Annotated in this window: 51 protein-coding genes and 1 tRNA gene (2 of these 52 only partly in view); 19 read left to right on the forward strand and 33 right to left on the reverse strand. The window is 46.4% G+C overall.

All coding sequences use genetic code 11. The annotated features are described in order from the left end of the window. Positions 1-1,615 carry the 5' portion of a M16 family metallopeptidase gene (locus JAO78_RS06305; protein WP_226750516.1) on the reverse strand. It extends 1,226 nt beyond the left edge of the window, so 1,615 of the gene's 2,841 nt are visible here — the first part of the coding sequence; it begins with the start codon at positions 1,613-1,615; the stop codon falls past the left edge of the window. Positions 1,616-1,928: 313 nt separating this feature from the next. Further along, on the reverse strand, positions 1,929-2,378 hold the full coding sequence (locus tag JAO78_RS06310) for a MarR family winged helix-turn-helix transcriptional regulator (RefSeq protein ID WP_226750517.1): 450 nt from the start codon (positions 2,376-2,378) through the stop codon (positions 1,929-1,931). A 161-nt stretch (positions 2,379-2,539) separates the two neighbouring features. On the opposite strand from JAO78_RS06310, the gene JAO78_RS06315 reads away from it, so the two are divergent. Continuing rightward, positions 2,540-2,956 (forward strand): organic hydroperoxide resistance protein, encoded by a 417-nt coding sequence (locus JAO78_RS06315; protein WP_226750518.1) that lies wholly within the window; start codon positions 2,540-2,542, stop codon positions 2,954-2,956. Between the two features lie 51 nt (positions 2,957-3,007). Here the strand turns inward: JAO78_RS06315 and yjjX are convergent, their stop codons facing one another. From yjjX to ilvG, 6 genes are all read right to left on the reverse strand, one after another. After that, positions 3,008-3,520, reverse strand: a complete 513-nt coding sequence (gene yjjX, locus JAO78_RS06320; protein ID WP_226750519.1) for an inosine/xanthosine triphosphatase — start codon at positions 3,518-3,520, stop codon at positions 3,008-3,010. 217 nt (positions 3,521-3,737) lie between these two features. Beyond that, a complete protein-coding gene (locus JAO78_RS06325) occupies positions 3,738-3,923 on the reverse strand; it encodes a ribosome alternative rescue factor ArfA (RefSeq protein WP_226750520.1) in 186 nt (61 codons plus the stop codon). A 113-nt stretch (positions 3,924-4,036) separates the two neighbouring features. Continuing rightward, positions 4,037-5,608, reverse strand: coding sequence for a threonine ammonia-lyase, biosynthetic (gene ilvA, locus JAO78_RS06330; protein ID WP_226750521.1), 1,572 nt, complete (start codon positions 5,606-5,608; stop codon positions 4,037-4,039). A 396-nt stretch (positions 5,609-6,004) separates the two neighbouring features. Then, positions 6,005-7,855 carry a dihydroxy-acid dehydratase gene (gene ilvD / locus JAO78_RS06335; protein ID WP_226750522.1) on the reverse strand — a complete coding sequence of 617 codons (1,851 nt, stop codon included), beginning with the start codon at positions 7,853-7,855 and terminating at the stop codon, positions 6,005-6,007. 24 nt (positions 7,856-7,879) lie between these two features. Next, positions 7,880-8,134, reverse strand: a complete 255-nt coding sequence (gene ilvM, locus JAO78_RS06340) for an acetolactate synthase 2 small subunit (RefSeq protein WP_226750523.1) — start codon at positions 8,132-8,134, stop codon at positions 7,880-7,882. Then, positions 8,134-9,780 carry an acetolactate synthase 2 catalytic subunit gene (ilvG, locus tag JAO78_RS06345; protein WP_226750524.1) on the reverse strand — a complete coding sequence of 549 codons (1,647 nt, stop codon included), beginning with the start codon at positions 9,778-9,780 and terminating at the stop codon, positions 8,134-8,136. The genes ilvM and ilvG overlap by 1 nt, the downstream gene beginning before the upstream one ends. Before the next feature lie 436 nt (positions 9,781-10,216). Between ilvG and JAO78_RS06350 the strand changes: the two genes are divergently transcribed. Together JAO78_RS06350 and JAO78_RS06355 are read left to right on the forward strand one after the other, a co-directional pair. Then, positions 10,217-10,354, forward strand: coding sequence for a hypothetical protein (locus tag JAO78_RS06350; protein WP_226750525.1), 138 nt, complete (start codon positions 10,217-10,219; stop codon positions 10,352-10,354). 60 nt (positions 10,355-10,414) lie between these two features. Beyond that, the gene (locus tag JAO78_RS06355; protein ID WP_226750526.1) at positions 10,415-10,657 is read left to right on the forward strand and encodes a DUF1289 domain-containing protein; all 243 of its coding nucleotides are present in this window, start codon (positions 10,415-10,417) and stop codon (positions 10,655-10,657) included. Positions 10,658-10,684: 27 nt separating this feature from the next. Here the strand turns inward: JAO78_RS06355 and JAO78_RS06360 are convergent, their stop codons facing one another. The 16 genes from JAO78_RS06360 to JAO78_RS06435 all read right to left on the reverse strand — a co-directional run bounded on the left by JAO78_RS06360 (position 10,685) and on the right by JAO78_RS06435 (position 25,944). Further along, entirely contained in the window at positions 10,685-10,927 is a 243-nt protein-coding gene (locus tag JAO78_RS06360; protein ID WP_226750527.1) for a GlsB/YeaQ/YmgE family stress response membrane protein, read from the reverse strand. A gap of 114 nt (positions 10,928-11,041) precedes the next feature. Continuing rightward, positions 11,042-11,716 carry a GNA1162 family protein gene (locus JAO78_RS06365; protein ID WP_226750528.1) on the reverse strand — a complete coding sequence of 225 codons (675 nt, stop codon included), beginning with the start codon at positions 11,714-11,716 and terminating at the stop codon, positions 11,042-11,044. After that, positions 11,713-12,078: a DUF4810 domain-containing protein gene (locus JAO78_RS06370; protein ID WP_226750529.1), complete on the reverse strand. Its 366-nt coding sequence runs from the start codon at positions 12,076-12,078 to the stop codon at positions 11,713-11,715. The genes JAO78_RS06365 and JAO78_RS06370 overlap by 4 nt, the downstream gene beginning before the upstream one ends. Then, a complete protein-coding gene (locus tag JAO78_RS06375; RefSeq protein ID WP_226750530.1) occupies positions 12,075-12,392 on the reverse strand; it encodes a hypothetical protein in 318 nt (105 codons plus the stop codon). Before JAO78_RS06375 ends, JAO78_RS06370 begins: the two co-directional genes overlap by 4 nt. A gap of 1 nt (position 12,393) precedes the next feature. Beyond that, positions 12,394-13,341: a CsgG/HfaB family protein gene (locus JAO78_RS06380; protein WP_226750531.1), complete on the reverse strand. Its 948-nt coding sequence runs from the start codon at positions 13,339-13,341 to the stop codon at positions 12,394-12,396. Positions 13,342-13,550: 209 nt separating this feature from the next. Further along, positions 13,551-14,159, reverse strand: coding sequence for a porin family protein (locus tag JAO78_RS06385; RefSeq protein ID WP_226750532.1), 609 nt, complete (start codon positions 14,157-14,159; stop codon positions 13,551-13,553). Positions 14,160-14,283: 124 nt separating this feature from the next. Continuing rightward, positions 14,284-14,976: a 16S rRNA pseudouridine(516) synthase RsuA gene (gene rsuA, locus JAO78_RS06390; RefSeq protein ID WP_226750533.1), complete on the reverse strand. Its 693-nt coding sequence runs from the start codon at positions 14,974-14,976 to the stop codon at positions 14,284-14,286. A 45-nt stretch (positions 14,977-15,021) separates the two neighbouring features. Next, positions 15,022-15,783: a 3'(2'),5'-bisphosphate nucleotidase CysQ gene (gene cysQ / locus JAO78_RS06395; RefSeq protein WP_226750534.1), complete on the reverse strand. Its 762-nt coding sequence runs from the start codon at positions 15,781-15,783 to the stop codon at positions 15,022-15,024. Between the two features lie 75 nt (positions 15,784-15,858). Then, positions 15,859-16,461, reverse strand: coding sequence for an adenylyl-sulfate kinase (cysC, locus tag JAO78_RS06400; protein ID WP_226750535.1), 603 nt, complete (start codon positions 16,459-16,461; stop codon positions 15,859-15,861). Between the two features lie 50 nt (positions 16,462-16,511). After that, entirely contained in the window at positions 16,512-17,936 is a 1,425-nt protein-coding gene (cysG, locus tag JAO78_RS06405) for a siroheme synthase CysG (protein WP_226750536.1), read from the reverse strand. A gap of 291 nt (positions 17,937-18,227) precedes the next feature. After that, positions 18,228-19,772: an alkyl hydroperoxide reductase subunit F gene (gene ahpF / locus JAO78_RS06410; protein WP_226750537.1), complete on the reverse strand. Its 1,545-nt coding sequence runs from the start codon at positions 19,770-19,772 to the stop codon at positions 18,228-18,230. A 181-nt stretch (positions 19,773-19,953) separates the two neighbouring features. Continuing rightward, positions 19,954-20,520: an alkyl hydroperoxide reductase subunit C gene (gene ahpC / locus JAO78_RS06415; RefSeq protein ID WP_226750538.1), complete on the reverse strand. Its 567-nt coding sequence runs from the start codon at positions 20,518-20,520 to the stop codon at positions 19,954-19,956. 304 nt (positions 20,521-20,824) lie between these two features. Then, positions 20,825-21,511 carry a substrate-binding periplasmic protein gene (locus JAO78_RS06420; RefSeq protein WP_226750717.1) on the reverse strand — a complete coding sequence of 229 codons (687 nt, stop codon included), beginning with the start codon at positions 21,509-21,511 and terminating at the stop codon, positions 20,825-20,827. Between the two features lie 147 nt (positions 21,512-21,658). After that, positions 21,659-22,408, reverse strand: coding sequence for a phosphoadenylyl-sulfate reductase (locus tag JAO78_RS06425; protein WP_226750539.1), 750 nt, complete (start codon positions 22,406-22,408; stop codon positions 21,659-21,661). 12 nt (positions 22,409-22,420) lie between these two features. Then, complete coding sequence (cysI, locus tag JAO78_RS06430; RefSeq protein WP_226750540.1) at positions 22,421-24,139, reverse strand: assimilatory sulfite reductase (NADPH) hemoprotein subunit; 1,719 nt, start codon at positions 24,137-24,139, stop codon at positions 22,421-22,423. Next, entirely contained in the window at positions 24,139-25,944 is a 1,806-nt protein-coding gene (locus tag JAO78_RS06435) for an assimilatory sulfite reductase (NADPH) flavoprotein subunit (RefSeq protein WP_226750541.1), read from the reverse strand. Before JAO78_RS06435 ends, cysI begins: the two co-directional genes overlap by 1 nt. 286 nt (positions 25,945-26,230) lie before the next feature. On the opposite strand from JAO78_RS06435, the gene JAO78_RS06440 reads away from it, so the two are divergent. From JAO78_RS06440 to JAO78_RS06460, 5 genes are all read left to right on the forward strand, one after another. Continuing rightward, positions 26,231-27,013 (forward strand): DUF2884 family protein, encoded by a 783-nt coding sequence (locus JAO78_RS06440; protein ID WP_226750542.1) that lies wholly within the window; start codon positions 26,231-26,233, stop codon positions 27,011-27,013. 133 nt (positions 27,014-27,146) lie between these two features. Further along, positions 27,147-27,494: a RidA family protein gene (locus tag JAO78_RS06445; protein WP_226750543.1), complete on the forward strand. Its 348-nt coding sequence runs from the start codon at positions 27,147-27,149 to the stop codon at positions 27,492-27,494. 80 nt (positions 27,495-27,574) lie between these two features. After that, the gene (locus JAO78_RS06450) at positions 27,575-28,651 is read left to right on the forward strand and encodes a M20/M25/M40 family metallo-hydrolase (protein ID WP_226750544.1); all 1,077 of its coding nucleotides are present in this window, start codon (positions 27,575-27,577) and stop codon (positions 28,649-28,651) included. Positions 28,652-28,744: 93 nt separating this feature from the next. Beyond that, a complete protein-coding gene (locus JAO78_RS06455) occupies positions 28,745-29,197 on the forward strand; it encodes an NfeD family protein (RefSeq protein WP_226750545.1) in 453 nt (150 codons plus the stop codon). A 33-nt stretch (positions 29,198-29,230) separates the two neighbouring features. Then, entirely contained in the window at positions 29,231-30,160 is a 930-nt protein-coding gene (locus JAO78_RS06460; RefSeq protein ID WP_226750546.1) for an SPFH domain-containing protein, read from the forward strand. A 32-nt stretch (positions 30,161-30,192) separates the two neighbouring features. Here JAO78_RS06460 and ubiK read toward each other — a convergent pair whose 3' ends face one another. Next, a complete protein-coding gene (gene ubiK, locus JAO78_RS06465) occupies positions 30,193-30,480 on the reverse strand; it encodes a ubiquinone biosynthesis accessory factor UbiK (RefSeq protein WP_226750547.1) in 288 nt (95 codons plus the stop codon). 143 nt (positions 30,481-30,623) lie between these two features. Here ubiK and rep point away from each other — a divergent pair, with 143 nt between their 5' ends. Continuing rightward, a complete protein-coding gene (gene rep, locus JAO78_RS06470; RefSeq protein ID WP_226750548.1) occupies positions 30,624-32,639 on the forward strand; it encodes a DNA helicase Rep in 2,016 nt (671 codons plus the stop codon). Between the two features lie 27 nt (positions 32,640-32,666). Here rep and JAO78_RS06475 read toward each other — a convergent pair whose 3' ends face one another. Both JAO78_RS06475 and JAO78_RS06480 read right to left on the reverse strand, forming a co-directional pair. Further along, on the reverse strand, positions 32,667-34,538 hold the full coding sequence (locus JAO78_RS06475) for a sensor domain-containing diguanylate cyclase (protein ID WP_226750549.1): 1,872 nt from the start codon (positions 34,536-34,538) through the stop codon (positions 32,667-32,669). A 202-nt stretch (positions 34,539-34,740) separates the two neighbouring features. Then, positions 34,741-35,136, reverse strand: coding sequence for a c-type cytochrome (locus JAO78_RS06480; RefSeq protein WP_226750550.1), 396 nt, complete (start codon positions 35,134-35,136; stop codon positions 34,741-34,743). A 564-nt stretch (positions 35,137-35,700) separates the two neighbouring features. Here JAO78_RS06480 and polA point away from each other — a divergent pair. Beyond that, complete coding sequence (gene polA / locus JAO78_RS06485) at positions 35,701-38,499, forward strand: DNA polymerase I (RefSeq protein ID WP_226750551.1); 2,799 nt, start codon at positions 35,701-35,703, stop codon at positions 38,497-38,499. Between the two features lie 470 nt (positions 38,500-38,969). On the opposite strand, the gene yihA is transcribed toward polA, so the two are convergent. Further along, a complete protein-coding gene (yihA, locus tag JAO78_RS06490; RefSeq protein WP_226750552.1) occupies positions 38,970-39,587 on the reverse strand; it encodes a ribosome biogenesis GTP-binding protein YihA/YsxC in 618 nt (205 codons plus the stop codon). Positions 39,588-39,780: 193 nt separating this feature from the next. Here yihA and JAO78_RS06495 point away from each other — a divergent pair, with 193 nt between their 5' ends. From JAO78_RS06495 to JAO78_RS06510, 4 genes are all read left to right on the forward strand, one after another. Beyond that, complete coding sequence (locus JAO78_RS06495; protein WP_226750553.1) at positions 39,781-40,407, forward strand: c-type cytochrome; 627 nt, start codon at positions 39,781-39,783, stop codon at positions 40,405-40,407. A gap of 548 nt (positions 40,408-40,955) precedes the next feature. Continuing rightward, positions 40,956-41,603 (forward strand): class I SAM-dependent methyltransferase, encoded by a 648-nt coding sequence (locus tag JAO78_RS06500; RefSeq protein ID WP_226750554.1) that lies wholly within the window; start codon positions 40,956-40,958, stop codon positions 41,601-41,603. Positions 41,604-41,636: 33 nt separating this feature from the next. After that, positions 41,637-42,221, forward strand: coding sequence for a Der GTPase-activating protein YihI (gene yihI, locus JAO78_RS06505; RefSeq protein ID WP_226750555.1), 585 nt, complete (start codon positions 41,637-41,639; stop codon positions 42,219-42,221). A gap of 2 nt (positions 42,222-42,223) precedes the next feature. After that, positions 42,224-42,700, forward strand: coding sequence for a DUF2489 domain-containing protein (locus JAO78_RS06510; RefSeq protein WP_226750556.1), 477 nt, complete (start codon positions 42,224-42,226; stop codon positions 42,698-42,700). 19 nt (positions 42,701-42,719) lie between these two features. On the opposite strand, the gene JAO78_RS06515 is transcribed toward JAO78_RS06510, so the two are convergent. The 3 genes from JAO78_RS06515 to JAO78_RS06525 form a co-directional block, all read right to left on the reverse strand. Continuing rightward, entirely contained in the window at positions 42,720-44,006 is a 1,287-nt protein-coding gene (locus tag JAO78_RS06515; protein WP_226750557.1) for a metal-dependent hydrolase family protein, read from the reverse strand. 106 nt (positions 44,007-44,112) lie between these two features. Continuing rightward, a complete protein-coding gene (locus JAO78_RS06520; RefSeq protein ID WP_226750558.1) occupies positions 44,113-44,673 on the reverse strand; it encodes a DUF1285 domain-containing protein in 561 nt (186 codons plus the stop codon). Positions 44,674-44,763: 90 nt separating this feature from the next. Then, positions 44,764-44,839: transfer RNA gene (locus tag JAO78_RS06525), tRNA-His, on the reverse strand. A gap of 191 nt (positions 44,840-45,030) precedes the next feature. On the opposite strand from JAO78_RS06525, the gene JAO78_RS06530 reads away from it, so the two are divergent. The 5 genes from JAO78_RS06530 (at position 45,031) to JAO78_RS06550 (ending at position 54,032) form a co-directional block, all read left to right on the forward strand. Further along, complete coding sequence (locus JAO78_RS06530) at positions 45,031-45,855, forward strand: mechanosensitive ion channel domain-containing protein (protein ID WP_226750559.1); 825 nt, start codon at positions 45,031-45,033, stop codon at positions 45,853-45,855. A 2-nt stretch (positions 45,856-45,857) separates the two neighbouring features. After that, positions 45,858-46,607 carry a DUF481 domain-containing protein gene (locus JAO78_RS06535; RefSeq protein WP_226750560.1) on the forward strand — a complete coding sequence of 250 codons (750 nt, stop codon included), beginning with the start codon at positions 45,858-45,860 and terminating at the stop codon, positions 46,605-46,607. 174 nt (positions 46,608-46,781) lie between these two features. Further along, positions 46,782-49,091: a sensor domain-containing protein gene (locus JAO78_RS06540; protein ID WP_226750561.1), complete on the forward strand. Its 2,310-nt coding sequence runs from the start codon at positions 46,782-46,784 to the stop codon at positions 49,089-49,091. Between the two features lie 49 nt (positions 49,092-49,140). Next, on the forward strand, positions 49,141-50,364 hold the full coding sequence (gene sbcD / locus JAO78_RS06545; protein WP_226750562.1) for an exonuclease subunit SbcD: 1,224 nt from the start codon (positions 49,141-49,143) through the stop codon (positions 50,362-50,364). Next, the gene (locus tag JAO78_RS06550; RefSeq protein WP_226750563.1) at positions 50,361-54,032 is read left to right on the forward strand and encodes an SbcC/MukB-like Walker B domain-containing protein; all 3,672 of its coding nucleotides are present in this window, start codon (positions 50,361-50,363) and stop codon (positions 54,030-54,032) included. The genes sbcD and JAO78_RS06550 overlap by 4 nt, the downstream gene beginning before the upstream one ends. A 391-nt stretch (positions 54,033-54,423) precedes the next feature. Here the strand turns inward: JAO78_RS06550 and JAO78_RS06555 are convergent, their stop codons facing one another. Both JAO78_RS06555 and JAO78_RS06560 read right to left on the reverse strand, forming a co-directional pair. Then, positions 54,424-57,501: an efflux RND transporter permease subunit gene (locus JAO78_RS06555; RefSeq protein ID WP_226750564.1), complete on the reverse strand. Its 3,078-nt coding sequence runs from the start codon at positions 57,499-57,501 to the stop codon at positions 54,424-54,426. Continuing rightward, positions 57,498-57,671 carry the final stretch of a multidrug efflux RND transporter permease subunit gene (locus JAO78_RS06560; RefSeq protein WP_226750565.1) on the reverse strand. 2,904 nt of this gene lie beyond the right edge of the window, so 174 of the gene's 3,078 nt are visible here — the last part of the coding sequence; its start codon lies off the right edge, out of view; it ends in the stop codon at positions 57,498-57,500. Before JAO78_RS06560 ends, JAO78_RS06555 begins: the two co-directional genes overlap by 4 nt.

The following is a 57,671-nucleotide window of genomic DNA, read 5'->3' on the forward strand; positions in this document are numbered from 1 at the left end:
TCGGTGTTTCTTCGCTAATTGACGCCAATACTTTGATGCCATTGGCTAACTCGCTGGTCCATGTAGCAGGTAAGGTGATCGCAGGGTTAGCACCGGCTTTAGGTACGGCTGTACGATCAAAGGTATGACTCGCTACACGTGTCGGTAAACTCTCAGACGCTGTGGCTTCAGCAGGGTCGAAAGTGCGCGGTGTGAAGTTATCTGGCGCTGCAATCATATCGGCCTTACCACGTGGCACCACACTACTAATCACTGCAGGTTTATTCTGCACATATTGCTGATATACCCGCATAACATCTTCTGCGGTGACTTCAGCATATGCTGCTAACAAGGTTGCAATACGGTCAGGATCACCGTAAAAGGTTTCATTGTAAGCCAACTGGCTCACTTTACCGGCCACGCTTTGTAAACCAAAAATGCTGCGCGCTTCCACTCGCGCTTTTGCCCGAGCTAAATCTTCAGGTTTAACGCCGCGCTCAGCCACTTGTTGCAAATTTTGCCGTAACAGTTGCTCTAACTCAGCTAAGTTTTTACCTGACGCTGGGTGAGGTAATGCTGTTAGGTTAAAGGTACAGGCTAATTCTTGACAGCGATGGCCTGCACCGGCTTGCACCGCAATTTGTGGCCGTACTAAGCTTTGATATAACAAAGAGTTGTTACCGCTTCCTAGAATATCACCTAAGATATTCAGCGCAGGTTCGTCTGGATGACCGGCATATACCGTCGGGAATGTCATGCTAAGTAACGGCAAGTGCACGTTATCTTCCATCGAGATATAGCGATCGGCGGTTAATACTGCTGGGGCTTTTGCCATCTTTTCAACAGCAGGGCCTGCAGGAATAGTAGCAAAATACTTTTGCACTAAGGGTAGTACATCTTCCGCTTTTACCGCACCACCGATAGTCAGAGTGGCATTATTCGGGCCATACCAACGTAAGAAGAAATCTTTTAACGCCGGCATATTGGCGCGATTTAAGTCATCCATATGGCCAATAACCGGCCAAGAGTACGGGTGACCATAAGGATACAGTGCTTGCGATAACTGCTCCCAATAACGGCCATAAGGCTGGTTATCTACCCGCTGCCCGCGCTCGTTTTTTACTGTCGATAATTGAATATCAAACTTTTCTTGCGTCACCGCATCCAGAAAATACCCCATGCGATCCGATTCTAACCACAGCATTTTTTCTAACTGGTTAACCGGTACCGTTTGGAAATAATTGGTGCGATCGCTGTTCGTGGTGCCGTTTAGCGTACCGCCAGCTTCAGTAACATATTTAAAATGCATTTCCGGGCCAACGTTTTCTGAGCCCTGAAACATCATATGTTCAAAAAAGTGCGCAAAACCTGACTTACCTAACTCTTCACGCGCCGAACCAACATGGTAAGTTACATCAACATGCACCAATGGATCAGACTGATCTTCATGCACAATAACCGTTAAGCCATTGGCTAATTGGTATTTTTTATAGGGTAAATTTAATTCACCCGCTTGCTGTTGGCCTTCGGCCACTAGGGTAACACCCTCAGGTAAAGATTTAACCGATGTGGTGTTAGTACAGCCAGCTACACCGAGGGCAACCAGTAAGGCGAGACTTAAAGTAGATAATTTCAAAGCAGGCTCCGCTAATAAAAAAGGATTTACGCCTAGATTAAAACAGCTGTAGCCATTAATGAAAACCTTACAGATGTAACAAAATATAACACGCCAGCACCACCGGCCTTAACAAATACCACCGTAACCAGTTGGTTTAAATCAATAAATTATTTAACCGCGCGTTGAAATGCATTTTACACCCTGATAGCGCTCGACCAAGACCCTAAAAATTACGTTAGTTAACGTTAAGCGCGCCAGGCAAACACGATGAGGGCGCAGCGTCATCACGCTCTAGCGAGCGGCTCACTCAACCAAACCGACTTTATTCAGCCTACTTACGGCACTGCTCAAGCTGTTGAATTTGCAGTTGCAAAGCACGCGCCTGTTCACGCAGTAACACCAATTCATCATCGGATAAGGCAACCTGACAACGTAAAGCCGGCATCACATTGACCACTTGTTGCTCTAATGCTCGACCAAAAGGCGTGAGCACCACTTTTTTTGCGCGCTCATCAGCGGGATCGCTTTGCCGCTGCAAAATGGCTTTTTGCTCTAACTTTTTAACCAGTGGCGTTAAAGTGCCCGAATCAAATAACGTCTGCTGCCCTAGTTGCCCCAAACTAATATTGTCTTGCTGCCATAAGGCGAGTAACACCACATACTGCGGGTAGGTCAAATCAAACGGCTGCAATAAGGGCCGATACAAACGCATCATGGCGTTATTGGCGCTGTATAACGCAAAACACACTTGCTGCGCTAAAGGTAAGGTTTTCTCTGTCATACCGCTGGTCTCATTTCGCCTTGCATGCTGCCTAGTATACGCTGAATCTCAGCCGCATAAAAATATTTCACGCAATTATATTGCGCACAAGATAAATTGACGTTAGTATCTGTCCGTCCGGTGCTTAATCCGGTTTACTTACTCACCAATTGGAGCGACACATGGAAATATTATATAAAGCCGTTGTTACCGCAACCGGTGGCCGTGATGGTCAAGTTAACTCAGATGATAATTTATTGAGCAGCAAATTATCTGCGCCAAAAGCCTTGGGGGGTAAAGGTGATGCAACTAACCCTGAGCAATTATTTGCCGCCGGTTATGCCGCCTGTTTTATTGGCGCTTTAAAATTTGTTGCTGGCCAGCAAAAACTTGCCTTACCTGCAGACAGCACCATTCGTGGCGAAGTAGGCATTGGTAAAATCGAAGGAGGTTTTGGTTTAGATGTTGATTTATTTATTAACTTACCGGGTTTAGCCGCAGACCAAGCCGAGCAGTTAGTCGCCGCAGCGCACCAAGTTTGCCCATACTCAAACGCTACTCGCGGTAATATTGAAGTACGCTTACACACTAGCGTTTAATAAAAAGCGTGCCGCTGCCACGGCACGTTTTTCCAAGTGGATCCTGTTTTCTTAAAACCACTCGGTATTAAGAAACGGGATCAGCGCTAGTGTTAAGGCTTGTTGATAGACTTGGCTGCGACTTAATCGGTTTTGGGTTAATAAGCCAATTGCGCCACCCGCTTGTTTGATGTTTTGCGTACCAAATAAGGTATCCATTGCATCACCCAGCTCTAGCCCTTGCTCTATTTCGGCAAGTGCCGCCTTGGGTAACATTAAACTCGCAGAACGTGCCTTACCCACCTTGCCATTATGCTCAATTAACATCCACGCAAAGGTTAAATCGCCATCTAACCCAGCTTCAATCGACACATAGTAATCAGCAGCGATGGCTTGTTTTAAGGCCGTTAAACGGTTTTTAGCGCCGGCATAGGTTTCTTCACTGCTCATCGGCTGATCGGGTACACCCGATGGCACATTAAGCCCTGTTACTGTCAGTGCTTGTTCTGGAAAGTTAGCATTAAAACATTGCTGTACCGCATTAATTTTCGCCGGATTCGCCGACGCGACTGCTATGCTCCACATGTATTCTACTCTTCGTTTCATCAGAGGCTTAGCCTAACGCGAGCCACGCCGACTTGTAAACACAACGCCACCCTACCGACTAACGACGGGCTTAATACTTTACGTAAAAGCGTTAATAAAAGAGGGCGCTAGGCCAGATACAACAGGGTTAATGCTCAGAAAAGTTAAATAAAGCAGAAGTACTCACAGAAGATAAGTAGGCGGCGATGCAAAGCAATCAGTGCGAGGCGTTAGAAACAACAAGGGCGTAATCTTGTGAATTACGCCCTTTGCGGTTGTAGGAACCTTTGCCCTTTTTCGCCTTAACCACCCTAGTTTGAAACAACTTACTGGTCACTAAAGCTTTTAACGCATTATCACGGATCTCTCCGCGACCATGCTCGCTTGTCGCTGATTTACTCATAGTGGTACTCTCCTTTAAAAACCAACAAGAAAAACGTCCAAAGTGTCACTGCAGGCTTAGGCAGCAACCCAAGCTGTAAGTTCCCTACTATTCAACTCAAGCAAGAACCGCCACTATTCGCCTGCGGTTAAGAAAGTTTGATAACTCTGATTGTTGCTAACCAATTGATACTGATAACCCAGCTTATCTAAGTAACTGGCAATATCGCTATGCTCAGCCACTTCAAAACCGGCCAACACATCCCCCGTGGCGGCACCATGGTTACGATAATGGAATAAGCTGATATTCCAATCTTCGCCTAATGTGTTAAGAAAATTCATCAATGCGCCAGGATATTCAGGGAAGTTAAACTGATACACCTGCTCGGTAATGGCTCGTGGCGGCATACCGCCGACCATATGCCGTACATGCAGCTTGGCCAGCTCGTCATCAGAAAGATCTAAGTATTGATAACCGGCATCACTGAGTAATGTTTTTACGGTGGCTAGCTCTTGCTCACCGTGCCGCAGCTTGATGCCAACAAAGATATGCGCTTTACGATCACTGGCATAGCGGTAATTAAATTCGGTAATGGCTCGGCCGCCGAGAGTTTGGCAAAAGCGCCGAAAGCTGCCTTTTTCTTCTGGTATCGTCACGGCAAATACCGCTTCTTTTTTCTCACCAAGTTCACAGCGCTCAGATACATAGCGCAAAGTATCAAAATTTAAGTTAGCGCCACTGAGTACCGCTGCATAATGCTGGGGTTTTTCCAGCGTACTATTACTTAAACGTTGGCTGTATTTTTTCAGCCCGGCCAAAGCTAAAGCGCCAGCCGGTTCCGCCACCGCGCGTAAATCATCAAAAATATCTTTAATGGCCGCACACATTTCGTCACTGGTTACGGTGATCACTTCATCACAAAAGCGTTTAGCGACATTAAAGTTTTCCGTACCAATACGCTTTACGGCCACACCATCTGCGAATAAACCTACTCGCGCCAAAGTCACCGGCTCACCCGCGATCATAGCTGCTTTTAAGCACGCCGCATCTTCAGGCTCAACACCGATCACTTTAATATGTGGCTGAATAGCTTTGATATACACCGCCATCCCCGCCATCAAACCACCACCACCCACGGGAATAAACACGGCATTCAATTGATTATTTTGGCTTAATAACTCTTTTGCTACCGTACCCTGCCCAGCTATAACATCGGCATCATCAAACGGCGGAATATAAATAGCGCCTTCGTCTCTGGCTTTAGCAATCGCAAAACTGTTAGCTTCATCAAAGGCCGTGCCGTGCAGCACCACATTACCGCCCAAGGCTTTGACCGCCGCCACTTTGATTTCAGGCGTGGTAATTGGCATAACAATAGTGGCTTTTAAGCCGAGTTTACTGGCCGATAACGCCACACCCTGTGCGTGATTTCCGGCAGAGGCGCAGATCACGGCAGCAGTAGGATGCTGTTGTTTTACTTTATGTAGCTTATGAAAAGCCCCACGCACTTTAAAAGAGTAAACCGGCTGTTTATCTTCGCGCTTTAATAATACCTGATGCCCCAAGCGTTTACTGAGCTTGGCCATGTCATCTAACGGAGTTTCAACCGCAGCTTGATAAACCGGCGATAACAAAATCTCCCGCAGATACTGTTGCATCACTTCGGCATCCGTTTGCTCGGGGTGGACTGTTGCCAGATTATTCATTGTGACTCCATTGCTCTTACTATTTATATTATTAAACCAACCATCTGCGCAGCTAACACAACTGCACGTCACTAAACCCACCTTGCAGCCAGCTAATCAGCTAACGTTACACACCCACGCGCCCCACTAAACGTGCAGCTCGCTAAACGCTAATCAGGGCATCTCCAACACGGATGCTAGAGAGGAACCTACAAGGACCTATTCACAGCGTCCTTGCAAATGGTTAACTTGCGAAACTGCAAAACCAACCAGGTAGCTAGTAAATCACTAAGCAAGGCGTCTCCAGCATGGATGCTGGAGAGGAGCCTACAAGGACGTATCCACGGCGTCCTTGCGTGTGATTAACTAGCAAAACTGCACCTCATTGCACCACTTAATTACAATAGCCTTACTTAATTAATCTTCCAGCTTAGAAACATCGCGCACGGCGCCCTTATCGGCACTGCTTGCTAATAGCGCATAGGCTTTTAAGGCACTGCTTACCACACGCTGCCGATTTTCCGGCTTCCACGCCAGCTTACCTTTTGCCTGCATAGCCGCACGGCGCTCAGCCAACACCTGATCACTCACTGCAATACCAATTTTACGGTTAGGAATATCAATCTCCACCCGATCGCCTTCCTCAACCAGGGCAATCACCCCACCACTGGCCGCTTCTGGCGACACATGACCAATAGATAAACCCGAGGTACCGCCAGAGAAACGACCATCCGTAATCAAAGCACAGGCTTTACCTAAGCCCATCGATTTTAAATAACTGGTCGGATACAACATTTCTTGCATACCCGGGCCACCTTTCGGGCCTTCGTAGCGAATAATCACCGCATCACCGGCCACCACTTTGCCACCCAGAATGGCGGCAACCGCATCATCTTGGCTTTCAAAGATCCGAGCACGGCCAGTAAACACTAAGTTTTCTTTCTCTACGCCGGCGGTTTTAACGATACAACCATTAGGCGCTAAGTTGCCAAACAACACTGCTAAGCCGCCGTCTTGCGAGTAAGCATGCTCTTTACTGCGAATACAGCCATCAACCCGATCATCATCTAAACTGGGGTAACGGCAACTTTGCGAAAAGGCTTTAGTCGTGCGAATACCGGCTGGGCCGGCTAAATACATTTGTTTCGCTTCCGCATGCGCGGTAGAAGCAATATCCCACTGCGCTAATACATCGGCTAAATCTTTACCCGCCACATGCGGTACATTCGGATTAAGTAAACCGGCACGATTTAACTCTGCCAAAATAGCAATAACCCCACCGGCACGATGCACATCTTCCATATGGTATTTTTGAGTAGAAGGTGCCACCTTACAAAGGTGTGGCACGATGCGAGACAAACGATCAATATCCGCCATGCCAAAATCTACTTCGGCTTCAATGGCCGCAGCTAATAAATGCAAAACAGTATTGGTAGAACCGCCCATAGCTATATCCAGCATCATGGCGTTTTCAAAAGCCGATTTATTGGCGATATTACGCGGTAAAGCACTGGCATCATCTTGTTTATACCAGCGATTACACAATTCCATAATCCGGAAACCGGCTTGCACAAATAATTCTTTACGATCAGCGTGCGTAGCTAATAACGAACCATTACCCGGCTGACCTAAGCCTAAAGCTTCTACCAAGCAATTCATTGAATTCGCGGTAAACATACCCGAACAACTGCCACAGGTTGGGCAGGCACTGCGTTCAATTTCAGCGCTATCACTGTCGCTGACGTTGGGATCGGCCGCAGAGACCATGGCATCCACTAAATCCAATTTGATAATTTGATCAGATAACTTGGTTTTACCGGCTTCCATCGGCCCGCCAGACACAAAGATCACTGGAATATTTAAGCGCATGGCGGCCATTAACATGCCGGGCGTAATTTTATCGCAGTTCGAAATACACACCATGGCATCGGCACAGTGCGCGTTAATCATGTATTCAACAGAATCGGCGATTAGCTCACGCGAGGGTAAGCTGTACAACATGCCACCATGACCCATGGCAATACCGTCATCCACCGCTATGGTATTGAATTCTTTGGCAATACCGCCCGATTCTTCAATGCTGCTGGCAACCAATTTACCTAAATCGCGTAAATGCACATGGCCTGGTACAAATTCGACAAAAGAGTTCACTACCGCGACGATGGGCTTACCAAAATCGGTGTCTTTCACACCTGTTGCGCGCCATAATGCTCTGGCGCCAGCCATATTACGTCCTTCGGTAACGGTTGCAGATCTTAACTTTGGCATTGTTATCTTTCCTAAAAATAAACGTTAGGCGCGAAGCGCGGCGACAGCAGCAGACGCTAATTCCAACTGCTGCACATCATAAAGTTTAACTAATTGACTGGTGAGTAAAGCGATAGGCTTATCACTTTGTACTTGTAAGGTAATGCGCATACCTGCGCGATCGGTCAGCGGTTTTAATTCTAAACCTGCCAATTTGTAACCACGATAACGGGTAACCTGCAATAAGCGCTCAACAACCGTTGCCTCATTGCTGGTGGTGATAGTTAGGGTATGTTGCATTAGTTAGTCTCCGTCATCATATCTTGGTTAGCGGCACCTGGCGGAACTAATGGCCAGACATTCTCTGTTTCATCAATGCGTACGTGCAGTAAATAAGGACCTGGCCAGGTGAACATTGCCTCTAGCGCATCGGCGACTTCGTCTTTGCGGGTGATCGTATGGCCAGGGATAGCAAATGCAGCGGCTAAAGCGACAAAGTCAGGGTTATCGGATAAGTCGGTTTCGCTATAACGCTCATTAAAAAACAATTGCTGCCATTGCTTAACCATGCCCAAGCGCTGATTATCGATTAAGACAATTTTCACCGGTAAACGAAAACGCTTAATGGTGCCCAGCTCTTGCACATTCATCATAAAAGAGCCGTCGCCACTGACTGCTAAAACCGTATCTTGTGGTCGTGCTAACTTGGCACCTATGGCGGCCGGCAAACCAAAACCCATAGTCCCTAAACCACCACTGGAAAGATGATTGCGCGGGCTGTTAAAGCGCATATGTTGCGCCACCCACATTTGGTGCTGGCCTACATCACAACACACCACGCTGTTATCGGGCATGCGCTCGCTTAACTGTTTTAACAGCAAGGGCGCATAGATTTTTTCGCCGGGATGATCATAACGCCAGCCATGCTGCTGCTTTAATTGTTGGCAGTGAGCCAACCACGCATCGCACTGTGTCGGCGTAGTGATCGCCGGTAAGATTTGCTTCATATCACCCAGCAAGGCGCAATCGGCAAAACGTACTTTGTTAATTTCTGCCGGATCGATATCTAAATGGATCACTTTGGCATCGGGCGCAAATTTTTGTAAGTTGCCGGTTACACGGTCATCAAAACGTGCGCCTAAACACACTAATAAATCGCATTGCTGCACCGCTAAATTGGCCGCTTGCGTACCATGCATGCCCAGCATGCCTAAATAATGCACATTATCGCGCGCCACCGAGCCCATGCCTTTTAGCGTGGTCACGGATGGCATCACGCTTTCTGCTAAAAAGGCCTGTAAATGCGCTAAGGCATCAGCCATATGCACACCCCCGCCGATATAAGCCATAGGCTTGCTTGCGGCACTGATCAATTGACGGGCGGCTGCGGTATTCGCTAAAGAGGTGTTAACACGTTGACTTGGCGGGGTAATCCACTCTGGTTCAGCAACCGGTGCTAATTGCACATCTTTTGGGATATCGACTAGCACAGGGCCTGGCCGACCACTGCGAGCTAAGGTAAAGGCTTGTTGTAAGATCGAAGCCAGCTCGTTGACATTACGCACCATAAAGCTGTGCTTGGTGACACTTAAGCTTAAACCTAACACATCAATTTCCTGAAAGGCATCCGAGCCCATTACGGCTTGTGATACCTGACCGGTGATCGCTACCAAGGGTACAGAATCTAATAACGCATCGGCCAACGACGTGATCAGGTTAGTGGCCCCTGGGCCTGAGGTGGCTAAACATACCCCGACTTTACCAGAGGCGCGCGCATAACCAATCGCTGAAAAAGCGCCGCCTTGCTCATGCCGGCACAGATAATGCTTTACCGTGCTGTGATAGATCGCATCATAAATGGGCATAATAGCGCCGCCCGGGTAACCAAAAATGGTATCAACCCCTTGCTGCTGTAACACCTTTAATACCAACTCTGCGCCATTCATCTGTAACCTCAACCTTTTACTGATCTGGCCGGTGAAATTTTACCCGGCCCTGAAACGACAAAACCCCCGGTCTTTGCAGAGCGGGGGTTTTGCTGGAAATCGATTTGCATCTTATCTTCCGAAAACACCGCCCCCGCGGAGATTAATAATCACCACGCTTACGAGGACAAGAATGTTTAGAATGGAAGCTAAACGCATATTATTTACTCACTAACTCTAATCGGTTAATTGTTGAGGATCAGTTCACCTAATCACAATGTGTCTATTAATAGACGTCTATCTGTCTGGAGTCAACCGATTTCTCTAAAAAAGACACTTTTTGTACAAATAAATTAAAATTTGTACCTTGGCCAGTCTGCTATTAAAGTAGAGGTAATACCACCCATCGTTTCGCTGATGTTTTAAACAGTGCGGCTTTACTGACTTGGAGTTAATAATGAATGCCAATCTCTGGTTTTTCTTAAGTGTTTGTGTGATTTTTGGTGTAGGTTTTTGTATGTTTATTGTTTATTTGCAGCATTTAAAAACCATGAAGCAATTAGAACTAAACGCGACGCAGCACAAAAAAGACTAACGCTATCTAGCTTAATCACGCGCTAGCGACTTAGTTCAAAGCTAACAGGCAAACAAATGTATGGATCAACTTGAGCTGTTTGACATACCGAACCCCTGTATTGGGGTTTGCCAAAGTAATAATAGAGGTTATTGCTTAGGGTGTTTGCGCTCGCGAGACGAACGTTTTAATTGGCCACAAAAACCCGCCAATGAACGATCGCGAATTTTACGGCTGTTAGCGCAGCGGCGTGCCCGGCTAAAAGTGAAAGCGCTAAGTGCCGAGCCAGAGGTTATAGCCGCTGGCTCGTTAGATTTATTTTAAAGTAAATATCATTAGGGCTAAAAAGCCCTAGCTACGTTTGACTAAACTGATTAAATACAATAACACCACCGCCCCTACCGTTGCCGTGATTAACGAACCCACAAAACCAAAGGCTTTTAAGCCCAGCGCACTAAATAAAAAACCACCCAGCATAGAACCGACAATTCCCACCACAATATTACCTAGCAAACCAAAACCGCGGCCTTTCATAATATTGCCCGCTATCCAACCTGCTAAAGCACCTAAAATTAAAAAAGCGATAAAGTTCATAACATTCCCTTTTGACTCGTCTTAATTAAACACTAAGACTAGTCTACTTTGTTGTTTTTTCAAATAAAAAAGCCATGAAGACACTCATGGCTTTTTAAAATGAATTATCAATTATTATTTAGTCTGTGTACTCTGATTTTTATTTACACTTTGCATCGCACCGTCTTTACCATGAGCAACATGATATTTTCCTACAGGCATAGTATTAACTACTGTTGCATTAACAATGTGTGCAATAGGTACATAATCAGTTAAAGCTGTTGTAATTGCAGTAGAAATTATATCTGCTATTAAATTACCGCTATTACCAGAAGTATTATGAACAATCATACTGTTATAGTTCCATAACACCTCTGAGGTTTGCGTTGAAACCAAATCAAACTCTGCTCCAACCGTAACGTTGCCACCAGTTACATAATAATTCGTATCCCATTTATTTATCGTGACGAAAAGTACCGCATCTGCACCAAATAGTTGTTTAAACTTTGATGCATTGACTTCTCGTAGTTGCGCGCCATCAATTATACCCTCTTGATTGAGTAATAAATTGGTCAAAGGTATGGGCATAACATAATAACCCGCTTCGGCTATTGGCTGCGCTATGGTAATTGAGTAAAGATCAGGAGCATCTGCTGCTGTTGAACGGTTGATTGCCGGCACAACTAAAATGGATAATGGTCGCTCAGTATACATTTTAGGAAATGCATCTTGCTTAGTGACCATCGGCGAAGCACAGCCAGTTATCAAGGCAACAAAACCAATAAAAGCTAACTTTACATTTAATTTCATTTGCTTGCTTCCTTAGCCATGTTCATTTGAATGAGTTGAATTAATTTTTCTGACTCGGGAAACAAACGTTTCTCTTCTTCAAAATACTGCATTGCTAAAGTCAGGTTTTTATCTTCAGCTTCTAGCAAAGCTAATTCTGCATAAATCCCTGGAGGTATTTTCTTCTTTTTCGTCGCTGCTAAAGTAACGATATTCATTAGTTCGGCTTTGTGTTTGCTGCGAACTTCATCCGTTGGTGCAGATTTTAATTTATATGCCGTCTGCGAATAACTGCCCCAATAATAGATGCTGTTATTATTAACCGTACATGCACTAAGGCCCACGGCAAGAACTGCAGTTATGATAATTTTTTTAATATTCATGGGATTCTAAGCTCAAAAGTATTGCCGTTAGTGACATAGATTTTTCTATTTACAATAATTTGACCCGAGCGCTCTACGATAACTTGGTGCGTACCGGTAGTAACCGATAATTTGGCAACTTTCTCACCTTTAAGTTTAAACGTTTTCATACTTTCTAAATCTATCCCGTCATCATTATCTAAGCGTAATACCGCCCCAGAAAAATTACCGACTAACTGAAGATAGGCTTTATCATCTACTTGAGTACTGGTTTGAAAGCTACTACTACAGGCGGTTAGTAACAAAACCAAAAGGCTTACTAAAAATATTTTCATCTCAAACTTTTCCTTGTTCTTTAACTATCAGTTTTTGTATTTCTTTATCGGCAAGTGAACCTGAAACCACCTGACAGATTGATAATTCATTATCACCACTGCCTATAAACCCAATTACTTTTAAAGTAGCGACTTCTTCACCTGGAAGAGTAATTAACATACCGGTTTGCGGATTGCGAATTGGTTCACTTAGCACTTCAACTGAAAAAGTATCATTCAACTTGATGCCTTGTGATTTACCACCCGTCATTAAGAAGTTAGAGCCCTGTTGACTCACCAAATAAGCCTGCCAAGGCGCATCTAACAGATTTTCTGTAATGTTACTAACCAACTTAGAAATAGCAGCAGACAAAGCTTTATCATTAATAGCAGTATCATAGGCAGCGCGTTCACCAACACCTAGAACCGTATTGGCTTCAACTCTTGCTTCGCCTGTCGCTTCTTCTGAATAGATAACTTGTCCGGTTCGAGTATTAATAAGCCTGACATTGACCGTAGCCGTTGCCGTTTGCACTAGATTACGACTAAATACACCGACCTCACTATTGGTAGAGCGACCAAACTCAGACACAGAGCCAACAATTAAGTAGTCAGATCCAATATTTTGAACAGTAGTCCCGCTCATGCTCTGCTCTTGCTGAACTTTATCCAAGTCTGAGCGCTCTAGCATAATAAACTTCTGAGTATCAGTTAGCCTTGCAGACAAAATATCGGATGCTTGCTTACCTAATCGATCAGCATTCTGATCTATTAAAAAAGCATTACCCCTTTTAGTTTCATCAGAAAAACGAGCAATCGCAATCACGCGCTTCAAACTCATGTTTTGTTGTTGAGATAAGGTAGCACTGACAACAGGTTTAGTTGTAGTTGGTTGATTAACAACTTCGCGGGTTGCGGAAGTACAAGCAGTAAGCGTTAACAACGCCAAAGGTATGATTATTTTTTGCATATTCCCTCAAATAGGCACAATGATACTGGATACAATTATGCAACCAGCGTCCATGCCGTTATAAAACAATTCAATTAAAAGTAGCGATAGAATATTAGAGGATGTAAATAATTTACACAAGAAACCAAATTAATAATTTTAAATTAACTCTTGAATACACAATAAAAAGCGCCTAATCATTTAAGCGCTTTTTTGTCAGTACACCATTCTTAGAATGCGTAACTCAGACCGAATTTGATATAGTCTTCATCACTTCCGGTAGCGAATGAAGCCACTAAATGGAATTTTTCATTAAATTTGAAACGCCCATCAACTCCAAAATAAGTTGAACCGCCGTCATCATCACCAGACAAATCAGCGTGTTCAACATATACGCCACCTTCAAACATATCCCAACTATGTTTTAAACCTGTCTTTAATAAAAATCCATCTGCAGAACCAGACTCACGAAAATTTATTGCAGCACTTGAAATCGCAAGATCTATTTCTTGGCTGATGTAGCCAACTTGAGCATACCAATCAGTATTTTCGCCAAGGGTATAACGATAACCAACAGATAATTTTATTTCGTCAGCTGTTAATTTAGCTGAAAAACCATCATCACTATCTGAGTCACTTACTGAAAAATAAGAGCCATGTAAATAAATGTTATCTGTTAAAAGCTTCGAAGCTTCTAAACCTGCGCCTGTTGCGTTTAGGTCTATGTCATCAACTTTTAGATTCACATAGGTTGCATTGATAAAATCAAAGGTATTTGTTTGTGCTGCAGCAACTGAAGAAAACCCAGCAAGCGCCATCGCTAAAAAGGTAAATTTCATATTTAAACTCCATTTAAATGTTTTGAAAATATTGCGCCGCTAAACTAATACAGCAAAGCGCTAACAGTCAACACTAAAATGTTAAATTTATTAAATTAAATAGAGCTTTATGGTTGCAAAAATACTACTTCAGCTTTTCCATTTCTTCTGTAGTTAACTCGCGATACTCTCCCTCTGCCAAATCATCCGGTAAAGCTAAACCACCAATTTGCTCGCGATGTAACTGCTCAACTTTATTGCCAAGCGCGGCGAACATGCGTTTTACTTGATGATATCGCCCCTCATGAATGGTCAGCAGGGCTTCGCATTCATCAACAATCACCAACTCTGCGGGTTTAGTGGCGTCTTTTTCGTTGCGCAGCATGATGCCTTCGGCAAATTGCGCGATGGCCTCTGTAGGGATTGGATCGGCAGTCCAGACACGGTAGGTTTTCGGCACATGATGCTTTGGCGCCGTTAATCGATGTGACCACTGCCCGTCGTCGGTTAACAGTAAGAGGCCGGTAGTATCCAGATCCAACCGCCCTACACTGTGCAGGCGCTCAACAAGTGGCTCGTCGAGTAAGCTAAACACGGTAGGATGTTCTGGATCGTCATTAGCGCAGATGTAACCGGCAGGCTTATGCAACATAAAGTAGCGTAAACCAATCAGCTGCAGCGGTTGATCATCCAAGGTTACGCTGTCAGCCGCTAACACTTGGCGCGCGGCTTGTTTCACCACTTCGCCATTAACCGTCACCAGGCCTTGACGAATATTTTTACCGGCTTGCGAACGCGTCAAACCAGTACAATCACATATAAATTTATCTAAACGCATAAGTCACCTTTATTAGCTGCGCTTAGTGTAACCAAATTTTTGCGGTTAGTCGTTAAGTGCTGACACCATAAAGTGCGGATTCAGTAGGTTTTCACGATGATAAACCTGCGCATCAATGCCGCTAAAACTCACTTTTGCCCCGGCCTCTAGTGCAATAATATGGCCAGCGCCGGTATCCCATTGCATGGTTGGGCCAAAACGAGGATAGACATCGGCACTGCCCTCAGCTACTAAGCAGAACTTGAGTGAGCTGCCCACCGCGACCATTTCATGCTGCGGAAACTGTGCGAGATAACCGGCTAAATCGGGGCTTGGATGACTGCGACTGCCGACCACACGAATAACTTCACCCGGTTTACTCACCTGAATAGGCAGGCTACCACTGGCGTTTTTTACAAAACTGCCGATGCCTTTTGCCGCAGCGTACGTTCTTTCCAGCACAGGCGCATGGATCACGCCAAGCACCGGCTCACCCTGTTCAATCAGCGCAATATTTACGGTAAATTCACCATTACGTTTGATGAACTCTTTAGTGCCATCCAAGGGATCAACCAGCCAATAACGCTGCCACTGCTGGCGAATCTCCCAGCTAATATCGGCGGCTTCTTCAGACAAAATGGGAATATCAGGGGTGAGTGCGGTTAACGCTTGTACAATCAACTGATGCGCTGCCAAATCGGCAGCGGTTAGAGGTGAAGTATCGGCTTTATCGGTGATATTAAAATCACTGCTGTCTTTTTGATATACCGTTAAAATAGCCGCACCGGCTTGTTCGGCGATCTGAATAATATTCAGTAAAAGTTGCATGGTGAATTCCAGATTAAATAAGGCTGTCATGCCATGAATAAGCTCATTTAGCCGATGAGGCCACGCTAACTCATGTTAAATAATAATGTGCCGGCGTTGTAAAAGCGCCAGTAATTGCTCAACACTTTGCTCAATAGTAAGATCGGCAGTATTAAGCACTAAATCAGCGGCGATAGGCGGCTCATACGGATCAGAGATGCCCGTAAAGTGGCTAATTTCTCCGGCACGGGCTTTTTTGTATAAGCCTTTGACATCGCGCTGCTCACAAACAGCCAAAGGCGTGGCGATATGCACTTCAATAAATTTACCTGCGGGCACTAAGCTTTTCACTAATTCACGTTGACTGCGATAAGGCGAGATAAAAGCACTTAATACCAATAAACCAGCATCGACCATCAAACCCGCCACCGCACCGACGCGGCGTAAATTCTCGGTTCGATCGGCGGCACTAAAGCCTAAGTCAGCACACAAACCATGCCGTACATTATCACCATCAAGTAAATAGGTATGGGTACCTCGCGCCAGCAGCACTTGCTCTAAGGCATTGGCCACCGTCGATTTACCTGAACCACTGAGCCCCGTAAACCAAACTACCGCGCTTTGATGACCATTAAGTTCGGCTCGGGTTGTGGCATCTACTTGATAGTCTTGCCATTTAATATGCGCATTATTCGCCATTATTCACTCTCTGTTAGTACGCTTAGGCAGAGTATACCCTGCGCTGGCGGTTACTGCAGTTGGGTTAGCGGCTGTGCAAACACTGCGGCACTGGGCCGCTGCCCAAACCAATGTAACTGCGATTGTAACGCAACCACTTCACCTATAATCAATAACGCCGGCGATACCACCTGATGTTGTTGCACCAAGCTGCCCAGTTCAGCCAGGGTACCGGTGATCACACGCTGCTCGCGCCGAGTACCGTTTTCAACAATGGCTAAGGGTGTGTTGCCATGGCGTCCTGCCGCGATTAATTGGGCTTGAATATCTGCCGCTTTTAAAATACCCATATAAATCACTAAGGTTTGCTGCGAGCGACTCATACTATGCCAGTCGGGCTGATCACCGTCTTTACGGCAGTGGCCAGTAACAAACTGTACGCTTTGTGCATGCTCACGATGCGTTAATGGGATCCCCGCATAAGCGGCACAGCCTGCGGCAGCCGTCACGCCCGGTACCACTTGAAACGGAATAAGGTGCGGCAATAACGCCTCAATTTCTTCGCCGCCACGACCAAAAATAAAGGGGTCGCCGCCTTTTAACCGACACACTTTTTTACCCGCTAAGGCTAGTTCGATCAGTAAGGCATTGGTTTCTTGCTGCGCGACCGAATGCGCCCCCGCTTTTTTACCCACACACAGCCGTTCAGCGTCACGCCTTACCAGTTCTAAAATGTCTGGCGAAACCAGATAGTCATACACAACAACATCGGCTTGTTGCATTAATTGTAGCGCTTTTAAGGTTAATAACTCTGGATCGCCTGGGCCGGCGCCGACAATCCACACTTCGCCTTGCCGCGCAGGCACCTGATCTTGCAGCATCGCATCTAAACGCTGCTCCGCTTGCGCGGGTAAGTTTTGCTCAAGATCGCGCACCACATCAGAATCAAACACTTTTTCCCAAAACTGCCGACGCGCAGCAAAACCTTGAAATTTAGCTTTAACTTTATCGCGAAACCGCCCCACTAACTGTGCTAAAGGCCCTAAATGCTGAGGTAATAAGGTTTCGAGCTTTTCACGTAAACGGCGCGCTAACACTGGCGCAGTACCAAAACTGGAGATCGCAATAATGATTGGGCTACGGTCTATAATCGAAGGAAAAATAAAACTGCATTTAGGCTGATCATCTACCGTATTGGCCAACATATTGCGAGCGGTAGCGGCGGCAAATACAGCAGCATTAACGCTATCGTTATCGGTGGCGGCAATGACTAATAATTTACCGTCCAGCAGCTCTGGAGAAAAATAGCCGGTAATCAGCTCTGCCTTACCTTGCTGCTGCCACTCGATAAATTCTGCGGCAAACTCAGGAGAGATCACCGTCAGCTTGGCACCTGCCGTAAGCAGCGTGCCGGCTTTGCGTAAGGCAACCGAGCCGCCACCGACAATCAGTACCGGTTTATCGGTAAGTTTTACAAACAAAGGCAGATACTGCACAAAGGCTCCTACAGTTAGCGGATACAGGCCATCTTAATGATGAATCATAGCGCTCAGCCTAACTGAACGGAAATAGATATTCGCGCTCTGTTATAACCAAAAGGCATTAAAACGATAGCGGCTTATTAAAATTGCCATACCAAACGGCTGAGCTAAGATCAGCTTACGGCGAAGGTGCAACGCGTGTGGGTGTTGTCGTTTTTAACAACATGACAGCAAAAAAAAGCGGCAACCGAAGTTGCCGCAAGCAGGGATGAGAATAGCAATAACAAAACTCAGTGGAACCAGAACCTACTGGCGAATTAAATAATCAAACGCGCCTAAAGCAGCTGTTGCGCCAGCCCCTAAAGCAATAATGATTTGCTTAAACGGCGCTGTGGTGGCATCACCGGCGGCAAACACACCTGGGATAGAAGTTTGACCGCGTTCATCGATAATAATTTCACCGCGTGGTGATAATTCCACTGCACCACGTAACCATTCCGTGTTCGGCACTAAACCTATTTGCACGAAAATACCGGCTAACTCAACATGTTTCGCTTCACCACTTGGACGATCGATGTAACTTAAACCATTTACTCGGTTACCATCACCGGTCACTTCGGTAGTCTGCGCTTCGGTGATAATGGTGATATTGCCCATTGAGTTGGCTTTTTTCACCAATACCGCATCAGCGCGAAGCTCCGCAGCAAATTCCAGTACAGTCACATGTTCAACAATACCGGCTAAGTCGATAGCCGCTTCAATACCCGAGTTACCACCACCAATTACGGCAACCTTTTTACCCTTAAATAGCGGGCCGTCGCAGTGTGGGCAGTACGCTACGCCTTTACCACGATATTCTTGCTCGCCAGGCACATTCATTTCTCTCCAGCGGGCACCGGGGCTTAGGATAATCGTCTTACTTTTCAGTACCGCGCCGTTCGCCAGTTCTAGCTCAACTTTATCGGTTTTACGTAACTTCACCGCGCGTTGGTTATTCATAATATCAACGTCATACTCACGCACGTGTGCTTCTAAGCCAGCCACCAGTTTTGGGCCCTCGGTATATTTCACCGAGATAAAGTTTTCGATACCCACGGTATCCGCCACCTGACCACCAAAACGCTCTGCGACAATACCGGTATTTAAACCCTTACGTGCAGTATAAATAGACGCTGCAGCACCGGCTGGACCACCACCGACCACGAGCACGTCAAAGTCTGGTTTATTCTTCAACGCTTCAGCTTGGCGCTTTTCAGCATTTACATCGATTTTCTGTAAGATTTTCTCTAGGGTAATCGCACCTTGCGAGAATAATTCGCCATTTAAAAATACCGACGGTACAGCCATGACATTTTTAGCCGATACTTCGTCTTGGAACATAGCACCATCAATCATCACGTTAGTGATATTCGGGTTAATGGCAGACATAATATTTAATGCCTGTACCACTTCTGGACAGGTTTGGCAGCTTAAGGAGATATAAGTTTCAAACTTAAACTCGCCTGGAATATTTTTGATTTGTTCAATCAAATCGGCTTCAACTTTGATAGGGTGGCCGCCCGAGTGTAATAAGGCCAGTACTAATGAGGTAAACTCATGTCCTAGCGGCACACCAGCAAAAGTGATTTGCGTATTTTTCGCAGCAGAGCGAACCAGCATCGACGGTTTGCGGTCAGCTGCGCTGTCATCACGCGACACACTGACTAAATCTGATAATTCAGCAATTTCCGTTGCTAGTTCATTTACCTCAGCTGCCTTGGCGCTATCATCCAAAGATACCACCAACTCTACCTGAGTTTTCAGGTTCTGCAGATAAGTTTGTAATTGTTGCTTCAGGTTAGTATCTAGCATAACTCATAAATCCTTAAAAAATATGGAGATTGCGGCGCAGCAGGGCAAGGGAGAGCGAGGCCAGCGAAGCCGCTGGCCTGACACCAAACTTGAGTTTGGCAGTGTGAGGCTAGATTACAGCCTCACGGGGAGTACTGTATCTAGCGTGTCACACTGCAGTTGCCTGCAGTTTGCATCAAATTTAGATCTTACCAACTAGGTCTAAAGAAGGCGCTAAGGTCTTTTCACCTGGCGTCCACTTAGCTGGGCACACTTCACCGTCATGATCTGCAACGTATTGTGCAGCTTGCACTTTACGGAACAATTCAGCAGCGCTACGGCCGATACCTAAGTCGTGGATTTCACATACTTTGATCACGCCTTCAGGGTTGATCACGAAAGTACCACGTAACGCTAAACCATCTTCTTCAATCATTACGCCGAAGTTGCGTGTGATGGCACCTGTTGGGTCACCGATCATTGGGTATTGAATTTTCTTGATGGTTTCTGACGCGTCATGCCATGCTTTGTGCGTGAAGTGCGTGTCAGTTGATACTGAGTAAACTTCTACGCCCATTTCTTGGAACTTAGCGTAGAAATCAGCCAAGTCGCCTAATTCAGTTGGGCAAACAAAAGTAAAGTCAGCTGGGTAGAAGCAAACAACAGACCATTTGCCCAGTAAGTCTTGCTCAGTTACTGGTACGAATTTACCTTGATGAAAGGCAGTCGCTTTGAAAGGTTTGATTTTAGTGTTAATTAATGAAGACATTGTCTTGCTCCTTTGGGTTAATAAAAACAGTTTCTTGTTTCAACGCTGACTAGTCTATCTAACTCGACCAGACTTTTAAAACGAATAAAACAAATCATCCTAATCACTTTAATTGATGAAGATGTAGTGCTTCATCCGTTATATATGTTGCACAGCAGCTATCAGGTCAAAAATAATCGCAACCTCAATAGTGCTAAGGTAATTAGGGCGGCTGAACGGAATTTCAATAGCCTATTTTTATCGATACGAAGTGCACCGTCACTCAGCAGTATGGTTTGCGCTGTTTAACGACATTGGTACTTAATTAACGAGAGCTTGGTGAAGGTTTCACCAAAAACTGTTTTGAGAGGGCATCAAATTCACCATTCGCCTTAAGCTGATCAAGCGCTACTTGCAAACGCTCAACCGTGGCGATGGGCATTTGTGGGTGCAAGGCGAGATAATTATTGCCAATCGTAGATAAATCGATTACCGCAGTTACCGCTGATAGGGTTTGTTGATGTTGCTCTAACCAGACCGGTAAAATCAAATCGGAAGCAATAATCAAATCAACCTTACCATGTAAAAATGGCAAAACAGCATCGGCTTTACTGTTAAATTGAATTAAATTGACGCCAACTTCAAAACCTTGGCTTAGCAAATATATTTCGTAAACGTCGCCACGGGCAACCGCAACAACATATTTTTTGGCTTCTTCAAGATCCTGAGGTGGTTCATCCCGGCGTGAGGCAAGCCAATACATATTGGCGGAGGCATGCACTAAAGGGCCAACCCACTGAAATTGTTTTTCACGCATAGCATTACGAGCAGTCGAAAATAAGCCGCTATAAGGTGTGCGCTGTGTTGTTTCTAGTGCCCGCAGCCATGGCATTAATTGAAAGTCACACTTTAGTAACGCCACTTCACAAGTGCGCCGCACTAATTCTGTGTTAAGACCTGTCACATGCTGATCTTGTTCAAAGCTATAAGGTGGGAAATGCTCGGTATACATCACCAGCGGCTCCGCCAGACTTTGCTGCGACAGCCAGCTTATACACAAGATGACAAACCATTTCATAGCAATACGATTATGTTGGTAAAAAGCATACCGTTACTATGGCTGAAATTTCAGCGAAGTGAAAGTGCAACGCTAAAAAACCTAAATACCATCACCATCCATATGCAAACCGCACTCACGGCCGAGGCCGTTAAAGCGCGTGTCTTCTTCGCGCATACCGGGTTCAAACTTAACGGTGGAATGCGTATCACCGACAGAGAGATAACCTTTTTCCCACAACGGGTGATATGGCAAGTGGTGTTCTTTTAAATAATAAAACACGTCTTTATTTGACCAGTCGATAATGGGTTGTACCTTTACCACGCCACGACTGATTTCAACAATGGCTTTATCGGCACGCGTACTGCTTTGACTGCGGCGCAAGCCGGTAAACCAACAGCCTACTTCGAGTTGTTGCAGCGCACGCTGCATCGGTTCCACCTTATTTAACTGATTGTAGTGTTTTAACCCCTCCGCTGTTTGCCATAACTGACCGAAGCGAGCTTCTTGCCAAGCGGGGCTTAATGTGGCGCGATACACTTTTAAATTCAGTTGTAGGTGCTCTGTCAGCTGATCAATAAATTGATAGGTTTCAGGAAATAAATAACCGGTGTCGGTTAACACTACCGGAATATCCTGCTGCTGACTGCTGACTAAATGCAGCATCACCGCCGCCTGGATCCCAAAACTGGAACTAAGCATCGGATTGAGCGGTAGATTAGCTAACGCCCACTGCACCCGCTGTGCGGCACTCATGGGAGCGAGCAGCGCATTGATCTGTTGCAACCACGCTTGCTGAGTCGCGGCTGATTGCCGCAAAATGGCGTGATAGTCTTGGGCGATAGCATTCATTATTGTTACCTTTTACGCGTGAAAATCCGTTTTTGATACTTTGACTGCTGCGACCACACCAACGCGGATCACAAAATCACCAAAGCACTCACCGCTTTGCCGCTCTTGACTCCAGCGGCCAATCAGTTGATCCAGCGTATCGAGGATCTCGGCTTCAGCGACGTTATCTAATAACAGTTTTGGAATACGCGTACCAATGCGGTTGCCTCCCAGATACAGGTTATATTTACCTGGCGCGCGGCCTACCAGCCCCACTTCGGCCAGCATGGCCCGACCACAGCCATTCGGACAGCCGGTTACCCGCAAGACAATATGATCGTCGCTGATTTGATGCTTAGTTAATAAGCCCTCGACCTTAGTCACTAATTCAGGTAAGTAGCGCTCGGCCTCTGCCATGGCTAACGGGCAGGTTGGAAAAGACACACACGCCATGGAGTTTTTGCGTTGCTCACTGTGGTTATCGTCAATTAAACCGTGCTCACGGGCTAACTGCTCAATTTGCGCTTTTTGACTGGCAGGTACACTCGCAACAATTAAGTTTTGATTGGCGGTCATCCGAAAATCGCCTTGGTGGATCTGGGCAATTTTAGCTAAACCGGTTTTTAACGGTTTGTTTGGAAAATCTAAGATCCGGCCATTTTCAATAAACAGCGTTAAGTGATGTTGACCATCTATGCCTTCTACCCAACCGAAACGATCACCGCGCGTGGTAAATTGATAAGGCCTTATCGGCGCAAAACTGACACCTACACGCTGCTCTACTTCAGCGCGGAAGTTATCTAAGCCGATGCGGTCAATGGTGTACTTGGTTTTGGCCGTTTTGCGGTTCACCCGATCACCATAATCACGCTGCACCGTAACCACATGCTCGGCCACTTTTAATACGTGCTCAAGGCCAATAAAACCCAGCTCTTCTGCTTGGCGTGGATAGGTTGCCGTGTCACCAAAGGTCATGGCTAAACCACCGCCAACCAGCACGTTAAAACCAATTAATTTGCCCTGCTCGGCAATGGCCACAAAGTTAAGATCATTCGCGTGTAAATCCACGTCGTTATGCGGTGGGATCACCACGGTGGTTTTAAATTTACGCGGTAAATAATGTTCACCTAACACCGGCTCGGTTTCAGTGGTTTCGACTTTTTCTTCATCTAACCAAATTTCGGCATACGCGCGAGTTTTCGGGAGTAAATGCTCACTGATCTGCACCGCCCATTGATAGGCCTGTTGATGTAGCTCACTTTCTACCGGATTAGAGGTACACAGCACGTTACGGTTTACATCGCCGGCCGTAGCAATGGAATCAATACCGATACTGCTTAAAAATTGGTGCATCGGTTTCACATGCGGTTTTAATACACCATGAAATTGAAAGGTTTGGCGTGTGGTTAAACGAATACTGCCGTACAGCGTTTTATCCGCTGCAAACTTATCGATGGCCAGCCACTGCGTTGGCGTAATAATGCCACCTGGCATGCGCGCACGCAGCATCACATTGTGCAGCGGTTCTAATTTTTGTGCCGCGCGTTCAGCGCGGATATCGCGGTCATCCTGCTGATACATGCCATGAAAACGGATCAGCATAAAGTTATCGCCGGTAAAACCGCCGGTGATTTCATCTTTTAAGTCAGTGGTAATGGTGCCGCGTAAATGCTCACTTTCGGCTTTTAAGCGTTCGTTGTCAGACAGCTTACCCTGGGCGACAAATTCTGGCTTGATTGGATATTGGCTCATTAATACACATCCTTCTGATAACGCTTAGCAACCCGTAATTGGTCTAAATAGTGTTGGGCCGCTTTTTCATCTTTGCCGCCCTGTTGCTGAATGATGCTCAGCAAAGCTTGGTGTACGTCTTTCGCCATGCGATTGCCATCACCACAAATATACAGATGCGCCCCCTGCTCTAACCACTGCCATACTGTCGCAGCTTGCTGCATTAACTTATGTTGTACATAAATTTTTTCAGCCGTATCGCGGCTAAAGGCCACGTCTAATTTATTTAGCAAACCTTGTTTCAAATAGTTTTGCAGTTCAACCTGATAGAGAAAATCTTGGGTAAAATGCGGATTACCAAAGAACAACCAGTTTTTACCGCTGGCACCGCGGGCATCTCGCTCTTGTAAAAAGGCGCGAAACGGCGCTATACCGGTACCGGGGCCAATCATGATGATCGGGGTGTCGTCATTTTCGGGTAAGCGGAAATTGTTGTTTTGCTCTACAAATACCTTAATCTGCTCACCTTCCGCTAGGCGCTCAGCCAAAAAGCCTGATGCGCCACCGAGATGCAGCAGGTTAAAGGCGTTATAACGCACCACTCCCACCGTAAGATGTACTTCGTCTTCCACTTCAGCTTGAGACGAGGCAATCGAATACAAACGTGGCTGCTGCTTACGTAACGCATCCACTAATTGCTGGGCATTTAATAAACCTGGGTAATCACGCACGATGTCGATAATTTGCCGATCGGCTAAATACTGTCGCAACGCCACTTTGTCAGCCGCCAAGGTTTGTAATTCGGCATGGCCAATGGCGGTGGCATAACGGCTAACAAACCCCGGATACGATTGCGTTAGCTCTAGATGCTCAATCAAGGCCTCGGCTATCGGTAGCTGCAGCTCGGCTAACTGCACCGGCGTATTACTGGCAATGCCGGTGAGTAATAACAACTCGCGCACTAACAGCGGATCATTACGGAAATAGACCCCTAAGGCATCACCCGGTTGATAAGTTAAACCTGAACCGGCTAAAGAAATTTCGATATGCCGCACATCTTTAGTCGAGTCTCGACCCGTGATTTTTTGGTTGGTATACAATTCCGCACTAAAGGGTTGCTGCTTGTTATAGCTACTGACTGCCGCTGGCGCAGCTACACTCGTCAAATCCACCGCTACCGCACTGCTTACCTGAGCCAATTCAGGCTCCAGTGCTTTTATCAGCTGCTGTTGCCATTGCGCGGCTTGCTCAGCGTAATCGACATCTAAATCGGCACGGGCAATCAGCGCTTTTGCACCTAATGCCGCGAAACGCTCATCAAAATCTTGCGCCGTTTTACAAAAGAATTCATAGCTGGTATCGCCTAAGCCTAATACGGCATAACGCAATTCAGGCAGCGCAGGCGCTTTCTTGCTAAAGAGAAAATTATAAAAACTGATGGCATTTTCGGGCGGTTCGCCCTCACCATAAGTTGAGGTGACCATCACCAACAAGCGTTCATTTTTCAAGCTGGTATTTTTATACTCGGCCAAGTCTTGTACTTTTACCGCGAACCCCTTGGCCGTTGCTGCGGCTGCAATATCCTCCGCAACATGTTTGGCATTACCCGTTTGCGAGCCAAACAACACCGTTAAGCTTGGCGCGGCAGCAATGGGGGCGGCGCTGGGTGCGGCTAACGTCTGCCCCGCTAACTGGGCACTGGCCGCTAAATAACCACTCACCCAAGCTTGTTGGATCGGATTCAATTTCACCAGCAAAGCTTGCAACTCAATAATTTGCTGCTCAGACAACGGGCTAGCTTGGGCAACAAGAGACGATAAAAGCATAAAATATCCTGCAAAAAATCTAGATGATTATTTTAGCCAGCTAAAGTCATTCAGGTAAAAGAATGGATCTCTCTTCTTTATGCCAATTAGTAATTAAAAACCACTCATGCTGACCAAAACCCCTTGAAACAATGTGGTCTAATTCGCCAAAAAATAGTATTTCATGCCAACACTAAGCAGTCACAACTGCCACCTTAAAAATTAAAGCTATTAAATTCAATAATGTGCAGTTGGCATTGGCTTTGCAAACTACTCAGCGTGATTGAAATACAACCAAGGACTGATCATGAGAACCTTATTACTTATTTGCTGTGTCTTTTTTGTTGGGCAACTCAGTGCAGCAGAAAACTGTCATTTAACGTTAAAGCATGATTTACGCATTACAGCGCAAGATGTCAGCCTGCAAGCTGAAGAGCAGCCGCTGTGGCGTATTTCAAACTCAGGCCAATTGTGGCTTGCCGAGCAATTACACCCTACCGATGCCAGTACTGCGGCGCTATTACAGCAATACCAGCAAAGTGTTCGCCAGCAAGCTTTCAGTACGCTGAATTTAGTTAACAACGCTTTGCAGTTAGCCACCACCGCCTTAGAGCAAACGTTTGCAGGGTTAACTGGCCAATCAGACATGGAACAAAGCGCACTGCAACCGGCTTTTGCACACCTTCGCCAAAGCTTAGACTTAGTGGTAAGACAACAAGGCGATACCTTGCTATTGAATGGCAGCAAGCTAGAGCAACTAGACCAAGCCTTTGGGCCAGAGTTTGATGCGGCCATGGAAGATATGGTGCAGCAACTGATGGGCAATATGTTGATGCATGTTGGCAAGAGCATGTTAAGTGGTAGTGGCTCATTTGAAGAACGTATGAATGCTTTTGGCGAGCGTATGGAAACCATGGGTGAGCAACTCGAGCAAAACATGCAAGGCAAAGCCCTAGTGCTAGAAGAGCAAGCCGCAACCTTGTGTGCTGAGCTTGAACAGTTACAGCAATTAGAGCGCCAATTACAGCAACAGTTACCGGCAATGCAGCCCTTTACGTTGGTGACATTGCATAACACAAAAGCAGAATAACCCCCATCCTAACCGCGAGCTTGGCGTACGCAACTCTGTTTCCGTACGCCCTTTTTGCCATCCCGCACAATAGCCTGCATAATTCAGCTTTAATAAGCAGCAATGCCTGCTGCACTATTTTTTTGGAGTGATTATGAGCATACAACGTATTGATCCTGCTAGTCGTTATTCTGAAGCGGTAATTGTGAATGGTTTAGTGTTTTGTGCTGGCATGGTGCCTGACACCGACAGTAATGATATTACGCTGCAAACCCAAAACGTATTAAGCCAAGTTGATGCCTTGTTAGCGCGCTGTCAAAGCAGCAAGGATAAACTGGTTGATACCACTATTTATTTAACTGACTTTGCGGATTATGCGGCAATGAATGCAGTATGGGAGCAATGGCTCAGCCCAGGCTGTGCACCAGCACGGGCAACGGTAGCGGCAAAATTAGCGGATCCGCATTGGAAAATAGAAATTAAAATCACCGCGGCACAATAATCTGAAGTTAACCGCTGAGCAGCAGGCTTGTTGCACTCAGCAAACTGCGCTGCTGTAATGTATTAAGGATCGATTGACACATGGCTGTAAAGACGTTGCTAAACAAAAAACGACTGTGGTTGCCCGCTATTTTCATCTTGTTCGGCTGGGCATTGTATCAATGGGCTTGGCCCTTTTGGCTTAATCAACTCACAGAACGCGAAGCCGAACGGATCCGTGTTATCACACCGACCTTTGTTGCTGAACCCACTTTAAACCGTTTAAACCCCGATCGTTTACTAGCCGACCTGAGCTGGTTAGCCGCTGCTGAGCGTCAAGGTCGAGCACCGGGCACACCAGGTGGTATTGCTGCCCGTTTATGGATTGCCGAGCAATTTGCCGAAATCGGTTTAACCGCCGCTGGAACCGACGGTTATTTGCACCCTTACAGCGTGGCAGAACATTTTTCTTGGCGTCGTTGGCTGCGTGGTGCGTCTTCCACTATCCCCGGCGTAGATAATGCGGCAAATGTTATCGGTTTATTACCCGGCACCGAAGCTAACCTTAAGCCACTGGTGATCACCGCACATTATGATCACTTAGGTATGCACGGCGACGATATTTACTTTGGCGCCGATGACAATGCCTCGGGTGTAGCCGCCATGCTTGAGCTGGCACGCTATTTAACGGCTCATCCTTTGCGTCATCCGGTGTTGTTTATTGCGTTAGACAGTGAAGAAAAAGGCTTACAAGGTGCGGTGGCGCTGTTCCGAACCGGCTTGTTACAACCTGCCGATCTGGCCTTTAACATTAATATTGATATGTTAAGCCGTGATACCCACCAATTATTGTATGCCGTTGGCACTTATCATCACCCTTGGCTATTACCACTAGTTGAACAGTTACAAACTCGCAGCGCAGTGAAATTACTGCCCGCCCATGATCGCCCTTGGTATCTGGCAGGTAACACGGCAGATTGGACCCTTAGCTCTGATCACGGCGTGTTTCATCAGCAACAGGTGCCGTTTATGTACTTTGGGGTAGCTGACCATCCCGATTACCACAGCCCGCGCGACACCGCCGACAAAGTAGATTTGGCGTTTTATCATCAAGTCGTTGAAACCGTGCTGCATTTTTTATTAATCCTTGATCAACAATTAGCAGTGCAAATCGAGTAAATACTTGCTAATAATAAAATGTAAATATACAGTTACTAACACGTTTTCGGGCAGCCATGTTATTACATAATGGCCGTTAAATAGGAGGAAAAAATGAGTACAGCAATGATTTGGATCATTATTGGTGTGGTACTGATTTTAACAGAGTTAATGGCAACCAGCATTGTGGCGGTATTCCTCGGCTTAGCCGCTATCGTCGTCGGTATTTTATTGCACTTTGGGCTCATTGAATCAGCCAGCATGCAATACAGCGTGTTTGGTCTGGTCAGCCTGCTGTTGCTCTTCACCGCACGAGGCCGCTTTAAAAGCTGGTTTGTCGGCTTTACTGCTGATAGTGAGACGCAACCCAGCTCGCTGAGCCAAGATATCGGCGATCGCGTTACGGTTTTATTGGATTTTCAACAAGGCCAAGGTCGTGTGGTGTTAAATGGCGTGCAATGGGATGCGCATTCTAACGACATATTAAAAGCCGGGGATGTGGCTTGGGTAATTGCCAATAAAGGCATCCACCTCGAAGTCGCGGCCAATAAGCCACAATCGTCTTAACTTTACAGCACGTATTAATCGTAGGAGAGTGTTATGGAACAACTGGATATTCAAACGGTATTAACCCTAGGCTTTGCTGTCGCGGTGGTGATTACCATCCTTAAATCAGCACGGGTTGTGCCACAGCGTAGTAACGTTGTAGTCGAGCGTTTAGGTAAATACTCACGCACACTAGACTCGGGCTTTCATATTTTGATCCCCTTTATCGATAAAGTTGCTTACACCCACACGTTAAAAGAAGAAGTGATCGATGTTCCTCGTCAAACCTGCGTGACCAAAGATAACATTCAGGTCGGCATCGACGGTATTTTATATATACAGGTTATCGACCCGCACAAAGCCAGTTATGGTATTAACAATTATCGCTATGCTGCGTCACAATTAGCGCAAACCACCATGCGTTCTGTGATCGGCCAAACCGATTTAGATAAAACCTTTGAAGAGCGGGCTAAAATTAACGAAGAAGTGGTACGCGCTTTGGATGATGCCGCAGCGCCTTGGGGTGTTAAAGTATTACGCTATGAAATAGCCGATATTGAATTGCCCGTCAGTATCAAAGATGCGCTAGAGCAACAAATGCGCGCCGAGCGTGAACGCCGTGCTGCGATTGCCAAGTCTGAAGGTGAACGCCAAGCGATGATCAACGTGTCTGAAGGTCAAAAGCAGGAAGTGATCAACCTGTCGGAAGCCGATAAAACTCGACAAATCAACGAGGCCGAAGGTCGAGCAAAAGAAATTGAATTAATCGCTATTGCTACCGCTGAGGGTATTCGACAAATTGCTGAAGCCATCAATCAACCGGGTGGTCAAAACGCGGTAAATTTACGCGTGGCCGAGCAGTATGTAAAAGAGTTCGGCAACCTGGCTAAAACCAACAACAGCATGATCGTGCCGGTAGAACTGGCGAACATTGGTGGTGCAGTGGCGGGTTTAACTGAAATTTTAAAAACCGTCCAAAAATAACCATGGCGGGCAGTAAACTGCCCGCTCATCATTTATTCCTGATCAGAACTGGGTAAGGCGTTTTTACTGAAATCTTGGGTTTTCTCAGCTAATAACGCAGCCAGTTGCTGTTCCATAGCTTCCACTTTTTCGCGCGTTCGCAACAGCACTTGACGCTGCACATCAAACTCTTCGCGGCTAACAAAGTCTAACTCAGACAGCTTTGCCTGCAGCACTTGCTTTACTTTGCCTTCTAATTCATCAGCAAACTGTTTTAATTGTGGCGGAATAATACTGCCAATTTGTCGTGCAATATCTTCAACTTTTTTCGGATCTAACATCAGGTTCTCCGTTACGCTAGGCAGCCAGGGTTCAGGCTGCACTGTGATAGTATCTAACCATTCTACGGTCTTCTGACCAGAACGCGAATGAAATTTACCGCAAAAATTGGTTACAATGCAGCTCCTCAGTTCAGGCAAACACTATGAAGTTAAATCCACAGCAAGACGCAGCAGTAAAATTTATCTCCGGGCCCTGCTTAGTATTAGCCGGTGCGGGTAGTGGTAAAACACGCGTTATTATTAATAAAATAGCCTATCTGATCCAGCAGTGCGAATTACCCGCTCGTCATATTGCCGCCGTGACCTTTACCAATAAGGCCGCACGAGAAATGCGTGAGCGAATTAACACCCAATTGCCGAAAAGCGCTACCCGTGGCCTAACTATTTCCACCTTTCACACCCTTGGCTTAGATATTATTAAAAAAGAATATCGACAGCTGGGTTATAAAGCTAATTTCAGCCTGTTTGATGATCAAGACAGCTTTGCGCTACTCAAAGAGTTAACCGCCAACGAATACAATGGCGATAAAGAGCAGATTAAAGCGCTGCAAAGCAAAATTTCTAACTGGAAAAACGACTTAACCTTACCTGCGTTGGCTGTGCAACAAGCGCAAGATGCCGCTAGCATCAGTTTAGCCAATTATTATCAGCAATACAGCACCATGCTCAAGGCCTGTAATGCCTGTGATTTCGATGATTTAATTATGCTGCCAACCTTGCTGTTTCAACACGATGTAGCAACACGTGAGCGCTGGCAACAGAAAATTCGCTATCTGTTAGTAGATGAATATCAAGATACCAATACCAGCCAATATGAGTTAGTCCGCTGGTTAGTGGGCGAGCGTCGCCGCTTTACCGTGGTCGGTGATGATGACCAGTCTATTTATTCTTGGCGCGGTGCGCGGCCGCAAAACTTGGTGTTATTGAAAAAAGACTTTCCTGAATTAAACGTGATCAAACTTGAGCAAAACTACCGCTCAGCAGAACGCATTTTAAAAGCGGCCAATATCTTAATTGCCAATAACCCGCACGAGTTTGAGAAAAAACTGTTTAGCGTGAATGGCTATGGTGTGCCGCTAAAAGTTTTACCTTGTAAGCATGAAGAAGACGAAGCCGAAAAAGTGATTGCCGAAATTATCTCGCATCGCTTTACCCATCGCAGCCATTATCGCGACTATGCGCTGTTGTATCGTGGCAATCATCAAGCACGCGTGTTTGAAAAAGCGCTAATGACCAACCGTATTCCCTATCGAATTTCCGGTGGTACGTCTTTTTTCTCACGCAGTGAAATTAAAGATGTAATGGCCTATCTGCGTTTGTTGGTGAATCAAGATGATGATAATGCCTTGCTGCGGATCATCAATGTGCCGCGCCGCGAAATTGGCCATGCCACCTTGGAGAAAATTGGTAACCTGGCCAATCAAGAACACATCAGTTTATTTGCAGCGTGCTGCCACCCGGGGCTAAGTCATACTTTACCGGTACGCAGTTTTCAGGCAGTGAAACAATTTGCCGATTGGATTAATCAATTAGCCGATAATGCCGTGCGAGCAGAGCCTGCCGAAGCCATTCGTGATTTGATCCGGCAAAGTCACTATGAAGCCTGGTTGTTTGAAAGCAGTAACAGCCCTAAAGCAGCTGAAATGGCCTTGAAAAACGTCAATGAACTGTACCGCTGGATTGTCGAAATGCTCAACGGCAAAGATGATGAACCGCCGATGCCCTTGAGTGAAGTCGTTAGCAAATTATGTTTACGCGACATGCTTGAACGGCAAGAACAAGAAGATAACGCCGATCAGGTGCAATTACTGACGTTGCACGCTTCGAAAGGCTTAGAGTTCCCTTATGTGTTTATGGTGGGCATGGAAGAAGGCATTTTGCCGCATCAAAGCTGTATTGATGAAGATAATGTCGAAGAAGAACGCCGTTTAGCTTATGTGGGTATCACTCGGGCACAGCGCGAGCTCATTTTTACTTATGCGCGAGAGCGTCGGCAATATGGAGAAGTGGTTCGGCCAGAGCCCAGCCGCTTTTTAACCGAGTTACCACAAGATGATTTGGAATGGCAACAGCCTAATCAACCTAAAACTGCAGAGCAACGCCAGCAAACTGCGGCATCGAATATCGCACGTTTGCGGCAAATGCTGAATAAAGATTAGCCTTATAAACACACCGCTCAGTTAGCGCTAATTAGCACCTAGCGCTTTTAACATTTGATCGCGCATACCTGATTCAAACGTCACATAGCGACCACGCCCTAATGCTTTGGCGTGATACATGGCGGCATCAGCGTCGCGTAACATCGCATCGGCATGGTGATAGTCTGTGCTAAATGGCGCAATACCAATACTGATGCCCGAATTGACACTGTTATTCTCTAGCACAAAGGGCTGGCGGAATTTGTCGATAATGCGCTGGGCAATTTCTTCGGCATCTTGCTCAGATTGCAAGTTTAATAACATAATCACGAACTCATCACCGCCGAAGCGTGCGGCCACATCATGCTCGCGGATCGCACTGAGTAAACGTTTGCTACTTTCAATTAAAAACGCATCGCCAATATGATGGCCTAAGGTGTCGTTGATCAATTTGAAACGGTCGAGATCTAAAAACAGCAATGCCATTCCGGTTTGCGGTTGGCGTTTATTTAATAAAAATTGTTGTTTTAATTGCTGCAGAAACATCTGCCGATTGGCAAGCCCGGTTAATACATCATGATTCGCATCATAGAACAATTTTTGCTCCGCTTTTTTACGCTCTTCAACTTGCAGGCGTAAAAATAAGTTGGTTTGACGCAACTCACGGGTACTTTCAAAGACTTTACGTTCCAGTTCTTCTTGATGTTGTTTTTGTTTCTCAGCAGCAAGCTTACGCTGGATCGCTACCGCGATATGCTGTGAAACGAAACGTAAAATAGTGAGCTCTTGCTCGCTATAATGATAACCATCAACATAAGACTGAACCGCAACCACCCCAATGACTTTTTGGTCAATCTTCAGCGGAGCACCGAGCCAGCTTTTTGAATGGCGAGCTGCTTTCTCTAGCTCAGTGGTACCACTCATACCTCGGCGGATCTCACCTTGCTCAACCAGTATTGATGCTTGCTCAGGGTTAATGAGTCGCGCTTCAGCACAGCGGATAACATATTCGGTAAAACCTCGGCTTAGTGGCCGATCAAAGGCTGCAGGGCTAAATTGGTCAACATAAAACGGAAAGGTTAATTTCGTCCCATCGGTGTTGAGTAAGGCAATATAACAGTTTTCCGCAGCCATAAAATTACAGAGCACTTTATGGATTGCTTGGTAAAACGTTTGCATGTCTTGGCTACTGGCCGTTAGCTCAGATATTTTATATAACGCCGCCTGTAGCTTTTCACCGTGGATACGTTCTCTAATTTCTTTTTGTAAAAAGTCGTTGGTTTCTTGCAATTGCAAGGTGCGTTCTTTCACCGTGCTTTCTAATAGTTCACGACTCTTTACTCGATCTAAAGCAATAACAGTGTGAGAACCAATACTGCTAAACAATTTTAAATCTTGCTCGTTATAACGATACTGACTGTCATAAGACTGGATCGCCATAACGCCGATAATTTTTTCACCACGACATAAAGGGATACCCATCCAATGTGCTGAGGGTGAACCTTGTGCTTCAATCTCGCCGCTTCTCACTAATTCGTCAAATTCCTCTTCATCACATAACAGTGGCCGCTGGTAGCGAGCAACATAACCGGTTAAGCCACGAGAGAAAGCGTTGTCTGGAATAGAAGTAATGAGTTGCTGATCTTTTTCGTCAGAGAAGTACTGCAGTTGGTAATGCTCAGTATCAGCATCATAAAGCACCACATAAAAGTTTTCGGCGTGTAACTGCTCAGAGACCATTTTGTGGATCGCCGGATAAAAATCGGCCATATCACTAATATGGCTGGCCAATTCTGACAGCTGCAACAAAGCCCCCTGAATGGTATAGGCTTCTTTTTGCCGAGCGATTAACAGCAACAGCCGTCTGATTTTATTGCCCGCTTGTTTTAATTGATATTGGAGCGTTCGTTGTTTAGTCAAGCTTCCGATCCTGAAACGATTACAAACTGGTCAGATGTATAATAACAATGGGCTATTATGCACAAAGTTTAAACACATGGAAGAGCTACAGAGCAAATTCGTTTAATTAAATAACCAGGGTGCTGTTAAACAAGCATAGCCCAATCGGCACAAAAAAACCGCGACTGGCGCGGTTTTATTAAAACGAAAACGCTGGTTCTGTTTATACACCATCCGTCATAAAACGAATGGCGGCAGCAATTTCATCATCAGAACAAGTGGTACAGGTGCCTTTAGCGGGCATGTTACGAATGCCTTCAATAGAGTGCTTTAATAACACATCAAAACCTTGCTCTAAACGCGGCTTCCAATCAGCAGATTGATGTTTTGGCGCATCAAGTGCACCCGTGCCATGACAGGCAAAACAGGCAGATTGATAAACTTGCTCGCCACTGCGTGGACCTGTTGCCGCGGCAGCCACAGCTGGGGTAGCACCAGCAACATAAACCTGACCTACTGGCGCAATGCGTTTTGCAATAGCGTCGGCATCAGAGGTTGCGCTCGCGTGGACGCCGATGGTAATCAGCAGCAAACTTACTGCAACTGTCAATTTATTCATAGTGTTGATCCCATACTGAAAGCCATAAGTGATTGGTCGCATTATAGCCTGCATCTCAACCGAAACGGAAGAGCTTAGGCAGATTGTTAGTGCTGCGCATTGCATTGCCATGTGTAAACTTTTAGCCGCGACACCGCCGCAAAGGCTTATGCTTATTGCTTTATGCCAAAAGGCGCAGCAAAACGGTTTTTTTAAAGCGAAATTTTTTAAAAAAGAGGCTAGGCAAACCCGGTTATTGTGATAGTCTGTTCGACCTGCTTGATGAGGATATTTGGCACCTAGGAAGATTGCGGGCCAAGCAGTAAATCGTTTTCCACATTACGCAATGCAAAAAAATAAGAATAACGGCACTTGCAGTTTCCCCGTTTAGTTAAATAAAAACAACCACTTAAATCACCACCATTAACATTCTGCCTCAAGCAGGATGACATTTTCCTATGGGTTTTGCACAAAGTTATCCACAGCTTACTATCTTTTTAACGCAGCAAAGTCAACCGGTTCAGCTGGTGGTAGGGGGATGGCTGTGGCATGCTATTACGCATCAGCGTTGCAGGAATTATTATCATGGTCTATATCCCCAAAAACCCGTTAATTTTGGTTGACGGATCCTCCTATTTATTTCGGGCTTATCATTCACCACCGCACTTAACCAATTCAAAAGGTGAAGCCACTGGCGCTATTTATGGTGTGGTGAACATGCTTAAAAGCTTGTTAAAACAATATCAGCCCAGCGAAATGGCCGTGGTGTTTGATGCGAAAGGCCCAACGTTTCGTAATGAAATGTATCAAGAGTACAAAGCACATCGCCCGCCGATGCCTGATGACCTACGCAGCCAAATTGCCCCGTTACATCTGATCATCGAAGCTATGGGTCTGCCTTTACTTTGTATTAGCGGCGTAGAAGCTGATGATGTTATCGGTACTATTGCCCGTCAAGCTAGCGCTGCGGGGCGTCATACGTTGATTTCAACCGGTGACAAAGATATGGCGCAGCTGGTAGACGAACATGTCACCTTAATTAACACGATGAATAATACATTGCTCGACCCTATCTCGGTTAAAGAGAAATTTGGCGTCGGGCCGGAGTTGATTATCGATTATCTCGCGCTGATGGGCGACAAAGTGGATAACATTCCTGGCTTGCCTGGTGTCGGTGAAAAAACAGCCGCGGCCTTATTGCAAGGGCTGGGCTCAATTGAACACATTTATCAACAGCTTGATCAAGTCGCCACACTGACCTTTCGTGGTGCCAAAAATATGGCTGCCAAGTTGGCAGAACATAAAGCACAACTGGCGTTGTCTTACCAACTGGCCACGATTAAATGTGATGTCGAATTACCCTATCAACTCACCGATTTACAGATCCGTCCCACAGACAAGCAACAGCTAAGCGAGCTGTACCGACAATGCGAATTTAAACGCTGGTTAGCCGAGATCCTCAGTGACAGTGACACGAACACCGCGGGCACGTCGCAGCAACTCGAAAATGCCACTACTACTCACACAGCGACAGAACACACCGCCGATGAACCCGTCAGGCAAGTGATTGATCGCAGTCAGTACCAAACGGTGCTGAACGAACAACAATTTACTGCATTGCTTCAAGAAATAAACCAAGCAGAATTAACCGCTTTTGATACGGAAACCACCAGCTTAGATTATATGCAGGCGGAATTGGTTGGTTTATCTTTTGCCACAGCAGCAGGAAAAGCATGGTATCTGCCTTTAGCGCATGATTATTTAGGCGCGCCAGCGCAACTCGATCGCCAGTGGGCCTTGGCACAACTGCAACCTTGGCTAGAAGATAACAACAAAGCCAAGGTTGGCCAAAACTTAAAATACGATCAAAGCGTGTTAGCGCGTTATCAATTAACCTTACGGGGTATCCGCTTTGATACCATGTTGGAATCTTATGTGCTGAACTCGGTAGCGGGCCGTCACGATATGGATTCGCTTGCGCTGAAGTATTTAGGTCATAACACTATTAGCTTTACTGATTTAGCCGGTAAAGGGGCTAAGCAGCTGACGTTTAATCAAATTGAACTTGCCCAAGCCGCTGAATATGCCGCTGAAGATGCCGATGTGACGCTGCAACTGCATCAAACGCTATGGCCACAATTGCAACAAAGTCGTGAGCTGGTCAAGGTGTTTACTGAGATCGAGCTGCCTTTAGTGAACATTTTGTCGACAATAGAGCGCCACGGCGTGCTGATTGATAGCAACTTGTTGGCCAAGCAAAGTGAACAGTTAACTGCCCGTATTAAAGAGCTAGAACACTTGGCTTACGATGCAGCAGGCAAAGAATTTAATCTGGCCTCGCCAAAACAACTGCAAGAGATCCTGTTCGAGCAGATGAAGTTACCGGTATTGAAAAAGACACCGAGTGGCACACCGTCGACCGCCGAAGAAGTGCTCGCTGAGCTCGCTTTAGAGTATGACTTTCCGAAACTGATCACTGAGCATCGTGGTTTAAGTAAGTTACGCTCTACTTATACCGATAAACTGCCGAAGATGGTGAATCCCGCTACGGGGCGCGTTCACACTTCCTATCATCAGGCGGTAGCCGCCACCGGTCGCTTGAGCTCAACAGAACCGAATTTACAGAATATTCCGATCCGTACCGAAGAAGGCCGACGCATCCGCCAAGCCTTTATTGCGCCTGCCGGTAAATGCATCCTGGCCATCGATTACTCGCAAATCGAATTACGTATTATGGCGCACCTATCGCAAGATAAAGCCTTACTGGATGCCTTTGCTAATGGTCTTGATGTGCATAGAGCCACCGCTGCTGAAGTGTTTGCCATTAGCTTAGATGAAGTAACTAGCGAGCAGCGCCGCCGCGCCAAGGCGGTCAACTTTGGGCTAATTTATGGCATGTCTGCGTTTGGTTTAGCCAAACAACTGGGTATTGCTCGCCATGAAGCACAGCATTATGTTGACCGCTATTTTGAGCGTTTCCCTGGTGTACTGGATTATATGGAGCGCACGAGAAAGCAAGCGCATGACCAAGGCTATGTTGAAACACTGTTTGGTCGCCGTTTATATTTGCCTGACATTAATGCCCGCAATATGGGCAGGCAAAAAGGCGCCGAACGTGCGGCCATTAATGCCCCCATGCAAGGCACCGCAGCCGACATTATCAAATTAGCCATGATCAAGGTGGCGGCATGGTTGGAACAGCAAGATAACAACGCTGTGCAAATGATTATGCAGGTGCACGATGAATTGGTGTTTGAAGTGGCAGAGCAAGAGGTTGAGCGCGTTGCTGCCGAGTTAAAAACCTTGCTAGCCAGTGCCGCATCATTAGATGTGCCACTTTTAGCAGAAGCCGGTTATGGTAAAAACTGGGATGAAGCACATTAAATTTCGTTGTTAATAAAGGTAATTTAATTACACAAACCCGAAAGCAAGCGCTTACATTTTCAGTTTTGTAGTTTAATTACAGTTTTTGCTTGCAATAGTGCAAAAATTAGCTAAAATTTGCGCTGTAGGGTACAGAGGTAAGATATTCTATCTTTCGCTTCGGTATGTTTTTACTATTGAAGTTCAGAAAGTAGGCTTTATTAGCCGCCCCGCTGCTTGCAGCGGGGCGTTTTTTTTGCTGCAAAAGTCAGAATGATGATTGCGCGAGGCTTATTCGCTTGGCGTGTAGCGGTAAGATCACGCTTATCTTTGCTATCAGGCGAGTCAGGCGTTAAATTTTTAGAGTAAATACTTTAAACCGCATAGGTTGGGTGTTATGATCAACACGTCTTAACAGTAAGACATCCTGTTGATTAAATTATATAGCTTCTCCCCTGCTTGCTATAACCGACCCTCTTGGGTCGGTTTTTTTATGCCGCGTTATCGTCGTTAAACCACTGATCTAACGTTTGTTCTAACTCGGGTAAACCAAACTTATTTAACGAGCTAAAAGCCTGCACCTTAACATCACCCATAAAGGCCATGGCCGCATCACGTACTTCCAGCACAATTTTATTCCGAGCACCAGGCCCCAGTTTATCGGCCTTAGTCAGTAATATCAGCACCGGCAATTGGCTTTGCACCGCCCAATGAATAAGCTGCTGATCCAAATCTTTTAACGGATGACGAATATCCATTAATACCACTAAGCCTTTTAGACTTTGCCGTTTTTCTAAATACTCAGACAGTGACTTCTGCCATTTTTCTTTTACAGCTAAAGGCACTTTCGCAAAACCATAACCGGGTAAGTCGATTAATCTTTTATTCTCGGCCAACGTAAAGGTATTAATCAGCTGAGTACGACCTGGCGTTTTACTGGTTCTGGCCAAAGCATTTTGGCGAGTTAAAGTATTTAATGCGCTGGATTTACCGGCATTTGAACGTCCGGCAAAAGCGACTTCGATGCCGTTATCTGCGGGTAATGCCTTAATATCCGGGGCGCTGGTAAGAAAACTTGTTTGTTGATAATTTAATTTAATAGACGACACAGCCTGCTCCGGCGGTTAATTTATTGCTATTGTAGCGGATCAAAGGAGCAGTAAGAAGCATTTGCCGTGCTTTTGACCATAGTATGGGATTTTACTTTGGGCAGTTTCGTGTAAAATAGCTAAAAATTCACCTTAATGTTATTCATTGCTGCCAGCAAGCTGGCTTTTGAATGCGGACTGAGACGGATCAAACATGAAAAAAATCATACTTCCTCTGGCGCTGTTATTCGGTTTAGTCGGTACAGCTAATGCTTTTGACGGTGACGCTGAAGCAGGCAAAGCAAAATCTGCCACTTGTGCTGCTTGTCATGGTCCTGACGGTAACAGCGTTGTAACCATTTATCCTAAATTAGCAGGTCAACACGCTGAATATTTATATAAACAGTTAACCGACTATAAGCTAGGTATGACCACTGGCGGAAAAGAAGGTCGTGCTAATGCCATCATGTACGGTATGGTTGCTGCATTGTCTGATCAAGATATGCAAGATTTAGCCGCTTACTTCTCTTCTCAGCGCATTACATCTGGCACAACACCAGAAGAAGTAATCGAAGTAGGTCAAAAGCTGTATCGTGGCGGTGATGCCGATCGCGGTATTCCAGCTTGTATCGCCTGTCATGGTCCACGTGGCGCAGGTACTAGCTTAGCGGGTTTCCCAAGAATCGGCTTCCAGAACGCAGACTATGTTAAAGCCACACTAGAAGAATTTCGTGCTGGTACTCGTGCAAATGACATGAACGGCATGATGCGTGACGTGGCCAAAAAGCTGACTGACGATGATATTAAAATTCTGTCGCAATACTTAGGCGGCTTACACTAATACTTAGTTATTAGAAAAAACCGGCGAATAAGCCGGTTTTTTTATGCCGCTTTGTGAGAAATATCTTACAAAGCATGTAAGACATCACCTATAGTTGAATTTTAATTGAACTATTTCAACTTTCTATACTTAACTTAAATCACTGAAAAATAATACGATATAGACTAAAGTCTAATTTTTTTCAGGTTTTTTATACTCAAGCGCTTGTTATCTGATTAGATCGGAGTAAATTAACTGTATCGCCGTTAGCGGTAAAACAACAGGGAATTTAGGTTAAGGAAGCCGCATGCACATTATGTGCGCTGTGTTTGAAGATGCTAAGATGGTATTACGCGTGAACCACGCGCAAGGAAGATTACGAAAGCATTAGGAAGATCATAAATAAAAAAAATTTTGCACGGACAGCAAACAATAATATAGGGATAATTTGCAACACGGTGTTGACTGCGCATCAGGATGAATTGCATTATTCAGAAGATGTGTCCATCTCTAGGCACGAATAAACAGGGCGATAAGGTTATCTTATCGCCCTTTGTTTTGGATGTAATATGCAACAATCAATCTGCCCATTATGCGGCCATGCAGATACCCTTCGCTATAACGCCCAACTGCATCCCCCTTACTGGCAATGTCAGCGATGCGCTTTGGTGTTTTTAGACCGACACCACCTACTCTCTGCCGAGCAAGAAAAACAACACTATTTGCTACACAACAATGATCTGAACGATGCGGGTTATCGGCTATTTCTGAATAAATTGGCAGCGCCCTTACTGCAAACCTTGGGCAATACCACGAAAAGTGGCTTAGACTTTGGATGCGGTCCCGGCCCGTTGCTAGCAAATATGTTACAGGAAGCCGGTCATCAGATGCAGGTGTGGGATCCCTTCTTTGCCAATGACCCCGCCCCGTTAGAGCAGCAATACGATTTTATCAGCTGCACCGAAGCGATTGAGCACTTTGTCGATCCGCTTAACGAGTGGCAATTATGGCTACAACTGTTAAAGCCGGCAGGGGTGCTTGCGATTATGACCAAATGTTATCCAACAGCAGAGGCGTTCAGCAATTGGTATTATCGACGAGATCCAACACATATTAGTTTCTTCAGTCAGGCCACATTTCGTTGGTTAGCAGCACAATATCAGCTTAAGGTGGCATTTCCAGCGAATGATGTGGTGATCTTCAGCAAAGCTGGGTAAAATGATCGGTCTTTTTACAGGTAGCAAAATACTATGACGCGTCAAAAAAAATCCCGCAATGCTGGCAACAATGGCCAACGCCATTTACCTGCCAGTGAGATCCGCAAAACCCGAGAAACCAAAGAAGAGACTAAGAAGAAAGGCTCAGGCCTGAAATCGGGTACTCGTAACAGCATGCAACAAAGTAAAGATGCACAAGCTGAAGCGAACAAAGCCAAAAAAGATCCGCGAATTGGTAGCAAAAAACCTATCGTGTTAATCGCTGAGCCTACTTTGGTTGAGCAGATGCCCAACGTGGTCAGTGCCATACCCAAAGCACAGTTAAAAGCGGTTAAAGCTGAAACACTGACACCAGAGCAAGAGTTGGCCAGTATCGAAGCCGATGAGCGCCTACAAGCCCTATTAGAGCGCGTTGAGCAAGACGAAGTATTAACCGGCAAAGATGCAAAATACTTTAATAGCAAAACGGCACGCTTAAGCGAGCTGTTACAGTTATTAGGCTTAGATGACGCTGATGACGAAGCAACGCGCAGCGATAGTGCAGACGAAGAAGAAGATCCATTAGCGCGTTTTGAGCGTACCGACTGGCGTAAAACTTTGCTAGGCGATGAGGATTAAGCGTGACGTTATTATGGGCAAGTATGTTGGTGTTAGGTGTGGGCATTATTGCCGTACTGGCTTTTTATGCCGGTAAGCTATTGTGGCAGGTCAAGTTACAAACCCAGCGCCAACAACTCGAGCAACAGCAACTCGAGCAGAAACAGCAAGAGAAAAAACGCTACCTGCATGAAAGTATCGTGTTGATTAGCCGAGCAATGCTGGAGCAACAATGCGAGTTTTCCGAGGGCGCATTACGCCTTTGGGTGCTACTCGATCATTGGCCCGAGGAAGATAAGCCGGATCCCGTTGTGCACTATCCGGCTTTGCATAAGATGTATTTAGTGGTTCGTGATATGCCGACACATCAAGCTCGGAAAGAGCAAGATAAAAAGCTTACGAAGCAACAAGATAAAATTCGCCAACAAGCAGAAATCGACCTTAAAAGCGAGATTGAAGCTGACGTTAGCAAATTATTAGCAAGATTTCAGCAGGCCTAAGCCTGCTGCAATTTACTGATTACTGCTTATATACTTGCCCTGCTTTCATCACAAAACTGACGTTTTTCATCAGCTTCATATCCTGCAGCGGATCGCCTGCAACAGCAATGATATCGGCAATCTTACCAGCTTTAATCGAGCCAAGCTCTTGCTCAACGCCAAGTAATTTTGCGCCTTCAATCGTTGCACTATGAATCGCCGTTAACGCCGGCATACCAGCTTCGGTCATATAAACAAACTCTAGCCAATTATCGCCATGCGCGCCGACACCCGCATCAGTACCAAAGGCAATATTCACCCCAGCTTTATAGGCCCGAGCAAAAGTTTGCTGAATGAGTGGCCCGATGGTGGCGGCTTTAGGCCGAACAATTTCAGGGAAGAAACCGTCGATTTGCGCTTTATTTTGCACCCATTTACCGGCACTGATCGTCGGCACATAATAGGTACCGTGTTTTTTCATCAGGGCAATGGTGTCTTTATCCATGTAAGTACCATGCTCAATCGAATCCACCCCAGCAATAATCGCTCGCTCCATCCCTTCTTTACCATGAGCATGCACAGCGACTTTCATGCCGTAATCTTTCGCGGTTTGCACCACAGCAGCTAACTCTTCAACGGTAAATTGAGGGTTCATGCCACTTTTTGCCACACTTAATACCCCACCGGTTGCGGTGATTTTAATCAGATCTGAGCCTTCTTTATAACGCTGACGAACCGCTTGCTGGGCTTGAACCGGGCCATTTAGCACCCCATCAGTAGGGCCTGGGTTGCCCAATAACGCATTGGCTAAACCGTTGGTAGGATCAGCGTGTCCACCGGTGGTGGCTAATGATTTACCTGCAGCAAAAATACGCGGCCCTTTAACGTAACCTTGAGCAATTGCTTTGCGCAGCGCAATACTTACCTGATGGCTATCGCCCAACTCACGTACTGTTGTAAACCCGGCCATTAAGGTTTTTTCAGCAAACGCCGCGCCGCGAAGCGCAAAATCGGCTTCATTCAACCGGCTCCAATCGCTGTAAGAGGTTGCACTTAATTGCGTTGAAAAATGTGTATGCATATCCATCAAACCCGGCATAACCGTGTGATTGCGTAAATCCACCACAGTCGCTTCCGCACCGGGCTGTTGGTAACCGGCAACGATGGCGCTAATTTTATCGTCTACGACAATGATGGTTTGTGTTGTTAAAGGCTGTTTATCTTCGGCAGTAATCAATTTACCAGCGTGAATATAGGTTGTTGCCGCCTGTAAGGCCGATGGCATAGCACAAAGTGTCGCCAGTGCCAGTAGAGAGAGTCTTATCATGGTTATTATCCTCTTAATATTATTAGCTTGTTGCCCTGTTATTGAAACTATGGGCTGCCGGGCCAAACCAAGCAATGCGCTTGCGGTATCTAGCCAGAATATGCGATTAACCGCTCAACTCGTCGCTATTCGCCAGTTCAGCTAACACAAAATCAACACCGCCACTGTTAATCAGCCAACGGGTGTGCTTGCCCTGAGTGACCATCTTGGCTTCTTGCAATAATTGATAATATAAATTGCGATGTAATCTGGCGGATAACCCTCGCCACAACTGCAAGTAAGGTAATTGCTGCCCAGCATAATATTGGATCTGTAAAGGATAAGCCGCACTGAGTGGCACAGCATCTTCAATGTTAGTGGTTAGCCATAACTCTGGGCCTGAGACAGCCTGTTGCCAATGACTTTGCGTTACTAAAAAAGGCACGTCTGCCACCTGGATGCGGACTTTTTCAGCAGGTGTTTGTAGAAAATAGTCGTTATCCTGCTTGAGTAAAACCGACGCGAATAAACGCACTAAGGCCGGTCTTTGAATAGGACTATCTTGATATAACCACTGGCCATCGGCAGTAATTAACAACGGCAAATCACCACAAAATGGCGGATCCCAGCTTTCAACTGGTGCTAAGTTAGGTTGGCTGAGTTGCTGTTGTAATTGAGATAAATCCATACCACAAGGAACCATTGGCGTGCTAATTAAACTGCAGTATAGCTGGGCAACACTGAGAAAGTAAGGTAATCACAAAGGCAGGAAAATAAGTGGGGTGACTGATGGGGCTCGAACCCACGACAACCGGAATCACAATCCGGGGCTCTACCAACTGAGCTACAATCACCGCTGAAGTGGCTATTTTAACCAAAAACCTCGCATGGCTCCAAGCTCTTTTTTGTAATTTGTCATCTAAGGGTACAAGGCTTTATGGTATGATCACCAACGTTTGCTGAGGTTTCCGGATTTACCGTCAGCAACACGCATAGTTTAGAAACCTCATCACACACCCTGCTAAAAAATTCAAAGGAGTGTTACATGGAACAAATCAACGAGTTATTCCAACAAAACCATGAGGTTTTACTCGGATATTTCATACAGCTTGTTGCTGCTATCTTCATCTTTTATGTAGGCCGTATTATTGCTCGCGGTATCAAACGATTAATTGAAAAAGGCTTGTTATCACGCAGTATTGATAAGGCCGTTGTTTCCTTCTTAAGCAGCATTGTGTATGCCGTTTTAATTATTGCCACAACCTTGATGGCACTGTCGCAAGTTGGCGTGCAAACTACTTCGTTTATCGCTATTTTAGGTGCTGCCGGTTTAGCGATTGGTTTAGCATTACAAGGTTCTCTGGCTAACTTTGCCTCTGGCGTGTTGATAATTCTTTTCCGCCCATTTAAATCGGGTGACTTTATTGATGCCGGTGGTATTTCCGGTACTGTAGATAAAATTGAAATCTTCCAAACCACCATGAAAACGCCAGATAACAAACGCGTCATCGTACCTAATGCCAAAATCACCGGTAGTCATATCACGAACTTTTCTGCTGAGGCCACGCGCCGTGTCGACTTAGTGATCGGTATCAGCTATGACGCTGATTTATTAAAAGCGAAAAACCTACTGCAAGACATCATCAAAAATGATGAGCGTGTTTTGGCTGAGCCTGCGCCCAACATCCGTGTCTCTGAGTTAGCCGACTCTTCAGTTAACATTATTGTGCGCCCTTGGGTGAATAGTGCTGATTACTGGGGTGTGTATTGGGATACGCTTGAAAAAGTAAAATTGACCTTTGATGAACACGGTATTGGTATTCCCTTCCCGCAAATGGACGTTCATCTTAAACAAGAAACAAAGGAGTAAACATGAAACTATTCACTGTAGCCGCAACGTTAAGTGTCTTATTTGCGGGTGCCGCGCAAGCTCAAGCGCCAGAGGAAGAGCAAAAAGTGTGGAAAACCTCAGCAGAGCTTGGCGCCATTACCACTACAGGTAATACAGCAGGTACGTCTATTACCGGTAAAATTGATGCCAGACAAGAGCTGGAAGAATGGAGCAATCAGTATATTTTCAGCGCGTTCTTTAAAGAAGATGAAAAAGTCGATGCTGATGGCAACAGAGAGAAAGAACGGTCAGCGCAACGCTATCTGGTATCCGCGAAAGGGGCTTACAAAATCGGTGATGAACACGATAATTTGTTTGTGTTAGGTTCGTATACCGATGATAAATTTGGTGCTTACACTAAATACACCACCATCGCCGCCGGTTACGGTACCCGTTTAATGGATCTGGAAAACCAGACGCTGGATGTAGAAATCGGTCCGGGTTATTACAACGCCCGCCGATCTACTGACGAAACAGAAAATGGCTTGCTGGCCCGTGGTGCTGCGGAATTTAAATGGACCATCAGTGAATCTGCCTCTTTTTCACAAACACTCAGCGTTGAAATCAGTAACGAAAATACGCGGACTATCGCTGAAACCGCACTCAGTGCCAGAGTGAATGGTGCTATGCAGATGAAAGCCGCCTTTTTAGTACAAAATGACTCTGATGTCACTGCCGATAAAAAGAGTACCGACACGCAAACCTCTTTAACCTTGGTTTACGCGTTCTAAGTACACCTATTACACAGCGGCTTCGTGCCGCTGTGTGCTTTATTTACCTTAATTCGCAACAAAAACCGCTATTTGCCCCCCTGCTCGTTTCGAATACCAACAAGTTCAACTATGCTTAGCACTTATCTTAGTCATAACACAGACGCTGTTTATCGCTGAAAATATGGAATTAACATGAATCCAAGGGCATCCAAACTGAGCAAACTGCCTTACTACCCTATCTTGGGGGCAGCGATCTATTTGCTATTGGGCTTGCTTTGGATCGAGTTTAGCGATGTATTTTTAGCGTCCATCGTTAGCGATCCGGTTTTACTCACCCGTTATCAAACTTATAAAGGGTTTGTCTATGTGCTGCTGACCGCCATCCTCGCCTGGGTATTGTTAAAGCAGCGACTGCAATTTGAAATGGCGCTGACCGAATCACAACGCCTGAGTCATATGGCGTTTGACTATGCTGCAACCGGTATTGCCTATGTCGACGTTAATGGGCAATTCATTAAGGTTAATCAAGAACTGTGCCGTATGCTGGAATACAGCGCTGACGAATTAAGAAGCATGACGTTTCAACACATCACGCACCCTGATGACTTATTACTTGACCAAGGTTTGCGAGAAAAGATTTTAGCCAATGACATCAAGCAATTTTCCATTGAAAAACGCTACATCACTAAAAATAACCACACTTTATGGGTACGTTTATCTGTCGCTTTATTACCGCCACAACAGCATCTATCGGCTTATTTTATCTCGGTCGTGCAGGATATTTCTGCGATAAAACACGCACAACATCAACTGCAAGAAAGCGAACAACGCTTTCGCACCTTACTCGACAGCATGCCCAATATCTCGGTACAGGGATATGACGAACATGGCGTAACGCTTTACTGGAATAAAGGCAGCGAGTTAGTGTATGGCTATAGCAAACAAGAAGCGCTTGGCCGTAACTTACTGGATTTAATTATTCCCCAGCCAATGCATAACGATGTAAAAGCCGCTATTCAAGCAATGACACATTCTGGCCACCCCCTGCCAGCAGAGGAGTTACAGCTACAACGCAAAGATGGCAGTCTGGTCAGCGTATACTCGTCACACGCGGTGATCTTCGACCCGGATAATAAACCGCGCATTTACTGCATAGATATCGATTTGACTGAACGCAAGCAACAAGAAGCGCAATTAGCTTTTTTAGCAGAGTACGATCCCCTTACGCACTTACCCAATCGCCAATTTTTTACGGGTCGTTTAGAACAAGCCATTAAGGTTGCCCGGCGCGAAAAGCTGCAATTAGCCGTATTGATAATCGACTTAGACAATTTTAAAACCATCAACGATTCGTATGGCCACAGTGTCGGCAATTTACTGTTAAAAAACGTCAGTGAAAAACTTAAAATTTTCTGTCGAGACACCGATAGCTTGGCGCGTCTAGGGGGCGACGAGTTTGCGATTCTGATCGAGCACTTACCCCACACAGAAGATGCCGCCCGCTTTGCTTTAGAACTGCTGCAAGCCTTACAACAACCGGCAAATTTAACTGAACGAATTGACGTCACTATAACCGCGTCTATTGGCATTAGTTTGTACCCTGAGCATCACAATAACGCTGAATCATTATTGCAAGGTGCTGACGCGGCACTGTACAAAGCCAAAGCGGAAGGTCGCAGCACATACAGCTTTTTCAGCAGCCAACTGACTTCGACAGCACGGCAACGCTTGCAACTGGAAACTAAGTTGCGCCTGGCGATTAGTCATCAACAATTACAATGTTACTTTCAGCCGCAAGTAGCTATTCAAAGCGGTCAAATCATCGGCGCAGAATTACTGATCCGCTGGCAAGATGCCGAGCAAGGCTTTATTTCACCAGAGCTTTTTATTCCCGTGGCGGAAAACTGCGGGTTAATTCATACCATTGGCCATTTTGTGTTAGAGCAAGCCTGCCTCTTAGGCAAACAATGGTTAGAGGAAGGCTTACCTCAAGTGAAGTTAGCGGTGAATGTCTCGGCGCATCAATTTAGTAAAGGTGACTTCGAGCAACAAGTGATCTCTACCCTGCTCGCTACTGGCTTCCCCGCCCATTTACTTGAGTTAGAAGTCACAGAAACTGCGTTAATGCACAACAAAGATGCCGCTATTCGCACGATGCAACAATTACGTGCTACCGGTATTCGCCTTGCCATTGACGACTTTGGCACAGGCTATTCGTCCTTAGCCTATTTACAACGCTTGCCACTGGATATTCTTAAAGTCGATCGCAGCTTTATTGATAACATCACCGACAATGACGATGACCGACAAATCAGTAAAGCGATCATTGAGTTAGCGCATACGCTACATTTTGATGTATTGGCTGAAGGCGTTGAAACAGCCGAGCAGTTGGCCTTGCTAAAAGAGATGGCCTGTGATTACTATCAAGGCTATTATTTTAGTCAAGCCGTACCCGCTGAGCAATTTCGGCAGCTGCTACTGAATCAGTCGCCGCACGCTTAAACACATGCTAGCAACTCGGCGACACGTTTAACTTGCAAAGGACGCCTGGTTGAAAATCCTGCACACCTCCGATTGGCATTTAGGCCAAAGTTTTTTTACTAAAACTCGTAAAGATGAGCACCACGCTTTTATCCAGTGGCTACTGGCCCTAATCAGTCGCGAACAGATTGACGCGGTGATTATCGCCGGTGATGTATTTGATACCGCCACTCCGGCCAGCTATGCGCGAGAGCTTTACAACGAGTTTGTTGTGCAACTGCAACAACGCCAATGTACGCTGGTGGTGTTAGGCGGGAATCATGACTCGGTTGCGGTACTTAATGAATCGCGACAATTACTCGCCTGTTTAAATACCTATGTGGTAGCCAGTACCGAATTGCCTGTTGAACAACAAGTGATTCTACTTAACGATAAACAAGGTCAACCGGGCGCTTTGCTGTGTGCGGTGCCGTTTATTCGAGCTAAAGATGTGCTGCAAAGCCAAGCCGGCGACACCGGCCAGCAAAAGCGCCAAGCACTCGCCAATGCCATTGCCGAGCATTACCAACACCTATTTCAACTCGCCGAACAACAACGGCAAGAGCAGCAACTAAACATTCCCATTGTTGCCACGGGCCATTTAACGGCGCTTGGCGTCAGTAAAAGCGAGAGTGTACGCGAGATTTATATCGGCACCTTAGAGGGTTTTGCCGCAGAGGGTTTCCCACCGGCCGATTATATTGCGCTGGGGCATATTCACAGGCCGCAGCGCGTGGCGAAAACCGAACATATTCGCTATAGCGGCTCGCCATTACCCTTGAGCTTTGACGAGCTGGGTACAACCAAACAAGTGGTGCTGGTGGAGTTTAACGGCCGCGAGCGCCAACAGATTCGCTGTATTGATGTACCGCTGTTTCAACCCATGCAGGTGATTAAGGGAGATCTTGACACTCTGGCCGTGCAACTGGCCGCCATTGCACAACAACAGCACAGTAAGCCCGTTTGGCTCTGTTTGGAAATTGCCACCCAAGATTATTTATCTGATTTACAGCAGCGCGTACAACAACTGTGCGAAGGCTTGCCTGTCGAGGTATTGTTGGTACGCCGACAACGCGCTGCGCCTAGCCAAGCGTTAATACAGCAGCAAAAAGAAACCTTGGCCGAGCTGACACCTGAGCAAGTATTCGCTAAGCGCTTAGCAATTGAATCTATTGAAGATACTGAGCGGCAACAGCAACTGCAGCAACGCTTTTTAGCGGTACTGTCCGCCGTGCAGCAGGAGCAGAGCCGATGAAAATTCTGACTTTACGGCTGAAAAACCTCAACTCATTAAAAGGTGAATGGAAGCTCGATTTTACCCAATCGCCTTTTGCCGAAAATGGGCTATTTGCGATCACCGGGCCAACCGGCGCCGGAAAAACAACCTTATTAGATGCGATTTGTTTAGCCCTTTACCATCAAACACCCCGTTTAGGCCCGATTAGCCAAACTTCCAATGAAATTATGACACGCGGCAGTGCCGAGTCGATCGCAGAAGTGGAGTTTGAAGTAAAAGGCATTGCTTATCGCGCCTTTTGGAGTATGCGCCGAGCTCGTGGCCAAGCCGACGGCAATTTACAGCCAGCCGATGTCGAGCTGGCTGAAGTGCAAAGCGGCAAAGTGTTAGCCAATCAGGTGCGACCTAAAAACGAAGAAATTGAACGCATCACAGGTTTAGATTTTGCGCGTTTCACCAAATCCATGCTGTTATCACAAGGCGATTTTGCCGCTTTTCTAAATGCCAATGAAAGTGAGCGCGCCGAGTTGTTAGAAGAGCTTACCGGCACAGAAATCTACGGTTTGATCTCGAAGCGTGTGCATGATGACTACACCCAAGCCAAACAAGATTTACGAGAATTACAGGCCAAATTAGCGGGATTTCAGCTGTTAAGCGCTGATGAGCTAACGGCCATTGAGCAAGAACAGCAACAGGTCAGCACCCAGCAAGTCTTACTGAACGAGCAACTGAGCGCTTGGCAGCAACATCAACAATGGTGGGAGCAACAGCAGCAGGCTACACAGCAGCAGCAACTCGAAGCCAACCGCGCCCAACAGGCGCAACAAGCACTGCACGATGCAGCAGCGGATCTGGCTAAGCTTAGCCAAAATGAACCGGCTGAGCGCTTACGCACCCCCTTTAGCTTATTACAAAAGAGTCGTGATGATTTACAGGCATTAATTAGTGAACTGGTTAAAACAGAGCAGCAGCAACAGCTTACCATCGCAGATTTAGCTAAGCAGCGCAGTCAGCTTGAACACGCCGAGCAGGCTTTAGAGCACACTAAACAGCAAAATCAGCAGCAAGAAACCTTGCTCAATGAGCAGGTGGTGCCGTTAGATCATCAAATCGACGGCCTAGCGCAACAACAAAGCGCCCAGCAACAGCGTTTAGATAGTCTGCAGCAAAAATTACAACAAATGCAAGCGGATGACCGCCAGCTGCAGCAAAAGCTGCAACTGCTGCAACAACAACTCACCACTACCGCACGTTACCTGACAGAGCATCAGACCGATGCCGAGATCAATCGTTATCTTAGCAGTTGGCAACAGGCGCTTGGCCAGCTTGAAAAAAGCCAAGTGCAGCTGAATCAATTAGCCACTGAGCAGCAGAAAATTGAGCGAGAAAGCACAGCACTGCAAAGCAGCTTACAAGCACAACAACACACCTTGCAGCAACATGATAAGGCCCTACAAGCCCAGCAACAGCAGCACTTGCAACGGCAAAACGAATGGCAACATCTGTTACAACAAGCTGATGAAGCCACCTTACAGCAACAACTGCAACAGCTTACGTTGCGCTGGCCGAGGTTGCATCAAGCAGAAAATTGCCAGCAACAGTATTGGCAGGCCACTCAAGAGCAGCAGCAGTTACAAGCAACGCAGCAACAATTACACACTCAACAGCAGCAGCTGACTAGCGCGCGCGCCAAGCTTTTAGATGAATATCAACGGCATAAAGTACAAATCGACGATTTGCAGCAACTGATTAGTCAAGAAGAACAGCTAGCGTACTATCGCCAACAGCTTGTTGCCGGCGAAGCTTGCCCACTGTGCGGTGCCAGCGAACACCCTGCCGCGGCGATCCCATTAGATCTGCCCGATACGCAAGCGCGGTTGCAACAGGCGCAGCAACAAGCAGAACATACTTTATTGGCGGGTCAACAAAGCCGCGAAGCCTTAGATAAATGCACGGCAGAGCTGGCTGCACAAGCACCTCGCCTCAGTAAATTGGCCGAACTCATTAGCGCAACGCAGCAGCAATGGCAGCAGCACTGCGTGGCACTGGACGTCACGTTAGAAATAAACGATTCGCAAGCCTTGCCACAGTTAAGCCAAAGCTTACAGCAACAATTAGCGCTGACCAATGCGCAATTAACGGCTTTACGCCAGGCTGAAAAAGCGGTCACTCAGGCACAACAAAGCCTGATCGAACAGCAGCAAGTGCAAGCCCAAAAAGCACACCAGCTCAATTTACTGCAACAACAACACCTTAATCTGCAACAGCGTCAAGGCCAATTAGCACAACAACAAACGGCGCTACAACACGACCAACAGCAGCAACAGCAGCAGCTACAAAGTCAGCTTAGCGCCCAAGGCTATCAGGGCACACTGCAGCAGCTACCTACTTGGCTAGAGCAAAAACAGCAAGATGCAAAGCGGTATCAACAGACACTACAACAACAGCAGCAAGGACAACAAAACTTAGCCAGCAGCACGGCGGCACAACAGGCTCTACAGCAGCAAATCAGTACACTGAGCACGGAACTACAACAAACTGAACACGTCGCAAAGCGCCAAACCACGCAGTTGCAAGTGCTAAAAGCGCAACGGCACAGCTTATTTGGCGAGCAAGTCGTCAGCCAAGCACGGCACACGCTGCAGCAACAACTGCAGCACGCTCAGCAGTTATGGCAACAACAGCAACAGCAATATCGCCAAGTGGAACAGCGCCATACCGAACTCAGCAGTGTGCTAAACAACTTACAGCAGCGCCAGCAACAGCTGCAACAACAGCTTAATGAGCAAAGTACCGCTTGGCAAAATAGCCTGCAGCTTAGCCCTTTTGCTCATGAAGCCGCTTTTCTTGCCGCCTTATTACCCGAAGCAGAGCGCAGCCACTTACAAAGTAAAAAGCAGCAACTTGAAGAAACGTGGCAAAGCGCTAATACCTTATTGCAAAAAGCTAACGAGCAATTACAAGCACTGCTCGAACATGAGCAAGCCTCGGCGTGGCAAAAAGTCAGTGCGACCGAGGTGGCTGCAACTCGACAACAACTTAGCCAACAGCAAACCGAACTGTTGTCACGCTTAGGTCAGCTAAAAGAGCAGTTGAATCAGCAGCAACAATTACGAGAGCGGCAGCAAAGTTTATTAGTTGACATTAACACGCAGCAACAACGCTATGATGAAATCACCCAGCTGCATACGCTGATTGGTTCGGCCAGTGGCGATAAATTCCGCCGTTTTGCACAAGGCCTGACGCTGGATAATCTGGTGTATTTGGCGAATAATCAGCTGCGACAACTGCATGGTCGTTATTTACTGAAACGAAAAGAACAAGCCGGCTTGTCGTTAACCGTGCAAGATACCTGGCAAGGCGATAGCGAACGCGATACGAAAACGCTGTCGGGCGGTGAAAGCTTTTTAGTCAGCCTAGCCTTGGCCTTAGCGCTATCGGATCTGGTCAGCCATAAAACCAGCATCGACTCGTTATTTTTAGACGAAGGCTTTGGTACCTTAGATGCACAAACGCTGGATATCGCCTTAGATGCGCTGGATAACCTCAATGCTACCGGTAAAATGATTGGCGTGATAAGCCATATAGAAGCGATGAAAGAGCGTATTCCCACCCAACTGCGGGTGAAGAAAAATACCGGCTTTGGTTTTAGCCAATTGGACGAGTGCTATCGGGTAACCAACTAACACTCGTCATGTCATGGCCGCGCTTTATGCTGCTGCGCGATCTAGGGCTTGTTGACGTTTGCTGGTTGTTTTTGCAGCTGAGTGGCTGGTATTTATACAAGGCAGAGCTTGTGCCGTGTAGTTATTCTACATAAACAAGCGATAACGCAGTAGAAATGCCAGCCACACGCTGCCCGAAGGGTTCGTCTGGCGATGCTTTGCTCTTTGTGGCCTACATGGATGTAGGTCAGGGGCGAGAGCAGGACGCGGTAGCTTCTCTCGTCGTTTATTTAGAATAACTAAATTACACTCCTCGTTTCGCGATCAAAACATCGCCAAACGAACAAAATCTAAACAGCAAACGTCAACAAGCCCTAGTTATGTTGTCGTTTTAACGTTGAAACTTGCTAAGTTATTTCAGCGACACCTCTGCAGATGGCGAAGCGCTTTCAGCACGCGGTGCACGGCGAAACTTGCTCAACAACAAGTACACCGCAGGCGTGGTGTACAAGGTCAATAATTGACTGACTAATAAGCCGCCCACGATGGTGATGCCCAGTGGTTGTCGCAACTCAGACCCCTCACCAACCCCTAATAATAACGGCACCGCACCTAATAAAGCGGCGAAATTGGTCATTAAGATTGGCCGTAACCGCTGCTGCGCCGCTAACGCAATCGCCTCGATCGGTGCCAAACCTTGATTGCGCTCGGCGGCCAATGCAAAGTCGACCAGCAAAATGGCGTTTTTCATTACAATACCGATCAGCAAAAACAGCCCTAACAGGGCAATTAAACTAAAATCGCTATTAGTTAAATACAGCGCTAGCAGGGCACCTAAGCCAGCACAAGGCAAGGTAGACAAAATCGTGATCGGTTGTAGCAAACTCTCATACAAAATGCCTAACAACAGATACACCGCCACAACCACCGCAATCACCAACCAGGTTTGATCGCTACTTTTAAAAATAGCATTGCGCTGGTTTTCACCACTGACCACCACGATAGCCCCGGGCAACATCACTTCTGCCATAGCTTGCTCAATCGCTATAGAGGCTTGCTCCATAGTGGTGCCTTCTTCTAGACCATAACCAATATTTACCGAGGCAAATTGTCCTTCATGCTGCACCCGGTCATTAACTAAACCATACTGATAGCTGGCGATAGCCGCTAAAGGAACACGGCGACCATCATTGGTAATTACCTGTAACTGCTGCAACACTTCGGGCTGAGCGGTATAACCGGGTAACAGCTCCATCACAATGCGGTACTGGTTTTGTTGATCATACAAGGTCGCGACTTGTCGTTGCGAAAAGGAGTTATTCAGCACCGTGGCCACCGTGCGCATATCCACGCCGAGCCGCTGCGCCGCTTCGCGATCAATGGTTAACTCAATTTGCTGTGCATCTTCACCGCCGGGGGTATCAACATCGACTAACCCAGGGACTTCTTGCAGTTTTTCGCCGACAACCTTGCCCCATTTTCGCAGTAAATCTAAATCATCTGATAACAACTGCACTTCATAGTCACTGCGACTGAAGGGTGAGGATAAACGAATATCTTGATCGACATTCATAAACAAAATGCCGCCAGGCACTTTTGGCGCATTGGCTCGAAGCCGATCCACCACAGCGCGAGCCGACACTTGGCGCTCTGCAAGCGGCTTTAACCGCACGCGCATTTGCGAATTACTGACACCGCGATCTCCCCCGGCTGAGCCGATTAAGTCAGCCACGGCAGGATCTTGCAAGACATACTGGCGAAAGGCTTCGATTTTTGGCTGCATCATTTGATACGACGCACCATCATCGCCGCGAACAAACCCATTCAACTGGCCAGTATCTTGCTCTGGTAATAAACCCGATGGCACCTTGTCATATAACCAAGCGCTGGCGGCAAATAACAACACTAATAACAGCAATAACCAGCGATAATGCCGTAAGCAAACATCAATACTGTACCGATATCCTTGCTGCAAACGCCAAAAGAAACCGGAGGTGGCCTGTTGCTTAATGGGTTTACGCAACAATAATGCTGACATACTGGGCGTTAAGGTCAGCGAAATAAGTAATGAAATCACCATCGCCGCCACTAACGTAATAGAGAACTCACGGAATAACCGCTCAACTAAGCCCCCCATAAACAAAATAGACAGGAAAATCACAATCAGTGCCAAATTCATCGCTAACAAGGTAAAGCCCACTTCAGCTACGCCTTGCCTTGCGGCTTGTAACGGCGCTAAACCGCGTTCAAGATGGCGACGAATATTCTCGACGACCACAATGGCATCATCGACCACTAAACCAGCAGCGACGATCAGCGCCATCACCGATAAGTTATTCAATGAAAAACCAAACAAATACATTGCGGTAAAAGCACCAATTAATGACACTGGGATCGCCACACTGGGGATTAACGCGCTGCGAAAATTGCCTAAAAAAGCCCAAACAACCAACACCACCAAAATAACGGCCAGCGTTAAACTCCATTGTGCTTCTGCAAGCGTGGCACGGATCACCGGGCTGCGATCCATCACCACCGCTAAATCGGCACCGGCTGGCGTTAAGGCTTGCAATAAAGGCAGTTCGTTGTAAATAGCATCAACGGTTTCGACTATATTGGCACCGTTGCGCCGACTGACCATTAAAATCACCGCGTCTTTATCGTTATGAAAGCCCGAACTGTAGCGGTTTTCCGTCGAGTCACTAACAATGGCTACGTCAGATAAACGGATCGGCGCGCCATCGGTATATTTAACAATTAAATCTTGATAATCCGCCGCACGGCGCAAGGTTTCACTGGTGGCCAATTGCCAGCGATGGCTATCCGTTTCTAATACGCCTAAGGGTACTGAGGCATTAACCGTATTAATGGCGCTGCGCACTTCATCTAACGCCACTCCATAATGCGCCAGCATACCGGGGTTCAGTTGCACCCGCACCGCCGGTAGCGACGAGCCCGTGACCTCGACTTCACCCACCCCTGTAATTTGCGCCAACTTTTGCGCCAACACCGTTGAAGCATTGTCATACAGCGTGCTGCCCGCCAAATGACTAGAGCTCAAAGCTAACGCCATAATCGGCGCTTGCGATGGGTTAAACTTCCGATAAACCGGATTGCCAGGCATCCCAGCGGGTAACTGGCCACGCGAGGCGTTAATGGCCGCCTGTACTTCACGGGCCGCGGCATCCACATTACGATCTAACTCAAATTCTAAACGAATTTGCGTAGCGCCCTGACTACTTGACGAACTGATACGGCGAATGCCTGAAATGCTGCCTAATGCGCGCTCTAACGGCGTCGCAACCGTAGCCGCCATGCTGTCGGGGCTGGCACCAGGTAAGTTGGCCGTGACCACGATCATCGGAAAGTCGATAGCCGGTAATGGAGACACAGGTAGCAAGCGCCAGCTCAACAAGCCCATTAACAAGATCGCCGTCGCGATTAACGCACTGGCCACCGGCCGCTGAATAAAAGGCTGCGCCAAATTCATAGCGGTGCTACCTCAGCGTTTTGTTTAATTTGGCGTTGACCAAACAGGCGGTCAAACCATAAATACACAACCGGCGTGGTAAAGAGGGTTAATACCTGACTAACCAATAACCCCCCCACCATCACTAAACCTAATGGCTGGCGCAGCTCTGCGCCTGAACCACTGGCAAG

It is taken from the genome of Alishewanella maricola, from assembly GCF_016343785.1.
Taxonomy (GTDB): Bacteria; Pseudomonadota; Gammaproteobacteria; order Enterobacterales; family Alteromonadaceae; genus Alishewanella; species Alishewanella maricola.

Coding starts and splice junctions, on each gene's coding strand:
- polA (WP_226750551.1), top strand. CDS start 35,701: ATGGTCTATATCCCCAAAAACCCGTTAATTTTGGTTGACGGATCCTCC.
- JAO78_RS06535 (WP_226750560.1), top strand. CDS start 45,858: ATGAAACTATTCACTGTAGCCGCAACGTTAAGTGTCTTATTTGCGGGT.
- rep (WP_226750548.1), top strand. CDS start 30,624: ATGAAGTTAAATCCACAGCAAGACGCAGCAGTAAAATTTATCTCCGGG.
- JAO78_RS06460 (WP_226750546.1), top strand. CDS start 29,231: ATGGAACAACTGGATATTCAAACGGTATTAACCCTAGGCTTTGCTGTC.
- JAO78_RS06500 (WP_226750554.1), top strand. CDS start 40,956: ATGCAACAATCAATCTGCCCATTATGCGGCCATGCAGATACCCTTCGC.
- ahpF (WP_226750537.1), bottom strand. CDS start 19,772: ATGCTAGATACTAACCTGAAGCAACAATTACAAACTTATCTGCAGAAC.
- cysC (WP_226750535.1), bottom strand. CDS start 16,461: ATGGCGAATAATGCGCATATTAAATGGCAAGACTATCAAGTAGATGCC.
- JAO78_RS06350 (WP_226750525.1), top strand. CDS start 10,217: ATGAATGCCAATCTCTGGTTTTTCTTAAGTGTTTGTGTGATTTTTGGT.
- ilvG (WP_226750524.1), bottom strand. CDS start 9,780: ATGAATGGCGCAGAGTTGGTATTAAAGGTGTTACAGCAGCAAGGGGTT.
- rsuA (WP_226750533.1), bottom strand. CDS start 14,976: ATGCGTTTAGATAAATTTATATGTGATTGTACTGGTTTGACGCGTTCG.
- yihI (WP_226750555.1), top strand. CDS start 41,637: ATGACGCGTCAAAAAAAATCCCGCAATGCTGGCAACAATGGCCAACGC.
- JAO78_RS06425 (WP_226750539.1), bottom strand. CDS start 22,408: ATGAATGCTATCGCCCAAGACTATCACGCCATTTTGCGGCAATCAGCC.
- JAO78_RS06445 (WP_226750543.1), top strand. CDS start 27,147: ATGAGCATACAACGTATTGATCCTGCTAGTCGTTATTCTGAAGCGGTA.
- yjjX (WP_226750519.1), bottom strand. CDS start 3,520: ATGTGGAGCATAGCAGTCGCGTCGGCGAATCCGGCGAAAATTAATGCG.
- JAO78_RS06440 (WP_226750542.1), top strand. CDS start 26,231: ATGAGAACCTTATTACTTATTTGCTGTGTCTTTTTTGTTGGGCAACTC.
- JAO78_RS06480 (WP_226750550.1), bottom strand. CDS start 35,136: ATGAATAAATTGACAGTTGCAGTAAGTTTGCTGCTGATTACCATCGGC.
- JAO78_RS06540 (WP_226750561.1), top strand. CDS start 46,782: ATGAATCCAAGGGCATCCAAACTGAGCAAACTGCCTTACTACCCTATC.
- ilvD (WP_226750522.1), bottom strand. CDS start 7,855: ATGCCAAAGTTAAGATCTGCAACCGTTACCGAAGGACGTAATATGGCT.
- JAO78_RS06530 (WP_226750559.1), top strand. CDS start 45,031: ATGGAACAAATCAACGAGTTATTCCAACAAAACCATGAGGTTTTACTC.
- JAO78_RS06355 (WP_226750526.1), top strand. CDS start 10,415: ATGGATCAACTTGAGCTGTTTGACATACCGAACCCCTGTATTGGGGTT.
- JAO78_RS06370 (WP_226750529.1), bottom strand. CDS start 12,078: ATGAATATTAAAAAAATTATCATAACTGCAGTTCTTGCCGTGGGCCTT.
- ubiK (WP_226750547.1), bottom strand. CDS start 30,480: ATGTTAGATCCGAAAAAAGTTGAAGATATTGCACGACAAATTGGCAGT.
- JAO78_RS06375 (WP_226750530.1), bottom strand. CDS start 12,392: ATGAAAATATTTTTAGTAAGCCTTTTGGTTTTGTTACTAACCGCCTGT.
- JAO78_RS06450 (WP_226750544.1), top strand. CDS start 27,575: ATGGCTGTAAAGACGTTGCTAAACAAAAAACGACTGTGGTTGCCCGCT.
- ahpC (WP_226750538.1), bottom strand. CDS start 20,520: ATGTCTTCATTAATTAACACTAAAATCAAACCTTTCAAAGCGACTGCC.
- JAO78_RS06385 (WP_226750532.1), bottom strand. CDS start 14,159: ATGAAATTTACCTTTTTAGCGATGGCGCTTGCTGGGTTTTCTTCAGTT.
- JAO78_RS06360 (WP_226750527.1), bottom strand. CDS start 10,927: ATGAACTTTATCGCTTTTTTAATTTTAGGTGCTTTAGCAGGTTGGATA.
- ilvM (WP_226750523.1), bottom strand. CDS start 8,134: ATGCAACATACCCTAACTATCACCACCAGCAATGAGGCAACGGTTGTT.
- ilvA (WP_226750521.1), bottom strand. CDS start 5,608: ATGAATAATCTGGCAACAGTCCACCCCGAGCAAACGGATGCCGAAGTG.
- JAO78_RS06325 (WP_226750520.1), bottom strand. CDS start 3,923: ATGAGTAAATCAGCGACAAGCGAGCATGGTCGCGGAGAGATCCGTGAT.
- cysI (WP_226750540.1), bottom strand. CDS start 24,139: ATGAGCCAATATCCAATCAAGCCAGAATTTGTCGCCCAGGGTAAGCTG.
- JAO78_RS06435 (WP_226750541.1), bottom strand. CDS start 25,944: ATGCTTTTATCGTCTCTTGTTGCCCAAGCTAGCCCGTTGTCTGAGCAG.
- JAO78_RS06555 (WP_226750564.1), bottom strand. CDS start 57,501: ATGAATTTGGCGCAGCCTTTTATTCAGCGGCCGGTGGCCAGTGCGTTA.
- JAO78_RS06495 (WP_226750553.1), top strand. CDS start 39,781: ATGAAAAAAATCATACTTCCTCTGGCGCTGTTATTCGGTTTAGTCGGT.
- JAO78_RS06420 (WP_226750717.1), bottom strand. CDS start 21,511: ATGTATACCGAGCATTTCCCACCTTATAGCTTTGAACAAGATCAGCAT.
- JAO78_RS06315 (WP_226750518.1), top strand. CDS start 2,540: ATGGAAATATTATATAAAGCCGTTGTTACCGCAACCGGTGGCCGTGAT.
- JAO78_RS06455 (WP_226750545.1), top strand. CDS start 28,745: ATGAGTACAGCAATGATTTGGATCATTATTGGTGTGGTACTGATTTTA.
- JAO78_RS06520 (WP_226750558.1), bottom strand. CDS start 44,673: ATGGATTTATCTCAATTACAACAGCAACTCAGCCAACCTAACTTAGCA.
- JAO78_RS06365 (WP_226750528.1), bottom strand. CDS start 11,716: ATGAAATTAAATGTAAAGTTAGCTTTTATTGGTTTTGTTGCCTTGATA.
- cysQ (WP_226750534.1), bottom strand. CDS start 15,783: ATGCAACTTTTACTGAATATTATTCAGATCGCCGAACAAGCCGGTGCG.
- JAO78_RS06515 (WP_226750557.1), bottom strand. CDS start 44,006: ATGATAAGACTCTCTCTACTGGCACTGGCGACACTTTGTGCTATGCCA.
- JAO78_RS06310 (WP_226750517.1), bottom strand. CDS start 2,378: ATGACAGAGAAAACCTTACCTTTAGCGCAGCAAGTGTGTTTTGCGTTA.
- JAO78_RS06550 (WP_226750563.1), top strand. CDS start 50,361: ATGAAAATTCTGACTTTACGGCTGAAAAACCTCAACTCATTAAAAGGT.
- JAO78_RS06380 (WP_226750531.1), bottom strand. CDS start 13,341: ATGCAAAAAATAATCATACCTTTGGCGTTGTTAACGCTTACTGCTTGT.